Origin of the sequence: Prevotella sp. lc2012 (genome assembly GCF_900107065.1) — a bacterium.
Lineage (GTDB): Bacteria > Bacteroidota > Bacteroidia > Bacteroidales > Bacteroidaceae > Prevotella.
The window spans coordinates 1-57671 of the sequence record NZ_FNUF01000007.1 but is presented as its reverse complement, the minus strand read 5'-3'; the positions used below and the strand labels follow the sequence as shown (position 1 = coordinate 57671).

General features: G+C 47.3%; 49 protein-coding genes (1 of these 49 running past the window's edge). 37 read left to right on the top strand and 12 right to left on the bottom strand.

All coding sequences use genetic code 11. From position 1 onward, the window contains the following. Positions 1–181: the beginning of a phenylalanine--tRNA ligase subunit alpha gene (pheS, locus tag BLU99_RS11760; protein WP_091902322.1), read on the bottom strand. It extends 878 nt beyond the left edge of the window; the window shows 181 of its 1059 coding nt (coding positions 1–181); the start codon lies at positions 179–181; the stop codon falls past the left edge of the window. A gap of 133 nt (positions 182–314) precedes the next feature. On the opposite strand from pheS, the gene BLU99_RS11755 reads away from it, so the two are divergent. The 3 genes from BLU99_RS11755 to BLU99_RS11745 are packed head-to-tail and all read left to right on the top strand — an operon-like array spanning position 315 to position 2926. Further along, the gene (locus tag BLU99_RS11755; protein WP_091902319.1) at positions 315–1154 is read left to right on the top strand and encodes a DUF4348 domain-containing protein; all 840 of its coding nucleotides are present in this window, start codon (positions 315–317) and stop codon (positions 1152–1154) included. Then, on the top strand, positions 1151–2155 hold the full coding sequence (gene murB / locus BLU99_RS11750; RefSeq protein ID WP_091902390.1) for a UDP-N-acetylmuramate dehydrogenase: 1005 nt from the start codon (positions 1151–1153) through the stop codon (positions 2153–2155). Before BLU99_RS11755 ends, murB begins: the two co-directional genes overlap by 4 nt. A gap of 9 nt (positions 2156–2164) precedes the next feature. Further along, a complete protein-coding gene (locus BLU99_RS11745; RefSeq protein WP_091902317.1) occupies positions 2165–2926 on the top strand; it encodes an MBL fold metallo-hydrolase in 762 nt (253 codons plus the stop codon). 422 nt (positions 2927–3348) lie between these two features. On the opposite strand, the gene BLU99_RS11740 is transcribed toward BLU99_RS11745, so the two are convergent. The 3 genes from BLU99_RS11740 to BLU99_RS11730 are packed head-to-tail and all read right to left on the bottom strand — an operon-like array spanning position 3349 to position 4221. Further along, positions 3349–3615 carry a hypothetical protein gene (locus BLU99_RS11740; protein WP_091902315.1) on the bottom strand — a complete coding sequence of 89 codons (267 nt, stop codon included), beginning with the start codon at positions 3613–3615 and terminating at the stop codon, positions 3349–3351. A gap of 26 nt (positions 3616–3641) precedes the next feature. Next, entirely contained in the window at positions 3642–3992 is a 351-nt protein-coding gene (locus BLU99_RS11735) for a hypothetical protein (RefSeq protein ID WP_091902313.1), read from the bottom strand. A gap of 16 nt (positions 3993–4008) precedes the next feature. Further along, positions 4009–4221: a YtxH domain-containing protein gene (locus BLU99_RS11730; protein ID WP_091902388.1), complete on the bottom strand. Its 213-nt coding sequence runs from the start codon at positions 4219–4221 to the stop codon at positions 4009–4011. 215 nt (positions 4222–4436) lie between these two features. Here BLU99_RS11730 and BLU99_RS11725 point away from each other — a divergent pair, with 215 nt between their 5' ends. The 9 genes from BLU99_RS11725 to BLU99_RS11685 all read left to right on the top strand — a co-directional run bounded on the left by BLU99_RS11725 (position 4437) and on the right by BLU99_RS11685 (position 13739). After that, positions 4437–4928: an SPOR domain-containing protein gene (locus BLU99_RS11725; protein ID WP_091902311.1), complete on the top strand. Its 492-nt coding sequence runs from the start codon at positions 4437–4439 to the stop codon at positions 4926–4928. A 3-nt stretch (positions 4929–4931) separates the two neighbouring features. Beyond that, positions 4932–5345, top strand: a complete 414-nt coding sequence (ruvX, locus tag BLU99_RS11720; RefSeq protein WP_091902309.1) for a Holliday junction resolvase RuvX — start codon at positions 4932–4934, stop codon at positions 5343–5345. A gap of 50 nt (positions 5346–5395) precedes the next feature. Continuing rightward, on the top strand, positions 5396–5956 hold the full coding sequence (def, locus tag BLU99_RS11715) for a peptide deformylase (RefSeq protein ID WP_091902308.1): 561 nt from the start codon (positions 5396–5398) through the stop codon (positions 5954–5956). 71 nt (positions 5957–6027) lie between these two features. Then, positions 6028–7992: a tetratricopeptide repeat protein gene (locus BLU99_RS11710; RefSeq protein WP_091902307.1), complete on the top strand. Its 1965-nt coding sequence runs from the start codon at positions 6028–6030 to the stop codon at positions 7990–7992. Between the two features lie 133 nt (positions 7993–8125). Further along, positions 8126–10069, top strand: coding sequence for a threonine--tRNA ligase (gene thrS / locus BLU99_RS11705; RefSeq protein ID WP_091902306.1), 1944 nt, complete (start codon positions 8126–8128; stop codon positions 10067–10069). Between the two features lie 169 nt (positions 10070–10238). Continuing rightward, entirely contained in the window at positions 10239–10970 is a 732-nt protein-coding gene (infC, locus tag BLU99_RS11700; RefSeq protein ID WP_091902305.1) for a translation initiation factor IF-3, read from the top strand. A gap of 72 nt (positions 10971–11042) precedes the next feature. Next, positions 11043–11240 (top strand): 50S ribosomal protein L35, encoded by a 198-nt coding sequence (gene rpmI / locus BLU99_RS11695; RefSeq protein ID WP_091902304.1) that lies wholly within the window; start codon positions 11043–11045, stop codon positions 11238–11240. A 32-nt stretch (positions 11241–11272) separates the two neighbouring features. Then, positions 11273–11617, top strand: a complete 345-nt coding sequence (gene rplT / locus BLU99_RS11690) for a 50S ribosomal protein L20 (RefSeq protein ID WP_091902303.1) — start codon at positions 11273–11275, stop codon at positions 11615–11617. Positions 11618–11819: 202 nt separating this feature from the next. Next, entirely contained in the window at positions 11820–13739 is a 1920-nt protein-coding gene (locus BLU99_RS11685) for a hypothetical protein (protein ID WP_255397563.1), read from the top strand. A 10-nt stretch (positions 13740–13749) separates the two neighbouring features. On the opposite strand, the gene BLU99_RS11680 is transcribed toward BLU99_RS11685, so the two are convergent. Beyond that, the gene (locus BLU99_RS11680; protein ID WP_091902302.1) at positions 13750–15921 is read right to left on the bottom strand and encodes a Tex family protein; all 2172 of its coding nucleotides are present in this window, start codon (positions 15919–15921) and stop codon (positions 13750–13752) included. An 89-nt stretch (positions 15922–16010) separates the two neighbouring features. Here BLU99_RS11680 and BLU99_RS11675 point away from each other — a divergent pair, with 89 nt between their 5' ends. From BLU99_RS11675 to BLU99_RS11625, 11 genes are all read left to right on the top strand, one after another. Continuing rightward, positions 16011–16634 (top strand): LolA-like protein, encoded by a 624-nt coding sequence (locus BLU99_RS11675; RefSeq protein ID WP_091902301.1) that lies wholly within the window; start codon positions 16011–16013, stop codon positions 16632–16634. Continuing rightward, the gene (locus BLU99_RS11670; RefSeq protein WP_091902299.1) at positions 16631–18628 is read left to right on the top strand and encodes an ABC-F family ATP-binding cassette domain-containing protein; all 1998 of its coding nucleotides are present in this window, start codon (positions 16631–16633) and stop codon (positions 18626–18628) included. The genes BLU99_RS11675 and BLU99_RS11670 overlap by 4 nt, the downstream gene beginning before the upstream one ends. A 13-nt stretch (positions 18629–18641) precedes the next feature. Then, positions 18642–20675: a M13 family metallopeptidase gene (locus BLU99_RS11665; protein WP_091902297.1), complete on the top strand. Its 2034-nt coding sequence runs from the start codon at positions 18642–18644 to the stop codon at positions 20673–20675. 116 nt (positions 20676–20791) lie between these two features. Beyond that, the gene (locus tag BLU99_RS11660) at positions 20792–21733 is read left to right on the top strand and encodes a zinc ribbon domain-containing protein (RefSeq protein ID WP_091902295.1); all 942 of its coding nucleotides are present in this window, start codon (positions 20792–20794) and stop codon (positions 21731–21733) included. A 26-nt stretch (positions 21734–21759) separates the two neighbouring features. Continuing rightward, positions 21760–24762 (top strand): serine/threonine protein kinase, encoded by a 3003-nt coding sequence (locus BLU99_RS11655; protein ID WP_176771132.1) that lies wholly within the window; start codon positions 21760–21762, stop codon positions 24760–24762. Beyond that, entirely contained in the window at positions 24762–28067 is a 3306-nt protein-coding gene (locus BLU99_RS11650; RefSeq protein WP_091902291.1) for an AAA family ATPase, read from the top strand. Before BLU99_RS11655 ends, BLU99_RS11650 begins: the two co-directional genes overlap by 1 nt. A gap of 3 nt (positions 28068–28070) precedes the next feature. Continuing rightward, entirely contained in the window at positions 28071–28622 is a 552-nt protein-coding gene (locus tag BLU99_RS11645) for an FHA domain-containing protein (protein ID WP_091902289.1), read from the top strand. 7 nt (positions 28623–28629) lie between these two features. Then, on the top strand, positions 28630–29376 hold the full coding sequence (locus BLU99_RS11640) for a PP2C family protein-serine/threonine phosphatase (RefSeq protein ID WP_091902288.1): 747 nt from the start codon (positions 28630–28632) through the stop codon (positions 29374–29376). A 10-nt stretch (positions 29377–29386) separates the two neighbouring features. Further along, entirely contained in the window at positions 29387–30304 is a 918-nt protein-coding gene (gene metA / locus BLU99_RS11635) for a homoserine O-acetyltransferase MetA (protein ID WP_091902287.1), read from the top strand. A 7-nt stretch (positions 30305–30311) separates the two neighbouring features. Next, positions 30312–32168 (top strand): peptidase U32 family protein, encoded by a 1857-nt coding sequence (locus BLU99_RS11630; protein WP_091902286.1) that lies wholly within the window; start codon positions 30312–30314, stop codon positions 32166–32168. Further along, complete coding sequence (locus BLU99_RS11625; RefSeq protein ID WP_091902285.1) at positions 32152–33096, top strand: beta-carotene 15,15'-monooxygenase; 945 nt, start codon at positions 32152–32154, stop codon at positions 33094–33096. Before BLU99_RS11630 ends, BLU99_RS11625 begins: the two co-directional genes overlap by 17 nt. Here BLU99_RS11625 and hemW read toward each other — a convergent pair. Further along, on the bottom strand, positions 33093–34211 hold the full coding sequence (gene hemW / locus BLU99_RS11620; protein WP_091902284.1) for a radical SAM family heme chaperone HemW: 1119 nt from the start codon (positions 34209–34211) through the stop codon (positions 33093–33095). The genes BLU99_RS11625 and hemW overlap by 4 nt on opposite strands. Positions 34212–34347: 136 nt before the next feature. On the opposite strand from hemW, the gene BLU99_RS11615 reads away from it, so the two are divergent. From BLU99_RS11615 to rplI, 7 genes are all read left to right on the top strand, one after another. Further along, positions 34348–36507 carry an elongation factor G gene (locus BLU99_RS11615; protein ID WP_091902283.1) on the top strand — a complete coding sequence of 720 codons (2160 nt, stop codon included), beginning with the start codon at positions 34348–34350 and terminating at the stop codon, positions 36505–36507. Between the two features lie 179 nt (positions 36508–36686). Continuing rightward, positions 36687–38243 (top strand): sensor histidine kinase, encoded by a 1557-nt coding sequence (locus tag BLU99_RS11610; RefSeq protein WP_091902282.1) that lies wholly within the window; start codon positions 36687–36689, stop codon positions 38241–38243. A gap of 29 nt (positions 38244–38272) precedes the next feature. Continuing rightward, positions 38273–38971: a response regulator transcription factor RprY gene (locus tag BLU99_RS11605; protein WP_091902281.1), complete on the top strand. Its 699-nt coding sequence runs from the start codon at positions 38273–38275 to the stop codon at positions 38969–38971. 23 nt (positions 38972–38994) lie between these two features. After that, the gene (locus tag BLU99_RS11600; RefSeq protein ID WP_091902280.1) at positions 38995–39174 is read left to right on the top strand and encodes a hypothetical protein; all 180 of its coding nucleotides are present in this window, start codon (positions 38995–38997) and stop codon (positions 39172–39174) included. A gap of 113 nt (positions 39175–39287) precedes the next feature. Further along, positions 39288–39632, top strand: a complete 345-nt coding sequence (gene rpsF / locus BLU99_RS11595) for a 30S ribosomal protein S6 (RefSeq protein WP_091902279.1) — start codon at positions 39288–39290, stop codon at positions 39630–39632. A gap of 3 nt (positions 39633–39635) precedes the next feature. Continuing rightward, entirely contained in the window at positions 39636–39902 is a 267-nt protein-coding gene (gene rpsR / locus BLU99_RS11590; protein WP_013064765.1) for a 30S ribosomal protein S18, read from the top strand. A gap of 22 nt (positions 39903–39924) precedes the next feature. After that, positions 39925–40527 carry a 50S ribosomal protein L9 gene (gene rplI / locus BLU99_RS11585; protein WP_091902278.1) on the top strand — a complete coding sequence of 201 codons (603 nt, stop codon included), beginning with the start codon at positions 39925–39927 and terminating at the stop codon, positions 40525–40527. 214 nt (positions 40528–40741) lie between these two features. Here the strand turns inward: rplI and BLU99_RS12325 are convergent, their stop codons facing one another. Further along, positions 40742–40918 carry a PG1828 family lipoprotein gene (locus BLU99_RS12325; protein WP_176771131.1) on the bottom strand — a complete coding sequence of 59 codons (177 nt, stop codon included), beginning with the start codon at positions 40916–40918 and terminating at the stop codon, positions 40742–40744. 353 nt (positions 40919–41271) lie between these two features. Between BLU99_RS12325 and mtaB the strand changes: the two genes are divergently transcribed. Further along, positions 41272–42609 (top strand): tRNA (N(6)-L-threonylcarbamoyladenosine(37)-C(2))-methylthiotransferase MtaB, encoded by a 1338-nt coding sequence (mtaB, locus tag BLU99_RS11580; RefSeq protein WP_091902277.1) that lies wholly within the window; start codon positions 41272–41274, stop codon positions 42607–42609. Positions 42610–42637: 28 nt separating this feature from the next. Then, positions 42638–43657, top strand: coding sequence for a glycosyltransferase family 2 protein (locus BLU99_RS11575; protein ID WP_091902276.1), 1020 nt, complete (start codon positions 42638–42640; stop codon positions 43655–43657). Here the strand turns inward: BLU99_RS11575 and BLU99_RS11570 are convergent. After that, positions 43654–44910, bottom strand: coding sequence for a DUF4861 domain-containing protein (locus BLU99_RS11570; RefSeq protein WP_255397562.1), 1257 nt, complete (start codon positions 44908–44910; stop codon positions 43654–43656). The genes BLU99_RS11575 and BLU99_RS11570 overlap by 4 nt on opposite strands. A gap of 201 nt (positions 44911–45111) precedes the next feature. Between BLU99_RS11570 and BLU99_RS11565 the strand changes: the two genes are divergently transcribed. Continuing rightward, positions 45112–45915, top strand: a complete 804-nt coding sequence (locus BLU99_RS11565; protein ID WP_091902275.1) for a gliding motility protein GldB-related protein — start codon at positions 45112–45114, stop codon at positions 45913–45915. On the opposite strand, the gene BLU99_RS11560 is transcribed toward BLU99_RS11565, so the two are convergent. Further along, positions 45901–46839, bottom strand: a complete 939-nt coding sequence (locus tag BLU99_RS11560; RefSeq protein WP_091902274.1) for a tRNA modification radical SAM protein MnmL/YtqA — start codon at positions 46837–46839, stop codon at positions 45901–45903. The genes BLU99_RS11565 and BLU99_RS11560 overlap by 15 nt on opposite strands. Positions 46840–46900: 61 nt before the next feature. Between BLU99_RS11560 and BLU99_RS11555 the strand changes: the two genes are divergently transcribed. The 3 genes from BLU99_RS11555 (at position 46901) to BLU99_RS11545 (ending at position 52142) form a co-directional block, all read left to right on the top strand. Then, positions 46901–49108: a S9 family peptidase gene (locus tag BLU99_RS11555; RefSeq protein WP_091902382.1), complete on the top strand. Its 2208-nt coding sequence runs from the start codon at positions 46901–46903 to the stop codon at positions 49106–49108. Further along, entirely contained in the window at positions 49105–50265 is a 1161-nt protein-coding gene (locus tag BLU99_RS11550; RefSeq protein ID WP_091902273.1) for a DUF4861 family protein, read from the top strand. The genes BLU99_RS11555 and BLU99_RS11550 overlap by 4 nt, the downstream gene beginning before the upstream one ends. An 80-nt stretch (positions 50266–50345) precedes the next feature. Beyond that, positions 50346–52142, top strand: coding sequence for an Ig-like domain-containing protein (locus BLU99_RS11545; RefSeq protein ID WP_091902272.1), 1797 nt, complete (start codon positions 50346–50348; stop codon positions 52140–52142). Between the two features lie 76 nt (positions 52143–52218). Here BLU99_RS11545 and glyA read toward each other — a convergent pair whose 3' ends face one another. From glyA to pyrB, 3 genes are read right to left on the bottom strand one after another with little or no spacing between them, the layout of a single operon-like run. Further along, positions 52219–53499: a serine hydroxymethyltransferase gene (gene glyA / locus BLU99_RS11540; protein WP_091902271.1), complete on the bottom strand. Its 1281-nt coding sequence runs from the start codon at positions 53497–53499 to the stop codon at positions 52219–52221. A 38-nt stretch (positions 53500–53537) separates the two neighbouring features. Then, positions 53538–53984 (bottom strand): aspartate carbamoyltransferase regulatory subunit, encoded by a 447-nt coding sequence (locus tag BLU99_RS11535; protein ID WP_091902270.1) that lies wholly within the window; start codon positions 53982–53984, stop codon positions 53538–53540. Positions 53985–54024: 40 nt separating this feature from the next. Continuing rightward, positions 54025–54975, bottom strand: a complete 951-nt coding sequence (gene pyrB, locus BLU99_RS11530; protein WP_091902269.1) for an aspartate carbamoyltransferase — start codon at positions 54973–54975, stop codon at positions 54025–54027. A 118-nt stretch (positions 54976–55093) separates the two neighbouring features. On the opposite strand from pyrB, the gene BLU99_RS11525 reads away from it, so the two are divergent. Then, positions 55094–57412 (top strand): transglycosylase domain-containing protein, encoded by a 2319-nt coding sequence (locus BLU99_RS11525; RefSeq protein ID WP_091902268.1) that lies wholly within the window; start codon positions 55094–55096, stop codon positions 57410–57412. Positions 57413–57671 lie beyond the last annotated feature (259 nt).

Genomic DNA, 57671 nt, shown 5'->3' with positions numbered 1-57671 from the left:
TGATTTTCATTCCGACAGTCTTTTTCTGGTCGGCTGCCACATTGCGGAAATCATTCATCAGTGCGGTAATCTCTCCCTTTTTACTGAGATATCTCAATCGGAGCTGTTCGACTTCCTCTGCGTTTTTTGCGCTCAATTCCTGTACTTCTTTCAGAAGTTCATCAATCTTGTCAAGTATCATATGAATGTAAAAATTGCAATTTTGCGTGCAAAGGTACGAAAAAAAAGAGAATTATGGATTAAGATTTAAGAATTATTTCGTACCTTTGCCGAAATTTGCGAGAATTAGGTGATTTGATTAGGTAGACAAGATAATGAAAAGGTGTTTTTTTGCGATTATCGCAGGCTTGCTGCTCATGTTCTCGTGTACGGGAAACAAGGCGAAGCAGGCTGAGGAGGTGCCTGAAGACTCTGTCGCTGATACCACGGATCAAGCGGTAAGTGACACGATGGAGTTGTTGATAACTGAGACGCCGATGCCGAGAGCCGCCGATGTGATGTTTGACGACTTTATTTTTAATTTCGTAGCCAACATGAAGCTGCAACGGGAACGTATCATTTTTCCTCTTCGGATGACGGAAGGGGAAAAAACGGAAAAGGTGGAAAAAGCACAGTGGCAGATGGAGCACTTCTTTATGCGTCAGGGATACTACACGTTGCTTTTCAATGATGACCGGCAGATGAGGCTGATGAAAGATACTGCTGTCAGTGAGGCTATCGTGGAGAAGATCTTGTTGAAGAAGGGACAAGTGAAGGATTATATGTTCCAGCGTATCAAAGGCGCATGGATGCTTAAGGAGGTCAAGACAACTTCGCTGGAAGAAAATGTTAATGCTTCATTCCTTACGTTCTATAACCGCTTTGTGACTGATAGTGTTTTTCAGGTGCAGAGCCTGAACTCGACAGTCCAATTTGTCGGACCTGATCCGGATGATGATTTCCAGATGATGGAGGGTGTTATTACGCCAGATACATGGGAGGCTTTCGCACCGCAACTTCCTTCTAAAATACTTTATAATATCATATATGGCAGACCGGAAGCAGAAGGTAGCTCAAAGATCTTTCTGTTGAGGGGTATTGCTAATGGCTTGGAAATGGAACTTCGTTTTCGGAAGAACCATGGAAAGTGGCAGTTAATGAAAATGACGACGTGATAGTTAGGGATGATTATAGTCTGAGGACGCATAACACATTCGGTATTGATGTCAAGTGTCGTCGGTTCGTGGAGTTTGAGAATGACCATGAAGCGATGGAAGTGGCTGAGATGCTGCGTGAGTCAACTCTACCCTTTTTAATTATTGGAGAAGGCAGTAACTTGCTTCTTACTCGCGATTTCGATGGTATCGTTGTCCGTTCGGGTATTAAAGGCTATACTTTCGAGACTGGCGACCGGATGGTTTGTGGGAGCGGTGAAGTCTGGGACGATATGGTGGCTACAAGTATTGAGGCCGGTTATTATGGGATGGAAAACCTCTCTCTGATTCCTGGTGACGTCGGAGCATCGGCTGTGCAGAATATTGGTGCATACGGTGTTGAGGCGAAGGATCTTATCCTTTGTGTATGGGCGATAGAGATTGAAACTGGAAAAACTTGCATATTTGATCATGACGTATGTGAATATGGCTATCGTCAGAGTCGCTTCAAGCATGATTGGAAGAATAAGTTTCTCATCACTCGTGTGAGCTATGGCTTGTCGAGAGCCTTTCAGCCTCATCTGGATTATGGAAATATCCGTCAAGAACTGCAACGGAAGGGTATTACGTCTCCCTCTGCCCAACAACTACGTGATACGATTATTGAGATCAGAAATGCAAAACTGCCAGATCCGAAGATTGAGGGAAATGCTGGTAGCTTCTTTATGAACCCCGTAGTCTCCAGAGAGCAATATGAACGTTTGGCCGCCCTGTATGAGGGGATGCCTCATTATCGTGTGGACGATGAACATGAAAAAATCCCTGCAGGCTGGATGATAGATCAGTGTGGATGGAAAGGTAAATCGTTAGGACGGGCTGGCGTTCATGATCGTCAGGCGTTGGTGCTTGTGAATCGCGGTGGAGCTACAGGTGCAGAGATCGTGGCGCTCTCAGATGCAATTCGACGAGATGTTAAGGAGAGATTTGGTGTCGATATTCATCCTGAAGTAAATATTATATAAGTTAATCTAATGAAACTGACATTCCTTGGAACGGGGACTTCGTGCGGCGTGCCGGTGATTGGTTGCCAATGTGAGGTTTGTCAGAGTAAGGATCCTCATGATAAACGGACTCGTTGCTCGGTTCTTGTTGAGACGGAGCAAACAAGACTGTTGATCGATTGTGGGCCGGATTTTCGTCAACAGATATTATCTCAGCCGTTCCGTCGGATCGATGGTATACTGATTACGCATTCTCATTACGATCATATGGGGGGTATGGATGATATCCGCCCTTATTGCCAGTTTGGTGCGATAGATGTCTATGCGGATCCTATCGCTCGGAAGGCTATGCTGGAGATGCTGCCGTATTGTTTTGCAGAGAATCGCTATCCTGGTGTTCCGGCTATTGGACTTCATGAGATTCACGCTCACCAACCTTTATCGATTGGTGATTTTGAAATTATGCCGATTGAGGTGATGCATGGTGAACTCCCTATATTGGGTTATAAGATAGGGACGTTGACTTATATCACAGACATGAAGTCCATTAATGAAACGGAGATGAAGTATCTGGAAGGAACAGAAGTGCTTGTTGTCAATGCTCTCCGTTTTGTGAAGCCGCATCATTCTCATCAGTTGGTGGATGACGCGGTCTCCTTTGCCAGGAAGGTTGGAGCGAAACGAACTCTTCTGATTCATGTTTGCCACGACATAGGCCTCCATAAGGACGTGAATAGTTTGCTACCTAAAGGGATTGAATTGGCATATGATGGTGAGGAGATCCTTATATAGCAGTGATCTTGTCTAAAGACCGTTATTTGTGTTAAGGAGTCTTAATTTTGATGATTTTCCTGATGAAATACTTGCAAAATGCAGAAAGACTTTGTATCTTTGCAACGTGTTTTTCATAGTATTAGATTTAAGGTTAACAAGGTTTTGGGTCACAGCGGTGACCCTTTTTTATTTTGAAAGAATATGTTATTACAGTGTCTGACAATAGGCCTTTTGGCTGTTGCTAAGAGTGCCCAATCGTATGTGCTTGGAAATGCTCTTCATTGTCAGAGTGGTTGTGATTCCTTTTTGGCAGAAACGTGACTTTAGTCATGTGACAGCAACAATGCACCTCTATGATGCCAAATCATGAGGTGCAGAGCGTGGATGTGAATGTAGATGGTAAATTTAGTCTATTTGGGGCAAAGAGCCCCATTTCATAATTAGTGTTTCTTCCTCCTGAAAAGTCCTCCATAACCTTTCATTAGTTTCCGAATCAACAGGAACGCGTCAATGGCTGTAATGCTATTAGTAATCAGTCCTGCAACATATTCCCCTTTGGTATTACCCTCGCGTTTGATGAACGTCCGATTCCATAAAGTCGTGAATTGGCTGTTGTCACGCTCCAACTCCTCGGCGATCTCCTCCTTACGTAGGCGGATCTCATCGAGAGTACGGTAGTTGGGGGATGTTTTTTTGACGGGGAGCATAAATGTGAATATATTAATGAATATACCTATTTGCTAAGTAGAAGTCCTGCGAGAAATCGCACCAGTGGTTTCTCTATCCATGATTTACGGAAGACAAGAAAGAGGATCAATAGTAGCAGATGTAGTCCTCCCACGATGAGGAAAGCCTTCGCCATGCCGATGGATACTGATATCCAAGAGACCAAAGCAAAAGAAAAGTACATCAAAACAGCCACGATGATGAAAAAGAATATAATCGCTAAAGCGGCAACCGTCAATAGACGGACCACCTTGTCAATTACATCGAGCTTCACATATTCGGTTTGAAGTCCGAGGTAATGTTTCAGCACTTCAACCAGTTGGGCTATCGACTCAACATTCTTATCGCTGGAAAGCATCTGTCTTTATCTGGATTTATTCTTCTTCTGCAGCGTCTTGAATATCGTCAATCAAGTCACCTACTTCCTTGCGGCTGAGCTTGATGTTGTGCTTCTTCAGAAAATCTTCTACTGCATCAGTAATCTTTACACGTGTGTCCTGGCCTTTTTCTGGCGCGACCAAGATGCCCAAAGCAGCGCCGGCAATAGCACCACCAAGGAATGCGCCAAGGTAACCTAAACTTTTCATAATCTTCTCTTTTTTAATTGTCAAACATGATTTCTCTATGCAAATATACAAAAGAAATCCATTGTAATGCAAAAAACACTCAAAAATTTTGTAAAAAAGTTGGGATTTCCTTGATTTAACAAACTTTATGTGCCTTTTTCGCATACATTTGCTTGATATTTTGTAATTTCGCAGCAAATATAGAACTTAATCACCATTTATTAAATACAAAAACAATGAAGAAGTATACCCTTTTGTGCGTAGGTTTATGCGCAGCAATGGCTTTTACAAGTTGTAAGTCTAGTGAGAGTGCCTATAAGAAGGCATACGAGAAGGCGAAACAGTATGACACAGCAACTCAGCAGGTCGCTCCTCAGACGGGCGAGGCTGTTGTCGCTCCAGTGGAGGCAAAGCCTGCTACGGAGACTCGTGTTGTTGATAACCTCGATAACGTGTCCGTACGTCAGGAAAGCGTCTCTCTTGTAAGCGGTCAGGGTTTGAGTGCATATAGTGTGGTTGTTGGTTCTTTCGGATTGCTTTCTAATGCAGAAGGTCTCCAGCAGCGCCTCAAGGATGCTGGTTATAACGCTCAGATTGTGAAGAATAATGATCGTAACATGTATCGTGTGGTGGCAACCACCTATGCAAGTAAAGGTGATGCAGTCGCAAGCCGCGACCAGCTCCGTTCTACATATCCCGATGCATGGTTGCTTTATAACGCCCAATAGACATTGGCGCGAATATTAGCTATCGATTACGGTCGGAAACGTACCGGATTAGCAGTCACCGATCCTCTGCAGATTATTGCCGGAGGATTGGCGACTGTTTCTACATCGGAGTTGTTTGAGTGGCTGAAAGCCTATATGCTCAGGGAACAGGTGGAACGTATTGTTATTGGTGAACCTCGGCAGCCCAATGGCCAGCCCAGTGAAAATATGGCGCGTGTAGAACAGTTCGTCAACCGTTGGCGTAAAGCAGTTCCTGAGGTTCCTATTGAGTATTATGATGAGCGTTTTACCTCTGTTCTCGCCCATCAGGCAATGCTTGATGGAGGTCTCAAAAAGAAAGCCCGTCGGGATAAATCTCTTGTTGATGAGATATCAGCTACCATTATCCTGGAGGATTATCTTCGTAGTCGACAATAGTATCGTTTGTTTTTTTCTTTTTTTATTTTAAGGTTTATAGCCGCATATTTATGATTTTACCTATATATATTTACGGTCAGCCTGTACTTCGCAAGGTGGCTGAAGATATCACTCCGGACTACCCTCAGTTGAAAGAATTAATTGTTGATATGTGGGAGACGCTGGCTGAGTCGGAGGGAATAGGATTAGCAGCTCCACAGATTGGAAAGGCTATCCGTTTATCGGTGATCGATCTTGATGTGATCTCCGAAGATCTGCCAGAGTATAAGGATTTCCGTAAAGTGTTTATCAACCCACATATCATTGAATATGATGAAGAGAATACTGATAGCATGGAGGAGGGATGCCTTTCACTACCTGCTATCCACGAGAAAGTGACGCGTCCTACACGAATTCACGTTGAATGGGATGATGAGAACTTTCAACATCATGATGAGTGGGTTGATGGCTATCTGGCTCGTGTGATGCAACATGAGTTTGATCACCTCGATGGGAAGATGTTTATTGATCGTATTTCTCCTCTTCGTAAACAACTGATACAAAGCAAACTTCGTGCCCTTGTTCAGGGGCGCTATCGCTGTGGATACAAGACGAAACCAGTGAGGCGGTGAGCAAAGAAAAAAACATAGAATACGGCCGTCTCGTGGCAGGAGACCATAATAGATTCTTCTGCTTCAGATGGATGCTTAGAAGATTCTATTCTGTTCTTTTTTTGTTGCTTCTTCTGTTTCCTTCATATTCTCTAGCCCAGTTTAATACCGATCGGCTTGTTATGATAGGTCGATCGGCCCTTTATTATGAGGATTATGTGCTTTCTATCCAATATTTTAATCAGGCAATCAGTCAGAAACCTTGGCTCTATGAACCATGGTTTTTCCGAGGGGTTGCCAAGTTTTATCTTGATGACTTCCGTGGGGCAGAGAGCGATTGTACAGAAGCGATAGAACGTAATCCCTATGTGGTCAGTGCTTGGGAACTTCGAGGACTTTGTCGTATTAATCAGAAGAAATATGCCGAGGCTGTAACTGACTATGATCGTGCTTTGCGCTATGACCCAGAGAATCAGGCCCTGTGGCATAACCGCGTTCTTTGTTTGATTCAGAATAAAGAATATGACCGCGCGTTGGCACAGATTGACACGATGATCACTCATTGGTCAAAATATGCCAGAGCCTATTCGATGCAGGCAGAAGTGTTCCTGCTTTTGAAAGACACGACGAAGGCCATCCGATCTTTGGACAAGAGTCTAGAACTTGATCCCTACGATGGTAGTATCTGGGCTGAACGAGCTGTCATCAGTCTTGCCAGGCAGAAATGGAAAGAGGGCGAGGAATTTCTTAATAAAAGTATTCATCTAATACCCAAACATTCTGGAAATTATATCAATCGGGCTATGGCGCGATATAACCAGAACAATCTTCGTGGAGCGATGGCCGACTATGATACTGCCCTCGATCTTGATCCTAACAATTTCCTTGGTCACTATAATCGTGGGCTTCTTCGTGCGCAAGTTGGTGATGACAATCGCGGTATTGAGGATTTCGACTTTGTGTTAAAACTTGAGCCTGATAACTTGATGGCTCTTTTTAATCGCGCACTCCTGTTAGAACAGACGGGAAACTTCCGTGCCGCTATTCGGGATTATTCGAAGGTCATTGAGGAATATCCCAATTTCTGGTTTGGTCTTCAGCATCGTGCCTCTTGTTATCGTCATCTTGGTAACACGAAACAAGCAGAACTCGATGAATTCCGGATTCTCAAGGCACAGATGGATAAACGTTATGGAAAACAACCTCGTCTGTCAAAGAAACAGATGCGCAAACGTAGTGATGAGGACCTGGAAAAATATAACCAGTTAGTCGTTGCTGATGAACAGGAAGTTGAGCATGAATACAAGAGCGACTATCGTGGTCGTGTACAGAATCATAAAGCAGATCTCGCTTGGCAGCCGATGTTCGGCTTGTCCTTTATACGTCCGCAGAACGATGTGAAGTCAGAGACAGTCTATGAGAGTACCGTCGAAGCGTTTAATGGCCAGTCACATTCGCGAACCGTCTATGTGACGTGCGACCAGACAAATCTCAGTGAGGAGCGTATGAAACAAACCTTTGTTTATATAGATTCTCTTAGTACTGCTATCGCTGATACAAAAACTACAGCCATGATTGGACCGCTTCTGCTCCTCCGCGCGGTAGCTTATTGCACCATTCAGAACTTCGATAATGCAATCGATGATTTGAGTATATGTCTTCAGATTGACTCCACTTCGTCGTTGGCTTACTGGCAACGGGCTGTTTGTCAGGCAAAAATCAATGAGTTTAATGCCTCTCAGGGGACCAATACCGATCTCCAATCGGCCAACGTGCTCGGTGATCTTTCAGATGCTATTCTGTTGACTCCTGAAAATGCTTTCCTGTATTATAATAGAGGCAATCTTTATGCCTTACGTGGTGATTATCATCGTGCCATCGATGATTATACTCGTGCATTGGAATTGGAGGATCATCTTGCAGAGGCCTATTATAACAGAGGATTGGCACGAGTGTATGTTAAGAAGATTGCTGAAGGTGTAGAGGATCTTAGTAAGGCAGGTGAGTTGGGGCTCTATACTGCTTATAGTGTTATAAAGAAGTATCGAGATAAGTAAAAATGTGAATAAGTTGGATGTCTAAATGATATCAACTATAACCCATGCTTGTTTTTTGGACTGGATATTTGGTCGTTTCAGAGAAAGTATGTACCTTTGCAGGCACTTTTAAATTCAAACATATATTGTAGATATGATCAACATTACATTCCCAGACGGATCTGTTCGCTCGTATGAACAGGGCGTGACTGGTTATCAAATTGCAGAGAGCATTTCGCCGGCTCTTGCACGCAGCGTATTGGCCTGTGGTGTGAATGGTGAGACTGTAGAGCTAAACCGTCCTATTCAAGAGGATGCGACGATAGAACTCTACAAATGGGAAGACGAGCAGGGTAAGCACACATTCTGGCATACATCTGCGCATTTGTTGGCTGAAGCCTTACAGGAGTTGTATCCAGGTATCCAGTTCGGTTTTGGACCCGCTGTCGAGAATGGCTTCTTCTATGATGTGCTGTTGAAGGACGGTGAGAGCATCAAGGAGAGTGATTTTCCCAAGATTGAGGCAAAGATGAAAGAGCTGGCGGCGAAAAAAGAGCCGGTGGTTCGTCGTGAAGTGTCGAAAGCCGATGCTTTGAAGGAGTTTTCTGCTGATGGACAGACTTATAAGTGCGAGCACATTGAGCAGGACCTAGAAGACGGCTCGATCACAACTTATACGCAGGGTAATTTTACTGATCTCTGTCGTGGTCCACATCTTGTTGACACAGGTGAGATTAAAGCTGTAAAACTGACATCTGTTGCAGGCGCTTTCTGGCGTGGTGATGCAACTCGTGAGCAGATGCAGCGTCTGTATGGTGTTTCTTTCCCAAAGAAGAAGATGCTTGACGAGTATCTGGTGATGCTTGAGGAAGCAAAGAAACGTGATCACCGTAAGATTGGTAAGGAGATGGAGCTCTTTATGTTCTCTGATAAGGTCGGAAAGGGCTTGCCCATTTGGCTTCCGAAAGGTACGGAACTTCGCCTGCGCCTGCAGGATCACCTGCGTAAGGTTCAAAAGCGTTTTGGTTATCAGGAGGTGATAACACCGCATATCGGTTCAAAGAATCTTTATGTGACTTCTGGTCACTATGCTCACTATGGCAAGGATTCTTTCCAGCCAATCCATACTCCAGAAGAAGATGAGGAGTACATGCTTAAGCCGATGAATTGTCCTCACCACTGTGAGATCTTTGCTTGGAAACCTCGTTCATACCGTGATCTGCCATTGCGTATCGCAGAGTTCGGAACCGTCTATCGTTATGAGCAGAGCGGTGAGCTTCACGGTTTGACTCGTGTACGTTCGTTTACACAAGACGATGCCCATCTTTTCTGTCGTCCTGACCAAGTAAAACAGGAATTCCTGAATGTGATGGATATTATCGGAATTGTGCTGACGGCATTTGGTTTTAACTTTGAAGCGCAGATTTCACTTCGTGATCCTAACGATCATGAGAAGTACGTGGGAACAGACGAGGATTGGGCTCTGGCGGAGAAGGCCATTGTTGAGGCATGTGAGGAGAAGGGATTACCTGCAAAGGTGGAATACGGTGAGGCCGCTTTCTATGGTCCAAAACTCGACTTCATGATTAAGGATGCTATCGGCCGCCGTTGGCAGTTGGGCACTATTCAAGTGGACTATAACTTGCCGAAGCGTTTTAACCTCGAATATACGGATGAGGATAACCAGAAGAAGACTCCTGTGATGATTCATCGTGCGCCATTTGGATCGATGGAACGCTTCTGTGCTGTGCTCATTGAACATACCAGTGGACACTTCCCCTTATGGCTCACCCCCGACCAGGTCGCAATTCTTCCTCTGTCTGAGAAGTATAATGACTATGCTCAGGAGGTCGCTAAGAAGTTTGATATGGGTGGAGTACGTGCTACAATTGACCTACGTAATGAAAAACTAGGTCGTAAAATCCGCGATAATGAACTTAAGCGTATCCCCTATATGGTGATCGTAGGTGAGAAGGAACAGCAAGATGGTACTGTCGCCGTTCGTCCTCAAGGAGGTGGAGAACAAAGTGTGAAGACCATCCAAGAGTTTATCGATGAAGTGAATACCCGCGTCGCAGAAATGACGAAAGATTTTTGATAACAGTGATAGAATGAAGTTATGAAATAATGGATATGTGAGATGTAAATCGAGGTACCATATGTTAAATAAATATAAATATTATGGTTTAAAGATTGTTTCATTTCTTCATTATTTCATTTCTTCATTTATTTATCGTAATTTTGCAGCCGATTTTAAAAAATAGTGGATGAAGAATGACAAATTAAAGAACCAGTACCGTGTCAATGAACAGATTCGAGTACGTGAAGTTCGCATCGTGGGAGATGATGGCTCGTCTGTCGTTTCTACTCGTGATGCATTGAACATGGCCCGTGAGCAAGGCGTTGATCTTGTGGAGATTTCGCCAAACGCAAATCCGCCAGTATGTCGTCTCATCGACTATTCTAAGTTCCTCTACCAACAGAAAAAGCGCCAAAAAGAAATGAAGGCGAAGCAGGTGAAGGTTGAGGTAAAGGAGATTCGTTTTGGACCTCAGACCGATGAGCATGACTATCAGTTCAAACTCAAGCATGCCAAGGAGTTCCTGGAGGAGGGCAATAAGGTAAGAGCTTATGTGTTCTTTCGTGGACGTTCTATCCTGTTTAAAGAGCAGGGTGAGGTGTTGCTCCTTCGTTTTGCTAACGATCTGGAGGAGTGTGGAAAGGTTGAGTCGATGCCATCACTCGAGGGAAAGAAAATGTTTCTCTATCTGGCTCCCAAAAAAGCAGGAGCTCAGAAGAAGAGTCAGCAGGCTCGTGACCGTGAGGCCGCAGAGGCGGAGGCGAAAGAGGCTGCTAAGTTGCAGAGGGAACAAGAGGTCGAGGAGGCTGAATCTCGTCCGATTTCGGAGCGTTTGCAAGACAGCCAGAATAGTGGACTGTTTGCTAATGCGAAGATTTCTGCTGACGCTCTGAAGAAGTTGCAGGAAGCGAAAGATTAAAGAAAAAGAAGATGGCGCGCCCGGTATATGCGTTGCTGTCAGTTAATAATAACAATTTAAATTTATAAAACAATGCCAAAAGTAAAGACAAACTCCGGCGCAAAGAAGAGATTCTCATTCACCGGAACAGGTAAGGTAAAGAGACGTCACGCTTACCACAGTCACATTCTGACCAAGAAGACCAAGAAGCAGAAGCGTAACTTGGTGGGTACAACAATTGTAGATCAGAGCAATATGAAGCAGGTTCGTGACCTGTTGTGTCTCCGTTAAACCTATTGTCGAACATTTAAAGTAGAAAAATTATGCCAAGATCAGTAAATCACGTTGCATCAAGAGCAAAGCGCAAGAGAATTTTGAAGCTTACCCGCGGCTATTTTGGAGCCCGCAAGAATGTTTGGACAGTAGCCAAGAACACATGGGAGAAAGGTCTGACCTACGCCTATCGTGATCGTCGCAATAAGAAACGCAATTTCCGCGCCCTGTGGATTCAGCGTATTAACGCAGCTGCACGCCAGGAGGGAATGAGCTATTCTGTATTGATGGGCAAGCTTGCCAAGGCTGGTATTGAGATTAACCGTAAGGTGCTCGCCGACCTTGCCATGAATAATCCAGAGGCTTTCAAAGCTATCGTGGAGAAAGTAAAGTAAAGAAAAGTCTTTATGAATAAAAACAGGTGCTACTTGCGAGTAGTACCTGTTTTTGCGTTTATGGTATAAGACGTCCTTATGTGTGACTTTATGTAACATATGAAAAAGACGTAGTTTTTTCCTGTTTGTTTATGTCGTTTCAAGAAAAAGATTTATCTTTGCAAGTGAAATCTCAAACTATTCATTAACCATAAAAAGACTTATGAGAATATTATCGATGATGGCGGTTGTATCAAGACTGCTTGTGAAGGGTAGTGTTTCACTGCATTTCGTTCTTTGTCTGTTTGTGTGTCTGATGACTGCTATACAGATGGAGGCAAAACATAAGAATTTCAAAGTCTCAGTCTATGTACGTGCCAACGAGGTGGATAAAATGAAAGACACCAAATGGCTAGAATCGTCTTGGGCAACGATTTCTAGTCAGTTGGATGTTGATAAGATATATCTGGAGACACATAGAGATATGTTGCTTGTAGATGATGGAACGATAGAGAAGGCCAAGGCATTCTTTCAAAAGCAAGGCATAGAGGTTGCAGGCGGTATTACCTATACTGTCAATGAGAGTAATGAATTTGAGACATTTTGTTATTCTGATCCTGAGCATAGGAAGATTGTCAAGCGGATTGCCGAGACGACAGCCAAACATTTCGACGAATTCTTGCTCGACGATTTTTTCTTTACCAGTTGCAAGAGTCCTGTAGAGATTGCTGCAAAAGGCGATATGACATGGACAGAATATCGGCTGAAACTGATGAACGATGCTGCCAAGAACCTTGTAATAGGTCCTGCAAAAGCAGTAAATCCAAAGGTGAAAGTTATTATCAAGTATCCTAATTGGTACGATCATTTTCAGGGGCTAGGTTTCAATCTGGAGGATGGACCGCGGTTGTTTGATGGTATTTGGACAGGTACGGAGACACGTAACCCCGATGGAGACCAACATCTGCAGAACTATCTAAGCTATCAGATTATTCGTTATTTTGAGAACCTGAGGCCTGGTTATAACGGAGGAGGATGGGTTGATGCTGGCGGAATTCAGATGAGCATGGATCGTTATGCAGAACAGCTGCATCTGACGGCTATAGCAAAAGCGCGCGATGTGATGCTTTTTGCTTATAATCAGTTGTTGGAGATTCCGTTGCTCGATAATTTCCGTGCCCCATGGCAGGGAACTGGGACAAGCTGGAATTATGATGAGATGAGGGCACCATATAAGAATGGTAACCAGACCGTGACCCCGACTACGATGGCGCGTATTGCTGATGTGGCTTTACGACAGGCAGATGAGTTGGTTGGGAAATTAGGAAACCCTGTGGGTATTCAGTCGTTTAAACCTTTCCATGCATTGGGTGAGGATTTCCTTCAAAACTACTTAGGGATGATAGGTCTTCCTATGGATGTGTATCCATCTTTCCCGAAGGGACAGAAAGTCGTATTACTGACAGAACAAGCGGCAGGCGATCCTGACATAATGGATAAGATCAAACAGCAACTGCTTGGTGGGCATGATGTGGTAATCACCAGTGGTTTACTGAAGGCCATCCCAAAGAAGATTGCACAGGTCTGTGAGTTGCGCTGTTCTGACATGAAAGCAATCGTGAATGACTTTGGTCGATATGGAAAGAGCTCGCGCGAGATGATTATCCCGCAGGTTCTCTATCAGACAAACGACAGTTGGGAAGTTGTTAGTGCAGGACGCCCGTTGAAAGGAGGTGTGTCTGGCTTCCCAATTCTTCATAAGGCCAAATATGCTGATGCCTATCTTTATGTGCTTACAATCCCTGATGACAAGGGAAACCTTTATGATTATCCAAGTCTTGCACTGAATGAGATACGTCGAGTGATGAGTCAGGATATGGACTTCTACCTAGAAGGTCCATCTAAGGTTTGCCTCTTTATGTATGACAACCACACTTTAATTGTGGAAAACTTCAATGACGAGCCTGTTGATGTTAAGTTGGTTGGCGTCACTGATGGTTTTAAGAAACTAACGAGCCTTCAGGATAGCAGTACTATTGATGGTAAGGCTGAAGCTGTATGGATCGGATGGAAAAAGAGCGACAAGACGAAATTCGCCCTGTCACTGAAACCTCATTCCTATCAGGCTTTTAGGTATGAATAATCCTTTTAGCCTATACGCCTTTTAGCGAGAGAGAGATACGGTTACGCCGTCTGTCGACCTCGATGACACGTACACGGAGGTGCTGATGGAGTTTGACTGCATCAAGTGGGTGAGCAATGCGACGGTTGGACATCTGTGAGATGTGGATAAGTCCATCCTGATGTACACCGATGTCAACAAAAGCTCCAAAATTGGTGATGTTGGTGACAATTCCCGGTAGAATCATTCCTTCTGTTAGGTCGTCAATTGTTGACACATTTTTATCGAATTCAAACTCTTCCAGTTGTTCGCGTGGGTCACGCCCAGGCTTCTCTAGTTCGTGTAGGATATCGGTAAGGGTGGGGATGCCTACTTTGTCAGAAACATATTTTCTGATGTCGATGGCCTCACGCTTCTCTTTGTCTTTAATCAGATCTTTGACGTTACATTTCTGATCCTTTGCCATCTGCTCTACAATAGGATAGCTCTCTGGATGTACTGCTGAGTTGTCGAGCGGGTTTGGGGCTCCTGGGATACGAAGGAAGCCTGCACACTGTTGATAGGCAGCTGGTCCGAGGCGTGGCACGTCTTTTAGTTGTGCTCGTGAGGTGAACGCACCATGTTCTTTCCGATAGTCAACGATGTTCTTGGCAAGTGTCGGGCCGAGACCGCTGACATACATCAGCAAGTGTTGAGAGGCAGTGTTGAGATTGACACCTACGGCATTGACACAGCTTTCGACGGTCTGGTCAAGTGAATGCTTGAGTTTGGCTTGGTCTACATCATGTTGATATTGTCCTACACCGATGCTCTTCGGATCTATCTTCACCAGTTCCGCTAAGGGATCCATGAGTCTTCGGCCGATGGAGACTGCGCCACGTACAGTGACATCCTCATCAGGGAACTCGTCACGGGCAATTTTCGAGGCAGAATAGACAGATGCTCCGGATTCGCTAACGACAAAGACCTGTGGCTTCGAACTTACAACTTGTTGCTTCGTGTCGGTATTGTATCGTCCAGCCAGCACATCGTGTATGAAGTTGACAGTCTCTCGACTGGCGGTGCCGTTGCCGATCGAGATGGCTTCAATCTGATATTTCCGAATCATCTGTAGGAGGGCCATAGCCGACTCCATGTGCTTGTTCACAGGCGGATGGGGAAATATGGCTTCATGATGCAGCAGATTACCTTGTGCGTCAAGACAAATCACTTTGCATCCTGTACGGAATCCTGGGTCGACGCCCATCACCCGTTTCTGACCGAGAGGTGCTCCTAGGAGTAACTGTCGGAGATTCTCTGCGAAGACGCGAATGGCTTCTTCATCGGCATGTTCTTTGCTGAGAGAAGCGAACTCGTTCTCGATAGCTGGTTTGAGTAACCGTTTGTAGCCGTCGTCGACTGCTTCGCTGACTAATAAGCCGCAGGGCGTATTCCCATATACATAATGACGTTTCAGACGTTCTGTGGCCTCTTCGTCATCAGGCGAAATACTGATTCGGAGTATTCCTTCGTTCTCGCCTCGACGCATGGCGAGCAGTCGGTGGGATGAGCATCGCTTGAGTGGCTCCGACCAGTTAAAATAGTCGCTGTATTTTGCTGCCTCGTCTGTGTCTGCCTTAGCCTTGACTACTGTTGAGGAGATGATTGCCTGACGGGAAAACGCATTGCGGATCTGCTGCCGTGATCGTTCGTCTTCGCTGATGGTCTCGGCTATAATATCCTGAGCACCTTTGATGGCAGCCTGAACATCCTTGACGTCACCCTTGACATAGCGTTCTGCTGCTCGTTCAGGATCACGTTCACGTTGGAGCAGGATAAGTTGGGCTAAGGGCTCCAATCCTTGCTCTCTTGCAACCTGAGCACGGGTGCGCCGCTTAGGCTTGTATGGCAGGTAGATATCTTCGAGCACAGTAGCGTCCCAGCACGCTTCGATGCGCTGGTTGAGATCGGGTGTCATCTTGCCAAGGTCAGTAATGGTCTTCACAACAGTCTCTTTCCGTTTCTGGATCTCATGCAGTTTCTCGTACTTGTCACTGATGGCGGCAATCTGGACCTCGTCTAGTCCTCCTGTACGTTCTTTTCTGTATCGTGAGATGAAGGGAATGGTGCAGCCTTCATCGATCAGTGCGATGGTGTTGGCAACGGCACGCTCCTGGATATTAAGTGCATCGGCGATGAGTTTCGCGAATATATTCTTTTCCATGATAACCTTTGTTAATCTTTAAAAATCTGGGGCAAATATAGCAATAAAAAACGAAAAAATGTGTAATTTTGCAGTTCGAAAGCAGAAAAATGAAAATAAAGTTTAGGATAATGCTCTGTGTGATGCTACTATTGGCATCGCAGACGATGATGAGGGCGGAGGAGACAGCCAACTCCCGTCAGGCGCGACGTATCTTTAATTCCGCATACCAACAGGTGTTTGGTGAGCAAGGTGCCACCATGCGTTATGATGTTAACATAACGGGTATCTACAAGACCTATGGTACTATCTGGTACAAAGGAAAGAAAAGTAAGTTCGTAGATGCTAAGATGAACTCATGGAACGACGGCACGACGGTATACACCATTAAGAAGAGAAAGAAGGAAGTCGAGATCCACAGTGCGAAGAACAATCGTTCGGATAAATACTCACAGAAGTTCAAGTTCGAGCCTGATAATTACGACTACAGCATTGCCAACCATCAGGACGGACTGATGCTGACACTGCGAGTGAAAAAAGGTATGAAGGGAATGAAGGAGATTCATGCCCTTGTCGAGCGCAAGAGCTATCGTCCGATCAAGCTCCGAATCAAGGTGGCATTCATATGGACGACAGTCAAGATATCGAACTTCCAATCTGGTGATATCGATGATGAGATGCTTCGTTTCCCTCGTGAGGAATATAAGGATTATACGTTTGTGGACAAGCGATGATATCTGTAGACAAACTGAAAGTGGAGTTTGGCGTTAAGCCATTGTTCGTCGATGCCAGTTTCGTCATCAACGACAGAGACCGTATTGCCCTTGTAGGAAAGAACGGTGCAGGAAAGTCAACGATGCTGAAGATTCTTTGTGGTCAGCAGAAGGCGACGGAGGGAACGGTGAGTATACCGAACGATTGTCGAATCGGTTATCTGCCGCAGGTGATGGTTCTGCAGGATCATACGACAGTACGAGAAGAAGCGCAGAAAGCGTTTGCTGATGTCATGAGACTGAAGGAACGATTAGACAGGATGAACCAAGAACTTGTGGATCGTACCGACTATGAGAGTGAGGATTATCTGGCGCTGGTTGAGAAATTCACTACAGAGCATGAGCGCTATCTGATGATGGGCGCAGAGAACCACGAAGCCGAACTGGAACGAACACTTACGGGACTTGGTTTTGAGCGTACGGACTTCGAGAGACCCACTTCGGAGTTTTCTGGAGGCTGGCGTATGCGTATCGAACTGGCGAAGATCTTGTTACAGAAGCCTGACGTACTGTTGCTCGACGAGCCGACAAACCACCTAGACATCGAGTCGATACAATGGTTGGAGCAGTTCCTCGCGCAGAGCTCAAGTGCGGTGGTACTTGTCAGCCACGACCGAGCTTTTATCAATAATGTCACGAACCGTACGTTGGAAATCTCTTGCGGACGCATCGTTGACTATCGGGTGAAGTACGATGAGTATGTCGTGCTCCGTCAGGAACGCAGGGAGCAACAGATCCGTGCCTACGAGAACCAGCAGAAAGAGATTGCCGACATGCGGGCTTTCATTGAGCGTTTCCGTTATCAGGCCACGAAGGCTGTGCAGGTGCAGCAGAAGATCAGACAACTGGAGAAGATCGTACCTATCGAGATTGATGAGGTAGATAATTCGGCCATGCACCTGAAGTTTCCGCCTTGTTTGAGAAGTGGCGACTATCCTGTCATCTGTGACGAGGTGAGGAAGGACTATGGCTCTCATACTGTTTTCGACCATGTAACGCTCACCATCAAGCGCGGCGAGAAAGTGGCGTTTGTCGGAAAGAACGGCGAAGGAAAATCTACGCTTGTTAAATGCATGATGGGAGAGATCCCATTTGATGGAGAACTGAAGATCGGCCATCAGGTGCAGATTGGCTACTTCGCTCAGAACCAGGCGCAACTGCTTGACGAAAACCTGACGGTGTTCCAGACAATAGACAACGTGGCAAAGGGAGAGATCCGTCTGCGTATTAAGGACATCCTTGGAGCGTTTATGTTTGGCGGCGAAGAGGCTGACAAGAAAGTCAAGGTCCTCAGTGGTGGCGAACGAAGTCGCCTGGCGATGATCCGCCTGTTGCTGGAGCCTGTCAACCTGTTGATTCTCGATGAGCCGACAAACCATCTGGACATGGCGTCGAAGGATGTGCTTAAAGAGGCTATTAAGGCCTTTGGCGGAACGGCTATCATCGTGTCGCATGACCGTGAGTTCCTTGACGGTCTCGTGACAAAGGTCTACGAGTTTGGCGGTGGCAGAGTCAAGGAGCATCTTGGTGGTGTCTATGACTTCCTGCGGGAGAAAAAGATATCCGAACTTAGTGAACTGGATGGGACGGGAAAGAATGCCCTCCGAGGAAACATGGACTTTCCTTCGGGGAAACCTGGACTTTCCTCCGGGGAAAATCCCAGTTCCCAAGCGGTGAACATGCGGGAATCGGCATCTAAGGCTCTCAGTTATGCCGAACACAAGGAACAGCAGAAACGCATCAAACGTGCGGAAAAGGCAGTCAAGGAGTCGGAGGCGAAGATCGAAAAGATGGAACAGCGTCTGAAAGAACTTGACGACCTGCTGATGGTGCCTGAGAACGCCTCAGATATGACGCTAGTGACGGAATATACTTCGACGAAAGGCTGCCTTGACGAGGAAATCGAAAAATGGGAGCGGCTGAGTGAAGAACTGGAAATGTTAAATCAATCATAAATATAAAGGAAAAATGAAACGAATAATCATGATGATGACAATTGCATCAGTATCTGTGAGCGCTTTGGCTCAGGAACCGTTGCACTCAGGTCTGGACGTGACAGACTTTGACACAGCCATACGACCAGGTGACGACTTCTATGGATATGCATGCGGTGGCTGGATGACGAAGAATCCGCTGCCTGCGGCCTATTCACGCTACGGTAGTTTTGACAAACTGCAGGAAGATAACAATAAGCGTATCAACGCGATTCTTTCGGAGTTGCAGAACAATACCTACGAAGAGGGGACAATTGAGCAGAAACTCAGTGATCTCTATAAGTTGGCGATGGATATAGATCGACGCAATCAGGACGGTGTGGCACCTGTCATGCCTCTCATCAAGCGTCTGGAGGCAGCCAAGACAAATCAGCAACTGCTCGCCATCCAGTTGGAGCAAGCTCCGTATGGTGAAGAAGAGTTCTTTAATGCTGGTTTCGGAGCAGATGACAAGAATGCTACACAAAATATCCTCAATGTGTATCAGGGAGGTTTGTCGCTAGGTCAGAAAGAATATTATCTCGATAATGACAAGGCAACGGCAGACATCCGTGAGGCATATAAAAAGCATATCGTCAAGATGTTCCAGCTTTTTGGCTTCAGCAAGAGCGCAGCAACGGCCAAGATGAAGAACATCATGAAGGTAGAGACTGCCCTGGCCAAGGTATCTAAGTCGCGCACAGAGCTTCGTGATCCTGAGGCTAATTACAACAAAATGACTCTGGCTGAGTTCGTGAAAAGATACCCCAATCTCCCGTTAGAAAAGGTCATGAATGCCAGAGGCATAGAAAGTAAGTATTTTCAGGAAATGGTTGTGGGACAGCCAGCTTTCCTTGATGGAGCCAACCAACTTGTGGGAAGCATGAAGCCCTCGGAATACCGTGATGTGATGGAGTGGGGCATCATCACAGAATCTGCAAACTATCTGTGTGATGCAACCATAGCAGAAAGCTTCGATTTTGAAGGTCGTGTGCTCTCTGGTCGTAAGGAGAACCACCCGTTATGGAAGCGCAGTACCTCGCAGGTGGAGCGCGTGATGGGTGAGGCTCTTGGAAAAATCTATGCAGAGAAGTACTTCCCTGAGTCTTCGAAGCAACGTATGACGACGCTCGTGAAAAATCTACAGATTGCTCTTGGAGAGCGTATCGCAGCCCAGGACTGGATGAGTGATTCAACAAAGGTGAATGCCTTGTTGAAGTTGAATACGTTCTATGTGAAGATTGGCTATCCTGATAAGTGGACAGATATCTCGGATTTAAAAATTGATCCTAAAAAATCTTACTATGAGAATATGCTGGAATGTAGTCGTTTTTGGACAAAATGGGCTATTGATCATCGGGTAGGGAAACCTGTCGACCGTGATGAATGGCATATGACCCCACAGACTGTGAATGCATATTACAATCCCACGACTAATGAGATTTGTTTCCCTGCAGGAATACTTCAGTATCCGTTCTTTGATCCATCTGCCGATGATGCCTTTAACTATGGCGCTATAGGTGTGGTTATCGGCCACGAGATGACACATGGCTTTGATGATCAAGGACGTCGTTTCGATAAAGACGGAAACATGAAGGACTGGTGGAAAGAGTCGGATGGAAATAACTTTACAGAGAGAACGGGCAGATATGCAGATTTCTTCTCGGCTATCAGTGTGTTACCTGATTTGAAGGCTAACGGTCAACTGACCCTTGGTGAGAATCTGGCTGATCATGGCGGGCTTCAGGTCGCTTACACAGCATACAAGAATGCAACAAAATATCAGCCGTTGGGAGTGATTGATGGACTGACCGCCGACCAGCGCTTCTTCCATGCGTATGCTGGTGTATGGGCAGGAAATATTACAGAGGCTGAGATCCGAAAGCGTACAAAAAGTGACCCGCATTCCTTGGGACGTTGGCGCGTGAATGGAGCTCTGCCGCATGTTGATGCATGGTACGAGGCCTTTGGCATAAAGGAGGGTGATAAGATGTTTATCCCGAAGTCAGAGCGCCTTCAACTTTGGTAGAATTCAGGAACCTTGATAAAATGCCGTCGTAAATATAAATTTACGGCGGTTTTTTTGGTGATTTAAATATTTTTATTTATTTTTGCACCTAACTTAGTTGTTTCAAACGCGCGTTTATGAACGAAGAAGATATAACTTTAAACCCAGAACAGATTACTCCCGGAACGCAAGAAGCCCAGCGCGAGAACTCTCATGTGGAAATGCTCTCTGAGGTGCAGGAGCAGCAGGAAGAACAGGCGCAAATGTCGCAGAGGGTACAGTGCCCTCATTGCGGAGCGCTAAACGAACCGGAAGCGCTGTTCTGTGCTTCCTGCGGAAACGCAATCGTGATGACGACCTGTCCGAACTGTGGCGCATTGCTTGAACCGGATGCGGATTTCTGTGAGGTATGTCGTCATTATGTCAGGAAAGATGTGTGCTCGTTCTGTGGTACTCCTATCTCAGACGAAGATGCTTTCTGTCCGGAGTGCGGCAGTCCTCGTGGCGGTATAGTCTGTCCTGTCTGTCACACGTTGAATGACTTCGCTTTTTGTAAACAGTGCGGAACCCCTCTGACAGAAGAGGCTCGCCAGTTGGCAGAACAAGTTAATGAACTTCCTGAGTTTAAAGAGATGCAGAAATTGGCGTGGGAGCTTCAGCAGATGGAGAACGTCGTCCCTTATTCCTCTGAACGAGACCTGCATCGTGATCAGCGAAATATCAAATTGCGTGAACGCGTTTTGACGTTACTGGCACAAGATAGAGGAATCGCTCATCCTGTGATTGCAGAATCAGGGAATAAGCGCATCAGCAAGGAGGAGTATGACGCGAAGAGACAAGAACGCCTCAAGAAAATCGCGGATATCTTGGAGCAGATGGCACAGACGCCTCAGCCCAAACCAGCCTTGGTCCGGAACTATGCTATGGCGTGTCGGCCACAGGGGGTAAGACTTGCTTGGGAGTGTAATTATAAGCATGCATTGCATTCCAGTCCGTGTGGTTGTGCGAAACCACAACTGGGTGGAAAATGGGTTATTTTAGGAAAGAACACGAAGAAGGATATTAAAGACGATGAGTGATGGGCACGCAAAGAACTCTTGGTCATATGGCAGAAACGGCAGACGGTATTGATAGAACAAAACGGGTGGATCCTGCTAGCTTAGGAGGAATGACGATGCGTTCGGAGCCTCATGTAGGAACCATGCGGACATCAGAGAAACCTGTCATGAACTGTGCGGACAGTACGATGAGGGCAGACGGAATAGTCGCTCTTGGTGAGGATGCCAGAAACGACTTCTTCATGTTGAAAGGAGTCAAATACAAGAATGTCCAGTGCCTGAGCGATAATTCCGGTGAGGCACAAGTGTATCTCGTTGAGCGTGACGACGAGAAATACGTTCTGAAAGTATATTACCCCAATTTTGATGTCAACAGGAAAATCCTTCAGACTGTCTACAACTTCGACTTCGAGATGATTGTCAAAGTGTTCGACTTTGGCAAAACATATGTTGAGGGTAAACATCGCTATTATGAACTGATGGAGTATCTGGCAGGCGGAACCATGGCAGCCTACAGACTTAATGGCGATATGGATAAGTTCCGGCGTATCGCTCTGCAAGGAGCTGCTGCATTGGCATATTGTCATGAGTGCAATATCTTGCACAAGGATATCAAACCAAGTAACTTCTTTTTCCGCGACAAGGAGCATACGGAACTCGTTTTGGGCGACTTTGGTATCTCTAGTATCTTGGATCAGGATGGGAAGGCGCACAAAACCACACAGGCTCGTACCCCAATATATGCGGCTCCAGAGATGTATGCTGATGTGATTGACGGTGTCGTGGAAGTGACACCTGCGGCAGATTTCTATTCCTTGGGAATCAGTCTGATGGCACTTTGGTTGGGTGAGAACCCGATGAGCACGAACGAGCGTGTGATGATGCGTCAGAAAAACGAGGGTCGTCTTCCTCATATCAATGAACTGCCAGAGCGCGTCAGACTACTTGTTCAAGGACTGACCGTTGTCAACCCGATCAATCGATGGGGATATGAACAAGTGGAACAATGGTTTGAAGGTGCCAGTCCGAAGGTCGATTTATCGTCACCGTTCCTGAAATACAAGAGCTTTATTGTGGATCCTGATAAGAATCTTGTGGCTGATAACATTCATGAGCTGATCCCCATGCTGCTCGATAACGAGAAACTGGCAGTTGGCTATTTATACAACGGACGGATTAGTTCGTGGCTGGAGTCATGTGGCAACCAGAAACTGAGTACGATTGTCAAGGATATCGTCGTTAACCGTTATCCGGTTGACCTGCGTGCAGGACTGATGGCAGCTATCTATGCCATGGAACCTACATACCCATACAAGGACGTGAAGGGAAATCCTTGTGATGATGTACATAGTGTTGCCATCTCACTATTAAGCTATCAGAGTGATTATGGGATTCTTCTTACTAATCCCAATGATAGCCTTTTCCTATATCTGGAATCACACACAAAGTGTAACATAGATCGATTACGCTCGTATTTCTCCCCGTCAGAGAATCATGATACTCATGTGGCTATTATGCGTTTGGTCTATGAGATAGATCCGGAGATATCTCTGTTAGCTCGATATCCGTCATCAAATCTGAAGGAGATTGTCAGCACCTACGGGAAGGAGAAACTGACAGCTGACGACTGGCATATCCTGACAGACGGACGTCTGCTCTCATGGATGTATAGTCATGAAGACCGGATGGCATGTGAGAGTCTTCGTATATTGACCCAGGGACAGTCTTATTCGGAAGCTTTGGCATATAAAGTCCTCTATAATCTGGACCGTCATGCAGGTTATGATCTGCGTAGCGCCTTTACTCCGCTACAGATTGGCGAACAACTCGCCGAGCGACTGAGGAAGAGCGAGCATATGAGTGCTCAGGATTTCAAAGAGGAGATGAAAGACTTCCTGGATCTTAATGGGCGTTTCTATTATTATGCTCAGTTACACGGTTGGACAGAGGTCTTGAATGAGTATACCCGTTGCTTTGACCTGAAGAGTGAGGAGAATCGTGAGCGCCTAGGAGCATACGATGCGAGGACTGCAGTTTATAAGTTCTGCCGTATCTTGGGGGTTACCCCATCGTATCTGATGTCAGATGGAGTAGAGTATGTTGATGGCCGATCTATTGATCCCCACAACTTCTCCCAGATTAGGGCGGAATTACGAAATGGCTCTTTTGCTCAGTGGATGGCGGTATTCTATCATGAAGATCCTTTTGCCGATTTCTCCACGAAGTATGCTTATGAGCATGCCCTTGAGGAATGGCTTCTTGCCCTCGGAAAGATTGACATCTCCCAACCCTATTACAAGCGTTTTATTGATGCCCAAGAGGAAACATCTAAGAGGGTAACGAGTGTGCGCGACAGTTGGTATCATGCGAAGAAGAGAGAGAAATTCTGGCGGATGACCTTTTTTGTCCTGTGTGGTATCTGGTTACTGTTGATCCTATTGATAGGTGTCAAGAACCACACATACCTGTTGAACCATACGTTCCTCTCCATAGGCCTTCCGTTAGGTGGGATGACCGCCATCATTGTGGGTACCCGAGCTTATTTCAGAGGCTATGATTTCGTGTTCTCTTGTTTTTGGGGATTGTTGGGGGCTTTCTCTTCCTTTATACCTATTATAGTCTTGAAATATATCGGGCAGTCTCACCCGTCTCTCTTTAATATGGCGATCATCGTTATAACGTTGGTGTATATGCTGGTATGCCATCTGACAGACTTCCGTGGTGATCAGAAAGCAGATAGCAAACTGATTGCCGAGGTATTGGAGAATGACATCAAGTCAACATTGTTGGAGCCCCTATACTATACGTTTAAGACAAAATCGTATCGCTATAATGGGTCGAAGTTCGGTGTATTGAACGACGTGACCGATCAGGTGCGCTCCATCAGTGGTGAGAGTGTATTACATTATATCCTATGGAGTGTCTTGGCACTGATATTTGTGCTGAACTTTATCATCTTCAGTCCTACTCTGATGAATGTCGATAATCCGGACGTGAAGAGGATTTCTCCTACTGAAATTATAAAGCAATTAGAAAGGGATGTCGAATAATGATATGTGAGAACTGTCATAAGGAAAATCGGGGTATCGCCAAGTTCTGTAAGTGGTGTGGAAAACCACTTGTCAGTCAGGATTTGCTTGATAAACTTGTGGGACTCGACGAAGTGAAGAGGCAACTCAAGACGATAGTCGATACTTATGCCTATCTCCGTTCTCGTAAGGATATCGTGAATGTTCGTATCTCTGTCAATGCTGTGATTATAGGTGAGACGGGTACGGGTAAAACAGCCCTTGCAGAAATCCTCAGAGACTATTTCTATCAGCATAAGATTATTGAGAAGCCCAAACTGACGATGGTTGATGCTGTCGACTATCAGCGTTTTGTTGACAAATGGGACGACAATATCAAAAAGGCAAAGAACGGCATTCTGTTCTTTGATAATGTTCAGAAATTACTCCCTGACAAATATTCTAATCAGGTGAATCCGCTTGATAAGTTGTTTGTGGAGATGGACAAATGGGATGATAACCCAGTTGTCATTATCTCGGGCCTGAGCAAGGGACTTGAAGATTTCTTAGAGAGTAATCCTGCAGTGGCCAACCGCTTCAAATACACCTTCCGTCTGCCAACTCCTGGATATCATGAGTTAACGGATATCTGTAAGAAGAGTCTCAGGATGAAGTATGGTGTCATGGATTTCTCAGCCGAGGCGGATAATCAGTTGATGCGATATTTTAAATATCAGTTGAAGATCAAGGATGAGACATTTGGTAATGGACATCTTGCCATAAAGACTGCAGAGGATATCTTTACACATTTCATCAGTCGTGGTGAAAAGGCCATACGGGTGGAGAAAGAGGATATCCAAGGGTATGTGCCCGAAGAACGGACTGTTGATGAGGTTCTCAAAGATCTTGATCTCTTCATCGGCATGGATGAGGTGAAAAGTGCTGTGCGCGAGATTGCCTATGCTGTGCAGAACAGCATACAGCGTGCGGAACGTGGCTTGGGAAAACAGGAAAAGATGGGTATGCACATCATCCTGACGGGTAATCCCGGTACTGGTAAGACGACAATTGCTCGTAAACTTGGAGAGATACTGGCTGCCATCGGCTATCTTGATAGTGGTCATGTCGTGGAAGTAGACCGTGCGAAGATGGTGAGTCCTTATCAGGGTGAGACACCAAAGGTCGTAGACCGACTCTGCGATAAGGCAAAGGGAGGAATCCTTTTTGTTGACGAGGCTTATACATTGGCTCCCCTGAGTGCTGCAGGAGAACGTGATAATCAGGGGGCGCAGGCTCTGGAGAAACTGATGAAACGGATGGAGGACGATCGCGGACAATTCGTGGTCATTGCTGCCGGTTATCGGATGGAGATGGAAAATCTGTTCCGTATAAATCCTGGCTTCCGAAGTCGTTTCAACTATTTCCTTGATATCAAGGATTATTCGCCTGAGCAATTGTACGAGATTATGCAGGTCTTCGCTAAAGAGAAGAAATACGTATTCTCGAAAGAGGCTGAGGAACTGACTAGGAAGATGATCGCTGAGATGCATCAGTCTCGTGATAAGGATTTTGCCAATGGTCGTACCATGCGTACACTCTTTGACCAGATTTGTAAGAGACAAGCTCAGCGCCTGCAAAGCGAGAGTATCTCGACAATGAGCAATGAGGAGTTGATGACCATCAAGATGGAAGATATTCCATACGAGACTCCGCGTTCGGTGGATATCTCTGACTGTCTGGCAAAACTAGACGGACTGGTGGGACTGAATGCTGTTAAGAAAGAGGTCTCGAACTTGGCTGCATACTTGAATCTGCAGATAAAACGTGGAGAGACAAGTACATTTCAAGGGAAACACTATGTCTTTACAGGTAATCCGGGAACGGGAAAAACTACTGTTGCCCGGATCATGGCAGATATATTCAAGACTCTAGGCATCGTGTCTAGAGGTCAGTTGGTTGAGGCTGACAGATCAAAACTTGTTGCAGGTTATTCTGGACAGACGGCCATAAAGACCAACCAACTGGTAGATCAGGCCATGGGTGGTGTACTCTTCATTGATGAAGCGTATACGTTGCGGTCTAGCGAGGGAGACTCTTTCGGAGCGGAAGCTATTGATACATTATTGAAACGATTGGAGGATGACCGTGGTAAGTTTATCTGTATCGTTGCTGGTTATACGGACCAGATGCATGAGTTTATCGATTCTAATCCAGGTCTGAAGAGTCGTTTTACACAGACGATACATTTCGACGACTATACTCCTGACGAACTGACAGACATCTTCCTGCATTTGGCAAAAGGAAAGAACTTCACCATCGATGACACGACTCGTGCTGCCATTCATCGACAGTTTGAACAGTTGTACCTGCGACGTGACAAAAACTTCGGTAATGCCCGCGAGGCACGTCGGATCTTTGACGAAACGGTGGAACGCCAGAGTCAACGTTTGGTGACGTTAATGAACGATTCCGGCTTCAAGGAGAATGATATGTTCGGATTGATACCAGAAGACCTTCCGATGGCTCAGGGCGAGACGACTCGTCCATTGGATGAGGTATTGAATGAACTTGATGAACTTATCGGTATGCGTACGGTGAAAAACTCGATCCGTCGTTTGGCTGTTCAGAGCATGTTTATGAAACAGCGTGCAGCCATGGGTGCCGGAAAGGTCCAGCAGATGGCTATGAACTTTGTTTTGACGGGTAATCCGGGAACAGGAAAGACGTCTGTTGCCCGTAAGATGGGTGAGGTGCTGCAATCCATGGATATCCTACCCACCAACCGAGTGCTGGAGGTCAGCCGGGCCACGATGGTGGGAAAATACATGGGCGAGACCCCGAAGATTGTCAATGCCTTGTGTGATAAGGCGATGGGCGGGGTCTTGTTTATCGACGAAGCCTATATGCTGGGCGACGGTGGAGACCAGTATGGCAAAGAGGCCATAGACACCTTGATAAAACGAATGGAGGATGATCGTGGAAAGTTCGTCGTGATCGCTGCCGGATACAGAGATAAAATGGAGGAGTTCTTACAGATGAACCCAGGCTTGGCAAGTCGTTTCACACACAAGCTCCATATCGATGATTATAATGAAGATGAACTGTTGGCTATCTTTAAGCAGATGGCTCAAAAGGATCAGTATACACTCTCACCGACGGCTGAGTTTAAGGCGCTTGATACAATCTATAAGATGGTGCTGGGTAAGGATGAGTCGTGGGGCAATGCCCGCGAGATGCGTAACTTGCTTGATGCCACCATCCAGAGGTTGTCTCTCCGTGTGTCTAAGATGCCGCCAGATCAGGTAACGAAAGAAACATATCAGATAATATTGCCAGAAGATATATAGAAAATGATTATTTGTCCAGCATGTAGAGAGGAGATAGATGACGATTCCCACTATTGCGATCAGTGTGGGCAGGAATTGTTTTTCTGTAACCATTGCGGAAGGGTAGGATTAGGCAGGCGCTGTACATATTGTGGAGGTCTGATGCTCTCTGCTGGTTCCAGTAAGAGAGAGATACCGCCAGGTATGTCTGTTACAGGCTATGTGTCTCATATTCCGACAGAACCAGGTGTATCTCAGCCTGGCTCCTCACAGAATATTCCTGTGATGACACTAGCGAACGATAGCCTCAATATACGTCTGGTTGCCATGAATGGAGCAATTATCGGTCGTCGACAAGGACCATATACACAGTTCTTTGAGCATCAGGCATACGTTTCAGGTGTTCATGCGCAACTAAAATATAAATCGGGTACAGGCTGGTGCATTGCCGATAAACACTCTTCGAATGGCACGAGACTGAATCAGCATTTAATGCAGCCTGATGTTGAGATGACTTTGAGTAATGGAGATATCCTAACCATCGCCAATATCAACCTTCAGGTTATTATTAGATAATACTCAGATGATAAGATTAGAGATAACAGCAGTCAGCCATGTAGGCTGTGTCAGACATAGCAATGAGGATATGATACTTGTGGACGATCAGTATATTCGTGACGCCCATATAAGTAAAAACGTAGACTTGGAAAAGAAAGACCGTTATATCATTGCCATCGCTGATGGTATGGGCGGTCATAACAGTGGCGATGTTGCCAGTGAGGATGTTCTGAAAAACCTACAATTCTTCTACCATGACATACCTGCGGGACTTGGGGCTGGCGACTTCAATGAGATAATTGTATCATGGCTGGGATCCATCAACGCTTTCATCGCATCGAAGGGACGTGCCGACGAACGTTTTAAGGGGATGGGAACAACATTGGTTGGATTAGCCTATTATAATAATGATTTCTATTCGCTGAATTGTGGTGATAGTCGTTTGTATCGTTTTCGTGACAGACAACTGACTCAGTTGACGACGGATCATTCGTTAAATAATATGTTGGGCTCGGAGAAACATACAAGTATCATCACAAACTGTATTGGAGGAGGATGTGGCACGTCGTATATAGATATTGTTCAGATAACCTCCGATGTGCTTGTGGGCGATACCTTCATGCTTTGCAGCGATGGACTCACTGATATGCTGCCGGATAGTGCAATTTCCCAAATATTGGAAGACGGTGGCGACGTTGATGAACTCTGCCTGTCAGCTATCCAGAAGGGAGGATTAGATAATATTTCCTGTTGTTTGATAAGAATTAAATAAAACCACTAAAATGCCATTAAGATTACCCGATAGATTGCCTGCCATCGATATTCTGAAGAATGAGAATATCTTTGTGATGGATAATTCAAGAGCGACGACGCAGGACATTCGTCCTTTGCGTATCGTCATCCTGAACCTGATGCCTTTGAAGATTACAACAGAGACAGACCTGATCCGTCTGCTTTCAAATACACCTTTGCAGTTGGAGATAAGCTTCATGAAACTGAAGAGTCATACCCCCAAGAATACGCCGATAGAACATATGATGATGTTCTACCGTGATTTCGAGTCCATGCGACAGGAGAAATTCGACGGAATGATTATCACAGGTGCACCTGTAGAGACAATGGATTTCGAGAAAGTGACCTATTGGGATGAAATCACGGAAATCTTCGACTGGGCCCGCTCGCATGTGACGAGCACACTATATATCTGCTGGGCTGCTCAGGCCGGACTTTATTACCATTATGGAATACCTAAGTATCCGCTGGATAAAAAGATGTTTGGCATCTTTCCACAGTATCATGTTGGAACGACGCTTCCTATTTTCCGAGGCTTCGATGATGTGTTTATGATGCCCCATAGTCGTCATACGGAAATTCACCGTGAGGATATTATCGCTAATCCGGAACTAACTCTAATTGCTGAGTCTCCAGAATGTGGCGTGAGTATGGTGATGGCACGAGGTGGACGCGAGTTCTATATTACTGGGCATCTGGAGTATGCTCCGAACACGCTTGACAACGAGTATAAACGAGATAGGGGGGTACGTGATGACGTTGACCTTCCCAAGAACTACTACCGGGATAACAATCCGGATCTTCCTCCGTTGGTGACATGGCGTGCGCATGCTAACCTGTTGTATGCCAACTGGATTAACTATTATGTATATCAGGAAACTCCATATAATATTGACGATATCAGATAACTGACAATTGAGGAAACTGGAATTACTTGCTCCGGCTAAGAATTTAGCATGTGGCATCGCGGCTGTAGACCACGGTGCCGATGCCGTCTATATCGGAGCGCCACGTTTCGGCGCTCGTGCTGCCGTTGGGAATAGCGTGGAGGATATCCGCAAGCTTTGCGAATATGCTCATCCCTTTGGTGTTCGCGTTTATGTCACAGTCAATACAATCCTTTATGATGAGGAGTTGGAAGCCACACAGAAACTCTTACATGAGTTAGCTAGCGCTGGCGTGGATGCCATTCTTGTACAGGACATGGGCGTACTTCAGATGCTGAAGGAAGAATCTCTTACTTCCCTGAGTGTTCATGCATCAACTCAGACCGATAACCGAACGGCGGAAAAAGTGCAGTGGCTTGGAAGTCTTGGCTTTTCCAGGACGGTTCTAGCTCGCGAACTGTCAATAGAGGAAATCGCGGAGATTCACCGTGCTGTACCAGACATGGAACTGGAGGTGTTTGTCCACGGAGCCTTGTGTGTATGCTATTCGGGAATCTGTTATGCTTCTCAGCATTGTTTTAGTCGGTCTGCCAATCGTGGTGAATGTGCTCAGTTCTGTCGAATGCGTTTCTCACTGATAGACGCAGACGAGAAAGAGATAGAACACGAACGTTATCTACTTTCATTGAAAGACATGAACCAGAGTGATAATCTGGAAAGACTTATTGCGGCAGGAGCTACATCGTTTAAGATCGAAGGCCGGTTGAAGGATATCTCTTATGTGAAAAACGTGACGGCGGCCTATAGTGAGCGTCTGAATGAAATAATCCGTCGTTATCCCGATAAATACTGCCGTGCGTCGCAAGGACATTGTAACTATACTTTTGAACCGAATCTGAATAAGACGTTCAATCGTGGCTATACGACCTACTTCGCCAATGGACGTCAGCCAGCCATTGCTTCCTTTGATACCCCTAAGGCTATTGGTGAGTATGTCGGAACCGTGAAGGAGATTCGTGGTGATTCCTTCAATGTGGCGGGTGTGGTAAGTTTCTCCAATGGTGATGGCCTTTGTTATCTACGTTCTGCAAAGTCATCCGCCTCGTCCCCCCAAACAGAAGTTCAATTCGAGGGATTTCGTGCCAATCGCGTTGTCAGTAATCGCATCTATCCGTATAAGATGCCTCAGGGACTGCGTCCTGGAATGCGACTCTATAGAAACAGTGATCAGGAGTTTGAACGGCTTCTGTCAAAGCCTAGTGCTTACCGAAAGATTCCCATCACCCTCTCTCTCTCTGTTGCCGACGATGGATTTGAGTTTAGTGCTCTTCTTCATGGTTCGCGTGTTTCTCTTCACTTTCCGGCAGAGCACCAACAAGCACAGAAGTCTCCCCGCGAGAATCTGGTCCGCCAACTGACAAAGCTTGGAGATACTATATATGAATGTAAGGATATTGAAATCCCGTCAGACTTTAATTATTTTATTCCGAATAGTTTGCTGTCTGAAATGCGACGACAACTCGTAGAACTATTAAGTAAGGATGGTGATTCCGATTGTGATAAACAAACGCGTCTTTCTGTTGCTCATGACGAGAAAGACCATGCGGACTATCCATATCCTTACCTATATAATATATCTAATCGACTCGCACGCGATTTCTATGGCTTTGCAGATCTCACGGCCTTTGAACTGAAGGGTGGTAACGGCCCGATTATGCAGTGCCGCCATTGTCTCCGTTACAGTCTTGGCTTTTGCGTGAAACATGGTGGAAAACGTCCTGTATGGCGAGAACCCCTGTCTCTTATGTTAGGCGACGGTCGTCGCTTCCGTCTTGAGTTTGATTGTCAACATTGCCAGATGAATATCTATGCGGACCATTGTTAGACTCCTCCTTCTTTCGTTCCTCTTTACGGGATGTTATAACAAGGGGCCATTGACGCCTGATGCCTGGGATCTTACTAGACAACAGCTTGATTCGATCTCTTTCTACACCACCCATCATTACTCGCAGAATTATAATTTTGTTGTAACAGGCGATTCCTTGGTAGTCGTCGAACAGCAACCGGAAGGAATGGATATACCTGATGTGGTGTCAGCTGAGATCGAGTCGGTGGGAAAGGAAAGGCAAAAAGACTCCATAGTCCTCCGCAGACACGAACATATCGTTGTAGCTGACATTAGGACCGTCTCAGCCGACTCTATAGATTCTGTTTGGGTGAAGGTGGCTCGTGATCAGTTGACCTTTGGGTGGGTTCATGAGTCGGAACTACTGGCAAAGGTGTCTCCAGACGATCCGATTAGTCAGTTTATTGATATCTTTTCTGATGTTCACTTGCTTGTATTCCTGGCTTTTTGTGTCGTAATCGTGGCAGCCTATGGGGTACGCCGTCTTTTGCGGAAGGGGGCGAAGATAGTGCATTTTAATGATATCCCCTCGTTCTATCCGACAACCCTGTGCCTGTTGGTCGCATCGTCGGCGGTACTTTATAGCTCTATTCAATTGTTCGGACCGGAGTCGTGGCGGCATTTTTATTACCATCCATCACTCAATCCATTTGCATTACCGCTTCATCTGGGTTTGTTTGTCTCTTCTGTTTGGGCTATTGTTATTGTTGCCATTGCTACAGTCGATGATGTGTCGAAACATCTCTCTTTGGGCGAGACGATTTTATATTTAGGCGGTTTGGCTGCCATCTGTGCTGTCAATTATGTGGTATTCAGCATTACTACATTATATTATATAGGTTACCCTCTCTTGATAGTATATTATATCTTTGCCATCCGGCGTCTGATGCAACAGGAATCTATTTAGTCTACAACCATTAGTTCACTCATAATCAAATCGCTGACGAAGAGGCCTTCACGGGTGAGACGGATTCGTCCTTTGTGTTCTTCTAGCCATCCTCTCTTGATATAGGGTGTAGCATTCTTTCGACAATAAGAAGCTTGTTCCTCTGAGAGTTGCGTAAGATCCAACCCCTCTCGTGTTCTCAGTGCCACTGTCACCATATCGTTGTATCTGGTGTCCTTATTAAGTATTTCTTCTTCGAAGATACGTTGTCCGTTTCTGAGACCTTCTATATACAGATTGATATCCGAGATATTCCAACTGCGACTCTTGATGTCGTAGGAATGTGCGGCTGCACCGAAACCGAGGTAGGGGATGCCTGTCCAGTAACTGCTGTTATGACGAGAACGATATCCAGGTCTGGCAAAGTTGGAAATCTCATAATGCTCGTATCCGGCTTCTTCCAATCGGTCAATAAGTGTCTCGTACATTTTTCGTTCAGTTTTCTCGTCTGCTTGTTCTGTCTGCATTTGGTAAAGTGGAGTGCCTTCTTCAATCATGAGACAGTATGCTGAAAGATGTTCTGGCTGAAGTGCCAGAGCCTGACGAATGTCTTCATCCCATTCTTCTTGTGTCTCTCCCGGGAAACCGTACATCAGATCTATACTGATATTACAGATTCCTGCGGTCCTCAGTCTTTCTGTTGCACTCGTCACCTGGTGCGCCGAGTGCCTGCGTCGTAGCAATTTCAGTCTCTGGTTATTGAACGTCTGGGCACCCATACTGACTCGGTTTACGGGGAGTAGGCAGAGCTCTTTGGCAAAATCCTCCGTCACATCGTCCGGATTGCACTCCATTGTTACCTCGGCATTATCCGCAACAGAAAAAAAACGATAGACGGTGTGAAAAAGTTGCTCTATCTGTGAAGGCGTTAACAGAGATGGCGTTCCTCCACCAAGATAGATGGTGGAAATGTTCGTATTCCCATCATCTGCCGTCAGCTCTTTGTGCCTAAGTTCCATCTCCTTACATACGGCATCAATATACGATTGCCTCCACTCGAGTCGGGTTGAAGAATAGAATCCACAATAGATACAACGTGTCTTACAGAAAGGAATATGAATGTAGATGCCTGCCATATTTGAGGGGGAGTGTATTTTATTTCGGCAAAATTACTAATTATGTTTAATATTTGAAAGATTTCTTTGGTAATTTGTGGAAAAATGCCTAATTTCGTCCCCCACGAAACCATTATTTACCTAAAACTATAGTGATATGAAAGTATATCAAACAAACGAGATTAAAAACATCGCACTCATTGGCAGTGCGGGTAGCGGCAAGACTACTCTTGCCGAAAGTATGCTTTTCGAAGCTGGTATCATCAAACGTCGTGGTTCGGTTGAGCAGAAGAACACCGTCAGTGATTATTTCCCCGTGGAACAGGAGTACGGTTATTCAGTCTTCTCGACCGTTTTTCATGTGGAATGGAATAATAAGAAACTAAATATTATCGATTGCCCGGGTAGCGACGACTTCGTGGGTGGTGCTATTACCGCTCTTAATGTTACCGATCAGGCTGTAATTCTTGTCAATGGACAGTATGGTCCGGAGGTCGGTACGATGAACGCTTTCCGTAACACAGAGAAACTGAAGAAACCTGTGATCTTCCTCGTCAACCAGTTGGACCGCGATAACTGCGATTTCGATCAGATTCTCGGACAGTTGAAGGAGGTCTATGGCCCGAATTGCGTGCCGGTGCAGTATCCTATTGCTACTGGAGCAGGATTCAACGCCGTTATAGATGTGCTGTTGATGAAGAAATACTCTTGGAAGCCTGAAGGTGGTGCTCCTATCATTGAAGATATTCCTGCTGATCAGTTGGAGAAGGCTAAGGAGATGAAGGCAGCTCTTGTTGAGGCTGCTGCTGCGGGTGACGACACCCTCATGGAGAAATTCTTTGAGAGTGAGGACCTGACAGAGGATGAGATGCGTGAGGGTATCCGTAAGGGTCTTGTGACACGTTCCATCTTCCCTGTGTTCTGTGTCTGTGCAGGTCGTGATATGGGCGTCCGTCGTCTGATGGAGTTCCTTGGTAACGTTGTTCCGTTCGTTAGTGAGATGCCTGTCGTCAAGAATGCGGCCGGTAAAGATGTGCCTGCCGATGCTTCTGCTCCCACATCACTTTATTTCTTTAAGACTGGTGTTGAGCCTCATATCGGTGAAGTGAGTTACTTCAAAGTTATGAGCGGCGTCGTGAAGAGCGGTGACGATCTGACCAATGCCGACCGTGGTTCTAAAGAGCGTATCGGCACGATTTATGCTTGTGCAGGTGCTAACCGTATTCAGGTAGATCAGCTTGTGGCCGGTGATATTGGCTGTACCGTAAAACTGAAGGATGTGAAGACGGGTAACACACTGAATGCAAAGGACGACGAGAATCGTTTTGATTTCATCAAGTATCCTAACTCAAAGTTCTCACGTGCTATCAAGGCTGTTAATGAGGCTGAGACGGAGAAGATGATGGCTGCCTTGCAGAAGATGCGTCAGGAGGATCCGACATGGGTTGTTGAGCAGTCGAAGGAGTTGCGCCAGATTATTGTCCACGGACAAGGCGAGTTCCACCTGCGTACCCTAAAGTGGCGTATGGAAAATAATGAGAAGATCCAGATTGAGTATATTGAACCGAAGATTCCGTATCGTGAGACCATCACGAAGATGGCTCGTGCCGACTATCGTCATAAGAAACAGTCGGGTGGTGCTGGTCAGTTTGGTGAAGTTCATCTTATTGTGGAGCCTTATACAGAAGGTATGCCTGATCCTACATCATTCAAGATTAACGGTCAGGAATTCAAGATGAATATCAAGGGCAAGGAAGAGATTGACTTAGACTGGGGTGGTAAGCTTGTCTTCATCAACTCTGTTGTTGGTGGTGCTATCGATCTTCGCTTTATGCCCGCTATTTTGAAGGGTGTCATGGAACGTATGGAACAGGGACCACTCACCGGTTCATATGCTCGTGATGTACGTGTTATCGTCTACGATGGAAAGATGCACCCAGTTGATTCTAATGAGCTCTCGTTCATGCTTGCTGCCCGTAATGCCTTCTCTGCTGCTTTCAAGGAGGCAGGTCCGAAGGTGCTTGAGCCAATCTACGACCTTGAAGTGCTCGTGCCTGCCGACTATATGGGTGATGTCATGAGCGACCTGCAGGGACGTCGTGCCATCATCATGGGTATGGATTCCGAGGCTGGTTATCAGAAGTTAACTGCTAAGATCCCCCTTAAAGAACTCTCTAGCTATTCTATTGCATTAAGTTCACTGACAGGTGGCCGCGCATCGTTCACCACGAAGTTCGCTTCATACGAACTCGTTCCGAATGATATACAGCAGGCACTCATCAAGCAGCACGAGGAGGAGATGAAGGAAGAGGATTAATCTTCGTACAATATTTGAAAACGAGAAGGATGGGGCATCACGTTCCATCCTTCTTTTTTTTGTTTAGTTGTAATAATGGAACTATAAATATGTAATTCTGTTAATTGTTTAAAATATGCGGGAAATAATTAACATAATAGAGACTGTTTTTTAAGAAATGGCATATCTTTGCTGCAGATATGAAGAAAAGTACAATTTGGATCATTGCGATAATCATGGGACTCTCGTTCGTGGGACTTCTCCTTCTTCAAATCTCCTATATCGAGGAGATGGCGAAGATGAAGAAAGAACAGTTTGATGAGTCTGTGAACCGTAGCCTCTACCAGGCATCGCGGAATCTGGAGATGAACGAGACGCTTCGTTATCTGGAGAAGGATGTCAGACAGACAGAACGTAGAGCTGTCAGACAGGATTCTGTCATGGTTGACGGACTCGACGGTACCATCAAACAGAGCCATCAGTTCGCAGTAGCTGCCGATGACGGAACGGTTTATTCCTCTTTCGAGTTGAAGACATTTGCCATCAAGCCGGCAAATGTACCTAAGGCTATGATCTTGCGTACTGACAAGAACTCTATCTCTGAGGCTTCTAAATCACTTCAGGAGATCGTTCGTAACCGCTATGTCTATCAGAAAGCACTGCTCGATGAAGTTGTATATAATATCCTCTATACGGCCAGTGACAAGCCCCTGAAGGAGCGTATCAATTTCAAACTCCTTGATCAGGATATCCGTGCCGAATTGATGAACAATGGTATTAATATCCCCTATCATTTTCGGGTGGAAACTGCCGATGGACGCGAGGTGTATCGTTGCCCGGACTATACAGAAGAAGGGGAGGAGTATACATATAAGCAGACTCTGTTCCGTAACGACCCGTCATCGAAGATGGGTGTGGTGAAGATCCACTTCCCTGACATGAACTCATATATATTCTCAAGTGTCAGGTTCATGATCCCTGCGATGGTTTTTACCGTTGTGCTGCTGCTCACGTTTATCTTCACGATCTTCGTCATCTTCAGACAGAAACGCTATACAGAGATTAAGAACGACTTTATCAATAATATGACGCATGAGCTGAAGACGCCAATCTCTAGTATCTCACTGGCAGCCCAGATGCTCAACGACGATTCGGTGGAGAAGAGCCAGCATATGATGAAACATCTGGGTGGCGTGATCAACGATGAGTCGAAGCGCTTACGCTTCCTGGTAGAGAAAGTACTCCAGATGTCGATGTTTGATCGCCAGACGGCTTCTTTCAAGAAGAAAGAACTCGACCTTAATGAGTTACTTGAATCAATTGCCGGTACTTTCTCCTTGCGTGTGGAACATACCGGTGGCAGGATATATACAGATATTGAGGCGGTGGATTCTGGCATATACGTCGATGAGGTGCATTTCCAGAATGCTATCACCAACCTGATGGACAATGCGGTGAAATACCGTAAGCCCGACCAGCCTCTTGACCTCTATATCCGCACGTGGAACGAGAGAGATCGCTTGTGCTTCAGCATCCGTGATACAGGACTTGGTATCAAGAAGGAGAATGTCAAGAAGATCTTCGACAAATTCTATCGCGTGCATACAGGAAATGTACATGATGTGAAAGGGTTCGGCTTGGGCCTTGCTTATGTGAAAAAGATCATCAATCTGCATGAGGGAGAGATCAAGTGCGAAAGCGAACTGGGGAAGGGCACAACGTTTACCGTGTCATTGCCGACATTAAAGGAAGACTAATTATTCACAATTTAATAAAGAGAACGATTATGGAAGAAAAACTGAAAATCTTGCTTTGCGAGGACGATGAGAACCTCGGAATGTTGCTTCGTGAGTATTTGCAGGCCAAAGGCTTTGTAGCAGAACTCTGTGCCGATGGTGAGGCTGGCTTTAAGGCTTTCCTCAAGGCCAAGTTTGATATCTGTGTGCTCGACGTGATGATGCCTAAGAAGGATGGCTTCACATTGGCTCAGGAGATTCGTGCAGCTAATGCGGATGTGCCCATTATCTTCCTCACTGCCAAGATACTGAAGGAAGATATCCTTGAAGGTTTCAAGCTCGGCGCTGATGACTACATTACCAAGCCTTTCTCTATGGAGGAGCTTGTATTCCGTATTGAAGCGATTCTTCGTCGTACCAAGGGAAAGAAGAGCAAGGAGTCTACCGTATATCATATCGGAAAGTTTACCTTCGATACCCAGAAGCAGTTGCTCACCATCGGAGATAAGCAGACAAAGCTCACAACGAAGGAGAACGAGTTGCTCGCTCTGCTTTGTAGTCATGCGAACGAGATCCTGCAGCGTGATTTCGCTCTAAAGACCATATGGATCGATGACAATTATTTCAATGCCCGTTCAATGGATGTCTATATCACGAAGTTGCGTAAGCATCTGAAAGAGGATAGTCAGATTGAGATTATCAATATCCATGGTAAGGGATACAAACTGATTACTCCAGAGGAGGAATAATCGATAGTTTGGAGTTGATAGATATGAAGACTCTGTTAGACTATATGGGAGTGGCGCTGATTGTAATCGGCGCCCTCCTTTTGATGATTAGTTATGTCGCAGGTTGGACCTCTTCCAACCTCATATTACTGGTCGGACTTTTGTTGGTCGTCTCTGGTGTGATTCTGCATATTCGGCAACAGAAAAAAGGTGGTAAATATTAAATAATCTTAAAAGTGGTCATAACTGTAATCTATAATCTATAAACTATAAACTAAAATTCGTACCTTTGCAGCCGCTTTAAGCACATTATTAATTTTTTATTTATTAACGTAGTATGAATCAATACGAAACCGTTTTCATTTTAACTCCCGTTTTGTCTGATGATCAGATGAAGGAAACGGCCGCAAAATTCAAGAAAGTCCTCACCGACAAAGGTGCAGAGATTATTAACGAAGAGGCCTGGGGATTGAAGAAGATGGCTTATGCTATCGAGAAGAAGTCTACAGGTTTCTACTGCCTGATAGAGTTCAAGGCTGAGCCTGAAGTGATTAAGACTCTGGAGACAGCTTTCCGTCGTGACGAGAAAGTAATCCGTTTCCAGACAGTTAAACTTGACAAGTATGCTGCAGAGTACGCCGAGAAGCGTCGCGCAAAGCTTGGTAAAAAAGAGGAGGCTTAAACTATGGCAGAGCAAAGTGAAATCCGTTATTTGACAGCTCCTTCTATCGACACGAAGAAGAAGAAGTATTGCCGTTTCAAGAAGAGCGGTATCAAGTACATTGACTACAAGGATCCCGAGTTCCTGAAGAAGTTCCTCAATGAGCAGGGTAAGATTCTTCCCCGCCGTATCACCGGAACATCTCTGAAGTATCAGCGTCGTGTGGCTCAGGCCGTGAAGCGTGCCCGCCAGATCGCACTGCTGCCTTACGTAACCGATTTGATGAAATAATTAAAGAGGAGGACGCAAGAATATGGAAATTATACTGAAAGAAGATATTATCGGTCTGGGATTCAAGAACGATATCGTGAACGTTAAGTCTGGTTACGGTCGCAACTACCTCATTCCTCAGGGAAAGGGTGTGATTGCTTCTCCGTCAGCTAAGAAGATCCTCGCAGAGAACCTGAAGCAGCAGGCTCACAAGTTGGCTGCCCTGAAGGCTGCTGCTGAGGAGAAGGCTGCCCAGCTTGCTGGTGTATCTCTTGAGATCGCAGCAAAGGTAAGTGCTACAGGTCAGCTTTATGGATCTGTTGGTGCTGCTCAGGTTGCCGACGAGCTTGCAAAGCTCGGCAAGGATGTTGACCGTAAGATTATCACCATGAAGGATGCCAAGAAGATTGGCGACTATGTAGCTCTGGTACACTTCCACAAGGAGGTTACTGTTGAGGTTCCTGTTAAGGTTGTAGCTGAGAATGCAGAGGAGCTGAAGGCTGCTGCTGAGGCTGATGCTGCTATCAAGGCTGCTGCTGAGGCAAGAGCTGCAAAGGCTGCTGAGGCAACAGAGGAGGAGGTTGATGCTGACGTTGAGGAGGCTATCGACGAGACCGCTGAGGTTGAGGCTCCTGCAGAGGCATAACTCATAGAATCTAAAAAACAATTAATAATTAATTATTGCTGTAAGGCATCATTATTTATTATGACGCAAGCGTCCCGAGGACATCAGTCCTCGGGATTTTTCATTTGGGATGGATGCTTAATTATCATATTCCCTCAGGTCTGAAAAGTATATACAAAAAAATACCGTTGGACATATGTCCAACGGCTTTTTCTCTCTAGTTCGTATGCTACTATTACTCAGCAACAACAGAGTCAGCTGCAGCAACAACAGAATCAACAGCGGTGCTGTCGATGATGCTGTCAACCTCTGCGATAGAGTCTGTGTCTACAACAGGAGCCTGAGCCTTGTTACCACAAGAAGCGAAAGAGATAGCAGCAACTGCTACGAACATGAATACCAATTTTTTCATTTTTTCTAAGCTTTTAAATCTGTAAAACAATCATTTGTTTATTAAAACGCTGCAAAGTTAAGCATATTTTTAATACGACGTATCATTTTTTTCGATTTTTTTTCGACATATTTTGTAACTTTTTCGCAAGTAATTGTAAATCAAACAAATATGAAATGTTAAAAAAGGTGCTTATAGGAGATGCTTTGGATAAACCTCCATATAATTGGCATTTTATGCACTTATTCGTATCTTTGACACTTCGTGTCTAAAGTGCTTTCGTTCGGAAATGAAAAGAAAAACAAGTTTTCCTTTTGCATTTCACTCACTTATTCGTACCTTTGTGCCCGAAAAAGGAAATACTTCTTGGTAAAATGATAGATACCTCAGCTTTTCAGGGCAAGACCGCAGCTTATTACACCTTAGGGTGCAAACTGAATTTCTCTGAGACATCCACCTTCGGTCGGATGCTTCAGGATATGGGCGTGCGGACTGTTCAGAAAGGACAAAGAGCCGACATCTGTCTGATCAACACCTGTTCGGTGACTGAGGTGGCTGACCATAAGTGTCGACAGGCTATCCGTCGGATGGTGCGTCAACATCCTGGTGCCTTTGTTGTTGTGACTGGATGTTATGCCCAGTTGGAGGCAGAACGGGTGGCTGCCATCGAAGGGGTCGACCTGGTGCTTGGCTCCAACGAGAAGGCTGTTTTGATACAGTATCTCTCAGAGGCATGGTCTAAGAAGACTGCCGATGAGAGTCTGCATCAATATTATAAGGTAAAGACGAAAGATATCAAGTCGTTTGCTCCTTCCTGTTCTCGCGGTAACCGTACGCGTTACTTCTTGAAAGTGCAGGATGGTTGTGACTATTTCTGTACGTATTGTACAATCCCGTATGCTCGTGGATTCAGTCGGAACCCGAGCATTGCTTCGTTGGTTGAGCAGGCCGAGGAGGCCGCTCGTGAGGGTGGTAAGGAGATTGTTCTGACGGGAGTGAATATTGGCGATTTCGGAAAAACCACCGGAGAGTCGTTTGTCGATTTGGTCAAGGCTCTTGATGCTGTAAAAGGAATACGCCGATATCGGATTAGTTCTTTGGAACCAGATCTGCTCTCCGACGAACTGATTGCCTATTGTGCGAAGAGTCGGGCGTTTATGCCACATTTCCATATCCCTTTGCAGAGTGGTAGTGATACGGTACTGAAACTGATGCACAGACATTACGACTCACAACTGTTTGCCGAAAAGATACAGAAAATCAAGACGGTGATGCCCGATGCTTTTATTGGTGTCGACGTGATGGTGGGATGTCGTGGAGAGACACCGGCATGTTTTGAGGAGACGTATGCGTTTCTCGATGGTCTGGATGTGACGCAGCTTCATGTGTTCCCTTACTCAGAACGCCCGGGTACTTCGGCTCTGAGTATTCCTTATGTCGTGAGCGACCGTGAGAAAAAAGAGCGTTCTAAGCGCTTGTTGGAACTTTCCGACCAGAAGACGGTTGATTTCTATCGCCGGCATATCGGACAGGAGGCTGAGGTGCTCTTCGAGAAGGCTCCTCGTGGTAGGGCCATGCATGGCTTTACCCGAAATTATATCCGTGTGGAACTTCCTCCTCAGGAGGCCGATCCAGAGTTGGACAACCAACTGGTGAAGGTGAGACTCGGTGAGCTCACTCGCGACCAGCAGGCTTTAAAGGTGAATCTGTAGGCTTATATATTATAATAGGTATGTGTGTATGGAAAAATTAGCGATTGTGATTCTTAACTGGAATGGCGAGAAGATGCTCAAAGAGTATTTGCCTACGGTGTTGCGCTATTCTTGCGACGAGGCGAAGGTTTATGTGGCTGATAATGCCTCAACCGACGGCTCACTCGAGATGCTAAGAAAGGATTTTCCCACATGTAGTCTGATTGAACTTGACAGAAACTGGGGTTTTGCCGAAGGATATAATAAGGCTCTGGCGCAAGTCGATGCAGAATATTTCCTCTTATTGAATTCAGATATCGAGGTGACACCCCATTGGCTGACACCTCTCATCGAATATATGGATGCTCATACGGATACGGCAATCTGTCAACCCAAACTGCTCTCGGTGTTCGAGAAAAATCGTTTCGAGTATGCCGGAGCGTGTGGTGGCTACCTCGACAAATACGGTTATCCTTTCTGTCGGGGACGGGTCTTCCAAACGGTTGAGGAAGACAAAGGACAGTTCAACGATCCGGCGGAGGTCCTTTGGGCCACTGGCGCGGCATTGATGATACGTTCAAAAGATTATTGGGAAGTCGGTGGCCTCGACGGCCGATTCTTCGCTCATAGCGAGGAGATCGATTTGTGCTGGCGTCTTCGCATCCGTGGACGGAAGGTCGTTTGTCTTCCCGACAGTCATGTGTACCATGTGGGAGGAGGAACTCTGCCGAAGGCAAATCCGATGAAGACCTTCCTGAACTTCCGTAATAATCTGACGATGCTTTATAAATGTCTGCCCGATGATGAACTGCGAGGTGTCATGCGCTGGCGCTGGTTCCTTGATTACCTGGCTGCGTGGGAGATGCTGATCCTGCAATGGAACATAGGCGACTTCAAGGCGGTATATCGGGCACGACGTGCCTTCCGGCAGTGGCGAAAAGAATTCCGTGCTGATCGAAAGGCCATCCAGGCATCACGAATAGGGAAAGCTGTACCAGAGCGGAAACCTTTCTCTTTGCTGTGGCAGTACTATGTGAAAAGACGACGTACCTTCGAGCAACTTCCTTAGTCGTGTCGCACGACGATGAGGGGCGTATCAACCTCTTTTTTCCATCTTCTGAGATAATCGAACCATTCTTGTGCCGAGTGGTATCCGAAGGTCTCGTTATCGGAACAGTAGACAACCTTGTAACTCAAGTGGTGCTTGTCCGTGCTATCGTTCACTGTCGACTCCTCATCCGACGTGCCGATAACGAACGCGTAATTGTCTTTATTTGCTTTTTCCTCACTTCTCACATATTTTATAGGAATATAGATACCGAGTCCTACGGTCTCACGCTTGAAGTTAATGGTATCGCTCGATGGCCAGTCGGTGCCCCAACAGGCGCGCAGACCATGTCCGTCGCTATACTCTTCAGAGCCTTTCACGTTGATGATACCTGTAGAGAACAGGTAGTCTGCAACCTCTTTGTTGAAGAACACATCCACATCCGTATCACGGTGACCGGCATATTGCGTGTATCGGATGGTCATATCTACCGCCGACTTGTCAGTATATGGCTGCCAACCTTTGTCCACAACTTCGACGATCGTTCGCAGTGGTCCATACGAGATGATACGTTGTGTACGACTGCGCACAGGATCAATCATCGTCGGCTGCTGTCCGTCCCATCCGCGGAAAGCACCAAGTCCGAAGGTGTTACCCACCCACAGCACATCGTCGCCATAGCCGGCTGCTTTCTGTTCTGCTGATGTATAGAACTGGGTGGCTTGGATCTCAAGGCGCTTTTGGAACTTTCCGTAGAGGTCGAGTGTCTGGCGCTTGTCGAAGTAGATGCGGATGCCGTTTAACTCACTCTCGAAGGTCACCCCGTGATGATGCTGGATATTATAGGAGTTGGCGCAGTCACCCCGTGCTGTGATCGACTCGATATAGTTGTCATGCTTGTTCTTCTCCTTCACCTTGTCGTTACGGATAAGCATCTCCGTATAGACACGGGCCGGATACTTCCGGGGCACTCCCTCGTCACAAAGAGTCACCTGATACGTCGTCTCCGTATGACCTTTACTGTCGACGAGGAAACACAACTCGTCATTCTCACCGTCCTGATCCAGGTCGTCAAGCTGGCAGGGAATTTCCTTCCCGTCTTTCTGCACGATCGCAGATGCCACACGACCGAACGACTTCAGGTCGATGACTACGGGCTGGTCTGTGCGGTCAGTCTTGGAGGTGTTGCGCATCAGGTATAAGACCGTCGTCTCTTCTGCCATGACTATAGAGACGAACGAGGCTGTTAGTGCCAGCATCAGTATTCTTTTCATTCTTTTCTTGAGATCTGTTTTAGTTCATACAAAAGTACGGAAAAAGGAGCAAATCCTTTATGATTTTTACACAAATAAACAGAAATGCGCAGGTTTTTATACGAATTTTTATCTTTTTTAGGTTAAAATTTTGTTTTGTGAACAATTATTGGTATATTTGCACTTGTTTTTAACAATCGTATAACATTCAGGATCGCTATCGTGCGCAAGGTATACTATATTCTGTTCGTCGTCATGCTGGTTTGCGTCAGCTGTGAATGGCAATTCAGGACCTCCGATGAGGGGGACGATACAATTGTCGTTGACCGCTATGACCGTATCCAGAGCCTATATCTGACAACAGGCGATTTCTCCGCCCTGCAGCAGATGAATACCTCTTACCCGATGCAGACGCGTACGTTGATCGAGGATGTGCTGCATATTGGTAAGGTGAACGACCAGCAGATCAATACCAAGTTCCTTCGGTTCTATCAAGACTCGACGTTGCAGGCACTGATATCAGAGGCTGAACAGCAGTATGCCAATATGGATGATATCAATAGCGAACTGACAAAGGCGTTTACCTATCTCCGGAAGAATATCCCCAATATGGAACTCCCTGAGGTATATGCGCAGATCGGTTCACTCGACCAGAGCATTATTGTCGGTAACAACACGATTGGCATTTGTCTCGATAAGTACTTAGGTTCCGACTATCCCCTTTACAAGCGTGCCGAATATGGGTATTCTGAGAGTCAACTTCAACTGATGACGCGCAGATATGTGGTGCCCGACTGTATCGGCTTCTACTTGCTGAGCATCTATCCTATGCCGCTTAACAGGGTTCTGACCCAGATGGAGCAGGACATCCATATCGGTAAGATTCAATGGACGGTCAACAAGGCGATGGGCGAAAACGTTTTCCAGTCGTTATATATCCGACTGGTCGACCGTTATATGAAGCGTAATAAGAATATGACGGTCGATCAGATGCTGCGGAATAACGAGTACTCAGATTTCCGCTAACTGTCCCTGATAGATTTCGTGCTTTTTCAGATAGTTCACCAGTAGGTGGGTGAACTCGTAGTTCTTGAGCCCCCAGTGTGGTGCTATGACCATCTCATGCGGCGCCTGCGACACGAAACGCTCCAGAACCAGATCCTTTCTCAGTCTTTGTATGTATTGGGCGATGAGTTGGATATACGCCTCGGCAGAGTATACATGGAAAGGCGACTGCTCATAGATCTCGGCCAGTCGTGTGCCGCGGATCACCTGCATCTGGTGGATCTTCAGAATGTCGAGGGGCAGGGCGGAGATGAGTGGTGCCTGACGGATACTCTCGGCTGCATCCTCCCCGGGTAGTCCTAGGATGATATGCCCGCCAGTCAGGATTCCCTGGGCATGTGTCCGTTCCACTGCCGTGCGTACATCCTCGAAGGTGTGTCCTCTATTGATGTATCTGAGGGTCTGCTCGTTGGCACTCTCAATGCCGTATTCCACGATGATAAAGGTCTGCCGACTCAGTCTTGCAAGATAGGCAAGGAGCTCATCCGATACACAGTCTGGTCGGGTACCGATGATGATGCCCACCACGTCCTCCACTGCCAATGCCTCTTCATAGCGTTCCTTGAGGGTCTCGAGGTCGGCATACGTGTTCGTATAGGTCTGGAAATAGGCCAGATATTTCATCTCGGGATATTTGTGTGCGAAGAATCGCTTCCCCTCTTCCAACTGCTGGGTGATGCCTTTTGTCCTACTGCAATAGCTGGGATTGAACGATCGGTTGTCACAATAGATACAACCTCCCGACGAGAGTCTCCCGTCACGGTTCGGACAAGTGAACCCTGCGTCTACCGAGATTTTCTGAACACGGAAGGGGAAACGGCCGCGAATCCATGTGCCATAGTCGTTATAATTATAATAAGGTATATTCACTTTATTTAATTCCATCCGTTTGCAAAGTTATGGAAAAAAACGCTATCTTTGCACGATCAATGAATAAAATATGAATATGAAGAAACTTTTTTTCCTGGCAGCAGTGATGGCATGTAGCCTGACGCCGTCAGTGGCTGGCGAGAAGCTGGATTTGAAACAGATCACCCGTGGTGAGTTCCGCTCGGAGTCGATGCAGGCTGTCTGTCCGATGGCCGACGGAGAGTCATATAGTCAGATATGCAACGATGGAAAACGCATCGTCAACTTCTCTTTCCGTACGGGAAAGCAGCTGAGCGTTTTGTTCGACGTGGAAACGGCTCGTGGCGAGAAGATCAGTCGGGTCGAAGGCTATATCATGGGTCCGGATGGCCGGTACATGCTCATACAGACAGCCACGAAACCCATCTATCGCCGCTCGTTCACTGCCGTCTATTATATCTATGATATCCGGAACAACAAACTGATGCCGCTCAGCGATGGCGGTCCGCAGCAGACGCCGGTATTCTCACCCGACGGCAATCTGATTGCCTTCGTTCGCGATAATAATATCCACCTCGTCAAGCTCCTGTACGGTAATGCCGAGAGTCAGGTGACCAAGGACGGGAAGTTCAATGAGGTGATCAACGGCATCCCCGACTGGGTGTATGAGGAGGAGTTCTCCACGAACTCGTCGATGGTGTTCACGGCCGACTCCAAGCAGATTGTTTGGATACGTTACGATGAGCGTGCCGTGAAGCAGTTTACCTTGCAGCTGTTCAAGGGACTGGCTCCCGAACGGAAGGAGTTCGCCGAGTATCCCGGCGAATATACCTATAAGTATCCTGTTCCCGGTCAGACCAATTCCGAGGTCAGCGTTTATAGCTACGACATCAAGTCACACCAGACACGGAAGATCAATCTCCCGTTGGATGCCGATGGTTATATCCCACGTATCAAGGCCACCAGCGATCCCTCTAAGGTTGCCATCTTCACCATGAACCGTCACCAGGATATGCTTCGCATCTATATGGCTAACCCCTTGTCAACGATATGTCAGTTGGCTATCGAAGACAAGGTCGACAAGTATATCAAGGAAGAGACATTTGAAGAGGTGAAGATCACCGACAAGCATATCCTCCTGCCCAGTGAGCGCGATGGTTATAACCATCTCTATCTCTACAACCTGAACGGTCAACTGGTCCGACAAATTGTGAAAGACCGTTATGTGGTGAATCACGTGTATGGCTATGATGAGCAGACGGGCGACACCTATTTCTCGGCCAACCCCAATGGTGCTACCGATCAGCAGGTGATGGTGGCTCATGCCAACGGTAAGACGGAGATCCTCTCCCAGAAGGGCGGTGTGAACAACGCCATCTTCAGTACAAACCTCAAATACTTCATTAATATATGGAGCAGTATGGATCATCCGGCTCAGTACACGCTCTGCCAACAGAACGGAAAGGTGCTGCAGACGCTGATCGATAATCAGGCGCTTGTTAAGAAACTGGCTGCCTATGACTTAGGAAAGAAAGAGCTCTTCTCCTTTACTACATCCGAAGGCGTCGTCTTGAACGGATGGATGGTCAAGCCGGCCGACTTCGACCCGTCGAAACGCTATCCGGTCATCATGTATCAGTATGGTGGTCCCGGCAACCAACAGGTGATGAACGAGTGGGGCATCGGCATGAACGGCAATGGTGCCATCCTCGAACAGTACCTGGCTCAACAGGGCTATGTGTGTGTCTGTGTCGACAACCGAGGTACGGGCGGCCGTGGCGCTGAGTTCGAGAAATGTACATACCTCCGTCTGGGCGAGCTCGAAGCCCGCGATCAGGTGGAAACGGCACTATGGCTCGGCCAACAGTCGTATGTCGACAAAGACCGTATCGGCATCTGGGGATGGTCGTACGGCGGTTGGAACACGCTGATGTCCATGTCTGAGGGGCGCCCCGTCTTCCGTGCCGGAGTGGCCATCGCTCCTCCGACCTGCTGGCGCTTCTACGACTCGATCTATACCGAACGGTATATGCGTACGCCACAGGAGAACCAGCAAGGCTACGACGAGGTGAACCCCATCTCCCGTGCCCCACAACTGCATGGTGCTCTTCTCCTCTGCCATGGTCTGGCCGACGATAATGTGCATTACCAGAATACGGCAGAGTATGTCGAGGCCTTAGTGCAGGCCGACAAGGATTTCCGTCAGCTTGTCTATACCAACCGGAATCATAGCATCTTTGGTGGTAACACCCGTTATCACCTGTTCCGTCAGGCCGTCAATCATTTCAATAGCGAACTGCGATGAGCACGTTTCTTTCTTTGCTGGCTGCGGTCTTCTTGACCGTCGAGGTGGCCAACACCTCAGATGAATATCGTGAACAGGTGGTGGAGTTACCTCTGGACAGTGTCTTGCAACAGCTCGGAACGACTGCCGACAGTCTTCGGGTGACGGAGGCCGTCGGACTCGACGTGCCTTTCCAACTCACTCACGACGGGAAACTCCTGATTGAAGCGGCGGTCCGCAAGGGTGGGGTGGCTTGTTTCACCATCTCCAAGGGACAGCCTCAGACGTTCCCCATGGTATGCCATGGGGCCCTTCATCCCGAACGGAAGGATGACTTTGCATGGGAGAACGACCGTGGCGCCTACCGGGTCTACGGACCGGCACTTGAGCGCACGGGCGAGCGCTCGTTCGGCATCGATGTGTGGACGAAGAACACACCGGAGCTAGTGGTCGATCAGCGCTTCTATGTCGAGGATATTGTCATGATGCCTACCGTCGATTCACTGCGCCGTGTTGATCGCCATCGGGGCGACTCCCTCTATCGCACCATTTCCTATCATCATGATCATGGGCGTGGTCTCGACCCCTATAAGGTGGGAGCCACACTGGGATGCGGGGCACCGGCACTGATGGTTGCCGACAGTATCGTCATGCCTTATTGCTTTGAGCGTTATGAGGTGCTCGACGAAGGTCCGCTACGCTTCACCGTCCGTCTGACACAGAGTCCGCGGGTGGTCTGTGGCGATACGATCCGCGAGCATCGGGTCATCACCCTCGACAAAGGCTCAAACTTCAATCGGATGACGGTCTCCTACGACGGTCTGTCCCGTCCTGTCGCCTTCTGCTCTGGAGTGGTCGTCCAGCGTGAGGATCCCGAGCCTGTGGTTCTGGGACGCGACTTCGTGTCGTATACCGATCCGACCGATCAGCCCAATGTGCATCATGCCCCGTTATATGTGGCCGTGCTTTTCCCCGAGGGGACGGTGACTACCCGTCAACAGCAGCAGCATGCCCTGGGTGTGCTCCCTCAATACCGGGGTGAGCCGTATACCTATTACTTCGGTTCAGCCTGGGCAAAGTACGATGTGCGTACGCCGCAGGAATGGGAGGCGCGGATAGCATGGTATCTGCGTATGCTCCGTCATCCCTTGCAGGTCACATTGAAAAAAAATAATTAAATAATGTGGCAAATCGTGCCCGTTTTATAAAAAGTTTGTATCTTTGCAGCCGATTAGGTAACAATTATAACAAGTGAATCATGAAGACAATCAAGTATTTAAGGATATTTCTGCTGATCACGGTGCTCGGCATAGGGCTCTCTTCCTGTGGTGAGGATGAATATCATACCCGCCTGCACGAGCTCATTCTTAATGATCTGACAGGTGAAAAGGGATTTGACAAAGAAGGTGTGTATATCCCTACCGAGAAGACGGCATACGAGAAGGTGTACCGCAATGAGGATCTCTCCAACTATGCTGCTACGACCGATGCCAGTTGGTGTCATGCGACGATCGAGGCCGACCAGTCTCTGCTGCGTGTGTCGGTCGACCCGAACGACACGTTCGACGACCGTGTCGCTACCGTTACAATCTCCGATATCAAGGATGGCGTGACCTCACGTACCTTCCAGGTGTCGCAGAAACAGTGCGATGTCATCATGATTGGCGAGGGTGAGTACGAGGTGGCTTCCGAAGGCGGAACGGTTGAGATCACCGTTGAGAGTAATGTCGACTATACTGTCGAGATCCTCGATGCCGACTGGGTCACGCTGCCTAACAACGCGACTCGCGGCCTTGTCACCTCTACGGTGGTGCTCGAGGTTGCCAGAAACGATAGCGAGGAAGAGAGAACGGCCACGGTAAGGATCGTGGACAACAGAACGGGTGTCGAGGACATCACCACCATCTTCCAGCATTTCGATCCGAAGTTCAGTGTCGTGAAGAACAGCTATACCATCGACGAATTCGGTGGTACCGTCAGCATCTACGTCCAGACGAACGTCTCGTTCGATACCGATCTCAACCCCGAGGATAGTTGGATATCGTCGGAAGGTCGTGAGTCGAAGCCTGAGCTTGATCTGGTCATCCAGCGCCTGACAGTCGCTCCTCTCACCACGAAGGTACCGAGTCGTACAACGACTGTGACGCTGAAGAACACCACGTGGGATTTCTCTGAGAAGATTACGATCACGCAGACCAGGAACCTCTATATCAATGACGAGGACTTCCAGTTGTATACCACCCAGACCAAGAAGTTGAATCTGCACAATGCCAATGGTGAGGCTGTCTCTTGGAAGTCGTCTAACACCTCTGTGGCAACGGTCGACAGCGAAGGACTGGTTGAGGCTGTGGGTGCTGGTACGGCAACGATCACGGTCACCTCACCCGACCAGAAGCATACCGACAATGTCAAGGTGACGGTTGTCGCACCGAAGGATCTGGACGACAAGCTGGCTACGGCATGGGAATCTAATAACTTCACGAAGGGTGATACGACGGTGGTAGAAAAACTGTCATCTACCATCACCAACAATAGTGACTTCGATATCCAGATGACGAAGTGCACGCTCTTCCGCGACGGTAAGGAGCTGAAGACTGTAACGTACGATGCAACCACTGGCGCACTGGCCAGCAAGGGCAGTTTGAAGGCCGAGTTCGCCGATCTGGTCATGTACGAAGAGGTTGAGGTCGAGGTGCCCGATCCAGAGACCGTAGAAGGTGAGGAGGGCGAGAACAGCGAGAATGCCGATAATGGCAACAGCTCGTCGACCACCGGTGGTGGTGATGCACCCGCTTCTACAAGAAGAGCTCGTACCAGGGCTATCGTTAAGACACTCCAGATCGACCTCAGTCCACATATCTATTATGTGGTGTGGGAGTACAGCTATTATGGTGAGAACTTCATCTACCGTACCGACGACCATGTCGCTACGGCAAAGGTAGAGAGTAGTGCCGCTGGTGCTCGCAGGAGCACCCGTGCCGTTGCCCACACGAAGACTGCCAGCCGTACGAAGACCGTTGCTCGCCCGGCGAGCCGTCCTCGTACCAGAAGATAACGAACGTCGATAACCAGACAATAAAGGGGGCAGCCATCTGGCTGCCCCCTCTTTTTATCATGATGCGATTGAGTGCTTAGTAAGCGAAGAGAGGATAGTCCTTCATCTTCTCGTTCACACGAGCACGAACCGATGCGATCACCTCTGGGTTCTCGGGATCGTTGAGTACCTCCTCAATCCATGCAGCAATCTGAATCATCAGATCCTCTTTAGCACCACGGGTAGTGATAGCCGGTGTACCCAGACGGATACCAGAGGTCTGGAAGGCGCTACGACTGTCGAACGGCACCATGTTCTTGTTCACGGTGATGTCGGCGGCAACGAGTGCGTTCTCTGCAACCTTACCGGTCAGGTCGGGATACTTCGTACGGAGGTCAACCAGCATCGAGTGGTTGTCGGTACCGCCGCTCACGATGGCGAAGCCACGCTTAATCAACTCGTCGGCCAGAACCTTGGCGTTCTTCTGAACCTGCTTAGCCCACTCCTTGAACTCAGGCTGCAGAGCCTCACCGAAGGCTACGGCCTTGGCAGCGATGACATGCTCCAGCGGACCGCCCTGCTGACCAGGGAAGACAGCTGAGTTGAGCAGCTGACTCATCATCTTCGTTACACCCTTCGGTGTCTTTAGACCCCATGGGTTCTCGAAGTCCTTACCCATCAGGATGATACCACCACGCGGACCACGGAGAGTTTTGTGTGTCGTAGAGGTCACGATGTGTGCCCACTTCACGGGGTTCTCCAGCAGACCAGCGGCAATCAGACCGGCGGGGTGTGCCATATCGATCATCAGCAGAGCGCCCACCTTGTCGGCGATCTCACGCATACGCTTGTAGTCCCATTCGCGGCTGTAAGCAGAGCCACCACCGATAATCAGCTTGGGCTTGTGCTCCAGGGCCAGGGCCTCCATCTCGTCGTAGTCCACGCGACCGGTCTCCTGGTTCAGGTTATAGCCCACGGGCTTATACAGGATACCACTGGTGTTCACCAGTGAACCATGTGAGAGGTGTCCGCCATGTGCGAGGTTCAGACCCATGAAGGTATCACCGGGCTGCAGAACGGCCAGCAGAACGGCTGCGTTAGCCTGTGCACCGGAGTGGGGCTGTACGTTAGCGTACTCTGCGCCGAAGAGCTTGCATACACGGTCGATGGCAAGCTGCTCCACCTCGTCGACCACCTGACAACCGCCGTAGTAACGGTGTCCAGGATAGCCCTCAGCGTATTTGTTGGTCAGGTAACTGCCCATGGCTTCCATGACCTGGTCGCTCACGAAGTTCTCACTGGCGATCAGCTCGATGCCCTTAAGCTGGCGCTGATGCTCTTTCTCAATCAACTCGAAGATTGTGTTGTCTCTGTTCATTGTCTTTGTTTATGGGGTTTTTAAAATTCTTCAATCCTTCAACACAGTTCCACCTTATTAATATCCTGCTCCTTCTCGCAGTAGCGACAAGTCAGAACACCGTTGGCCACATGGAAATGGGTAGCCATGGGCTCGTTGTTCGTGATGCATTTGGGGTTGTTACACTTAACGATACCCTTGATCTCCTCGGGTGTCACCACGGCCTTCTTCTCCACCACCTCATAGTCGCGTATGATGCTGAGAATCACGTTCGGAGCCACCACGGAGAGTCTTGATATTTCATCGTCGGTGAAGAACTTATCGCTCACCTTGATGATACCCTTGCATCCCACCTTCTTTGATGGGTAGTTGAATCCGATGGTGACGGGCGTCTTCAGTTCAAACAGTCCGAGCAGACTTGCCACCTGGTATGTCTTCTCAGTTGGAATGTGATCAATCACTGTTCCGTGCTCAATCGCAGCTACTAAGCGTTCTTTCTTATTCATAATCCTCAATCCCTATAAAGGTAATCAAAACTCTCAACTCTTAACCCTCAATGATCGTCTTGTCATTCTTCACTTTGTCGAGCGTGATGCCCAGCACATCGCAGAAGATAGCCTCACGGGCAAAGAGACCGTTGCCCGCCTGCTGAATATAGTAGGCATGCGGGTTGTCGTCCACCTCGTAGGCGATCTCGTTGACACGAGGCAGTGGGTGCAATATCTTCATGTTGGGCTTGGCATACTTCAGCATGTCGTTGTTCAGCACATACACGTTCTTCACCCGCTCATACTCCATCAGGTCGGAGAAGCGTTCTTTCTGTACACGAGTCATATAGAGGATATCCGCATCGGCGATAATCTTCTCGTTGAAGGCTGTATGCTCCTGATACTTGATACCATGCTCTTTACAGTATATCTTGTATTCGATAGGCATGGCCAGTTCCTTAGGAGCCACGAAATGGAAAGTCGGGTTGAAGTGGCGCATGGCCATCAGCAGGGAGTGTACGGTACGGCCGTATTTCAGGTCGCCCACCATATAGATATTCAGGTTCTCCAGCGTGCCCTGTGTCTTATAGATAGAGTAGAGGTCGAGCATGCACTGTGAGGGATGCTGGTGGGCACCGTCGCCGGCGTTCACGATAGGTATCGGAGCTACCTCGGCGGCATACTGTGCGGCGCCCTCGATGAAGTGACGCATCACAATCACGTCGGCATAGTTGGATACCATCAGGATGGTGTCTTTCAGTGTCTCTCCTTTTGTGCCACTGGTGATCTTGGGGTCTGCGAAGCCGATGACACGTGCACCGAGACGGTTGGCGGCGGTCTCAAAACTCAGACGGGTGCGGGTCGATGGTTCGAAGAAAAGGGTTGCCACGACTTTCCCCTTCAGCAGTTCCCGGTTGGGGTGTTTCTCAAACTCCTCTGCCATCTCAATCATGTAGAGAATCTTCTCACGAGTGAGATCGGCAATGGTCACAAAATTATGCTTTTCCATCCGTTCTTTTGTTTTTGTTTGCGCAAAATTACACAATATTTCTGATTTCCGTGCGATAATTTGAAAGAAAATCGTAATTTTGCATCAAGATACTGAAAAAAGTAAAGAAATCGATCATATGAGAAAGCTTTTTGTCTATTTTCTTTGGACATTGTTGACAATATCAGTGCTAGGAACCGTTTTTGCTTTCTATGCGATAGACAAAGGATGGATAGGTTACATGCCACCTGTTGAGGACCTTCAGAACCCGATCAACCGCTTCGCCACGCAGATATATTCTGCCGATGGAAAGATCATGGGAACGTGGAACTATAACCGTGAAAACCGCGTGATGGTCGACTACTCCAAACTGCCCACTTCTTTGGTGCAGGCACTCGTTGCCACAGAGGATGTTCGTTTCTACGATCATTCCGGCATCGACTTCTACGCCCTCGGACGTGCCATCATCAAGCGCGGCGTGTTAGGGCAGAAGAGTGCCGGTGGTGGTTCCACCATCACCCAGCAGTTGGCCAAGCAGCTCTATTCCGAGCGGGCAAAGTCCACCATGGAACGTCTGTTTCAGAAACCGATAGAGTGGGTGATCGCCGTCAAGTTGGAGCGTAACTACACCAAGGACGAGATCATCACCATGTACCTCAACTATTTCGACTTCCTGCATAATGCCGTCGGCATCAAGGTTGCTGCCGACACCTATTTTAGTAAGGAGCCGAAGGATCTCACCGTCACCGAGGCGGCCACCCTCGTGGGCCTCTGTAAGAACCCCTCATACTATAACCCCGTCAGATACCCCGATCGGAGTCGCGACCGTCGTAATGTCGTGCTCGGCCAGATGCTGAAGGCGGGCTATCTCAGTGAGGCCGACTACGAGAAATATTGTGCCGAGCCACTCACGCTGAAGTTCCATGTCTCCGACCACCGCGACGGTATCGCTGTCTATTTCCGTGAGTTCCTCAGGAAGTACATGACTGCCAAGAAGCCCGATCGTGCCCTCTATCCGTCGTGGAACATGGTGAAGTTCTACAACGACTCCATCAACTGGGAGACCGACCCGCTCTATGGCTGGTGCAACAAGAACAGGAAGCGCAATGGCGACTACTATAGCATCTATACAGATGGTCTGAAGGTCTATACCACCATCGACTCTAAGATGCAGCAGTATGCCGAGCAGGCTGCCTACCAGCATGTGGTGAAATACCTGCAGCCGGCCTTCGCTGCCGAGAACCAGAAGAAAGCGAATGCGCCCTATTCGTCGAACCTCACTCCTGAGCAGGTGCGACAGATTATCAACCGCTCCATCCGACAGAGCGAGCGCTATCGTGTGCTCCATGAGAGTGGTGCGTCAGAGGATGAGATCCAGAAGTCGTTCCGCACGCCGGTACGTATGACGGTGTTCACCTATCATGGAGAGATTGACACGACGATGACGCCGATCGACTCGATCCGCTATTACAAGTCGTTCCTCCGCACCGGCTTCGTCAGCGTGTGCCCGCAGAACGGACATGTCAAGGCTTATGTCGGTGGTTTGAACTACGAGCACTTTGCATATGATATGGTTTCGGAGGGTCGCCGTCAGGTCGGCTCTACCATCAAACCCTATCTCTATTCGTTGGCCATGGAGAACGGATTCTCACCGTGCGACGAGGCGCCCAACGTGCAGCAGACCTATATGGTGGCCGGCCGTCCTTGGACACCGCGCAACGGCAGTCGTGCCCGTTACGGAGAGATGGTCACCTTGAAGTGGGGACTCCAGCAGTCGAACAACTGGATCTCTGCCTACCTGATGAGTAAGCTCAGTCCGCAGGCCTTCGTCGACCTGCTGCGTGAGTACGGCATCCGCAATCCCGAGATCCATCCCTCGATGTCGCTCTGTCTGGGTCCGTGCGATATCAGTGTGGCCGAGATGGCCAGCGCCTATACCGCCTTTGTCAACCACGGTATTCGTGCCGCCCTGATGTACGTGACGAAGATCGAGGATGGCGAGGGTAATGTCATCGCACAGTTCCAGCCCCGCATGAACGAGGTCATCAGTGAGGAGAGTGCCCATAAGATGCTCTATATGCTGCAGGCCGTCGTCGATGGCGGTACCGCTGGTCGTCTGCGCTTCAAGTATGGCCTGAAAGGTAGCATTGCAGGTAAGACCGGTACCACCAATAACAATAGTGACGCCTGGTTTATGGGCATCACCCCGACGTTGGTGAACGCCTGCTGGGTGGGTGGCGACGATCGCGACATCCACTTCAACACCATGTTCTACGGTCAGGGCGCATCTATGGCCCTGCCCATCTTCGCCCTCTACATGCAGAAGGTTTATGCCGATCCGCAGTTGGGTTACAACGAGGATGCCACCTTCGATCTGCCTGCCGGCTACGACCCCTGTTCCTTCGTCGACGAAGCACTCGAAAGCAGCGATAACGACTTCGAAGAGCTCTTTGAGTGAGATATAATATATAAGGTACTCCCTTCAAATGTAATAATTCCCGAAAAGTTTTTGCTTCTCGGGAATTTTTCTTCTTTAAAATTTGGATGGTATCAAAATTTGTCGTACCTTTGCATCCGCTTTCGCCTAAAAATCTAGGCTGAGGCAAACAAAAGAGAGTTCTTTGAAAGATTTACATAGACAGAAGTAGTACAAGAAGCGAGAGCATTGTAGTGATGCTCTTGGGTAGAAGAAACGAACCGTTTATTCTTTTAAACAA

Bases quoted from the DNA above. Each gene is read 5' to 3' on its own strand.
- BLU99_RS11600 (WP_091902280.1), top strand. From the start codon at position 38,995: ATGAAGACTCTGTTAGACTATATGGGAGTGGCGCTGATTGTAATCGGC.
- BLU99_RS11610 (WP_091902282.1), top strand. From the start codon at position 36,687: ATGAAGAAAAGTACAATTTGGATCATTGCGATAATCATGGGACTCTCG.
- BLU99_RS11710 (WP_091902307.1), top strand. From the start codon at position 6,028: ATGCTTAGAAGATTCTATTCTGTTCTTTTTTTGTTGCTTCTTCTGTTT.
- def (WP_091902308.1), top strand. From the start codon at position 5,396: ATGATTTTACCTATATATATTTACGGTCAGCCTGTACTTCGCAAGGTG.
- BLU99_RS11575 (WP_091902276.1), top strand. From the start codon at position 42,638: ATGGAAAAATTAGCGATTGTGATTCTTAACTGGAATGGCGAGAAGATG.
- BLU99_RS11740 (WP_091902315.1), bottom strand. From the start codon at position 3,615: ATGCTCCCCGTCAAAAAAACATCCCCCAACTACCGTACTCTCGATGAG.
- BLU99_RS11525 (WP_091902268.1), top strand. From the start codon at position 55,094: ATGAGAAAGCTTTTTGTCTATTTTCTTTGGACATTGTTGACAATATCA.
- BLU99_RS11660 (WP_091902295.1), top strand. From the start codon at position 20,792: ATGAACGAAGAAGATATAACTTTAAACCCAGAACAGATTACTCCCGGA.
- BLU99_RS11560 (WP_091902274.1), bottom strand. From the start codon at position 46,839: ATGGAATTAAATAAAGTGAATATACCTTATTATAATTATAACGACTAT.
- BLU99_RS11625 (WP_091902285.1), top strand. From the start codon at position 32,152: ATGCGGACCATTGTTAGACTCCTCCTTCTTTCGTTCCTCTTTACGGGA.
- BLU99_RS11680 (WP_091902302.1), bottom strand. From the start codon at position 15,921: ATGGAAAAGAATATATTCGCGAAACTCATCGCCGATGCACTTAATATC.
- mtaB (WP_091902277.1), top strand. From the start codon at position 41,272: ATGATAGATACCTCAGCTTTTCAGGGCAAGACCGCAGCTTATTACACC.
- glyA (WP_091902271.1), bottom strand. From the start codon at position 53,499: ATGAACAGAGACAACACAATCTTCGAGTTGATTGAGAAAGAGCATCAG.
- BLU99_RS11685 (WP_255397563.1), top strand. From the start codon at position 11,820: ATGAGAATATTATCGATGATGGCGGTTGTATCAAGACTGCTTGTGAAG.
- BLU99_RS11650 (WP_091902291.1), top strand. From the start codon at position 24,762: ATGATATGTGAGAACTGTCATAAGGAAAATCGGGGTATCGCCAAGTTC.
- pyrB (WP_091902269.1), bottom strand. From the start codon at position 54,975: ATGGAAAAGCATAATTTTGTGACCATTGCCGATCTCACTCGTGAGAAG.
- BLU99_RS11755 (WP_091902319.1), top strand. From the start codon at position 315: ATGAAAAGGTGTTTTTTTGCGATTATCGCAGGCTTGCTGCTCATGTTC.
- rpmI (WP_091902304.1), top strand. From the start codon at position 11,043: ATGCCAAAAGTAAAGACAAACTCCGGCGCAAAGAAGAGATTCTCATTC.
- metA (WP_091902287.1), top strand. From the start codon at position 29,387: ATGCCATTAAGATTACCCGATAGATTGCCTGCCATCGATATTCTGAAG.
- BLU99_RS11605 (WP_091902281.1), top strand. From the start codon at position 38,273: ATGGAAGAAAAACTGAAAATCTTGCTTTGCGAGGACGATGAGAACCTC.
- BLU99_RS11550 (WP_091902273.1), top strand. From the start codon at position 49,105: ATGAGCACGTTTCTTTCTTTGCTGGCTGCGGTCTTCTTGACCGTCGAG.
- rpsR (WP_013064765.1), top strand. From the start codon at position 39,636: ATGGCAGAGCAAAGTGAAATCCGTTATTTGACAGCTCCTTCTATCGAC.
- BLU99_RS11675 (WP_091902301.1), top strand. From the start codon at position 16,011: ATGAAAATAAAGTTTAGGATAATGCTCTGTGTGATGCTACTATTGGCA.
- rplI (WP_091902278.1), top strand. From the start codon at position 39,925: ATGGAAATTATACTGAAAGAAGATATTATCGGTCTGGGATTCAAGAAC.
- BLU99_RS11730 (WP_091902388.1), bottom strand. From the start codon at position 4,221: ATGAAAAGTTTAGGTTACCTTGGCGCATTCCTTGGTGGTGCTATTGCC.
- infC (WP_091902305.1), top strand. From the start codon at position 10,239: ATGAAGAATGACAAATTAAAGAACCAGTACCGTGTCAATGAACAGATT.
- BLU99_RS11735 (WP_091902313.1), bottom strand. From the start codon at position 3,992: ATGCTTTCCAGCGATAAGAATGTTGAGTCGATAGCCCAACTGGTTGAA.
- BLU99_RS11670 (WP_091902299.1), top strand. From the start codon at position 16,631: ATGATATCTGTAGACAAACTGAAAGTGGAGTTTGGCGTTAAGCCATTG.
- BLU99_RS11640 (WP_091902288.1), top strand. From the start codon at position 28,630: ATGATAAGATTAGAGATAACAGCAGTCAGCCATGTAGGCTGTGTCAGA.
- BLU99_RS11615 (WP_091902283.1), top strand. From the start codon at position 34,348: ATGAAAGTATATCAAACAAACGAGATTAAAAACATCGCACTCATTGGC.
- rpsF (WP_091902279.1), top strand. From the start codon at position 39,288: ATGAATCAATACGAAACCGTTTTCATTTTAACTCCCGTTTTGTCTGAT.
- BLU99_RS11555 (WP_091902382.1), top strand. From the start codon at position 46,901: ATGAAGAAACTTTTTTTCCTGGCAGCAGTGATGGCATGTAGCCTGACG.
- BLU99_RS11545 (WP_091902272.1), top strand. From the start codon at position 50,346: ATGAAGACAATCAAGTATTTAAGGATATTTCTGCTGATCACGGTGCTC.
- hemW (WP_091902284.1), bottom strand. From the start codon at position 34,211: ATGGCAGGCATCTACATTCATATTCCTTTCTGTAAGACACGTTGTATC.
- BLU99_RS11745 (WP_091902317.1), top strand. From the start codon at position 2,165: ATGAAACTGACATTCCTTGGAACGGGGACTTCGTGCGGCGTGCCGGTG.
- thrS (WP_091902306.1), top strand. From the start codon at position 8,126: ATGATCAACATTACATTCCCAGACGGATCTGTTCGCTCGTATGAACAG.
- BLU99_RS11570 (WP_255397562.1), bottom strand. From the start codon at position 44,910: ATGAAAAGAATACTGATGCTGGCACTAACAGCCTCGTTCGTCTCTATA.
- BLU99_RS11535 (WP_091902270.1), bottom strand. From the start codon at position 53,984: ATGAATAAGAAAGAACGCTTAGTAGCTGCGATTGAGCACGGAACAGTG.
- BLU99_RS11725 (WP_091902311.1), top strand. From the start codon at position 4,437: ATGAAGAAGTATACCCTTTTGTGCGTAGGTTTATGCGCAGCAATGGCT.
- BLU99_RS12325 (WP_176771131.1), bottom strand. From the start codon at position 40,918: ATGAAAAAATTGGTATTCATGTTCGTAGCAGTTGCTGCTATCTCTTTC.
- BLU99_RS11655 (WP_176771132.1), top strand. From the start codon at position 21,760: ATGGCAGAAACGGCAGACGGTATTGATAGAACAAAACGGGTGGATCCT.
- rplT (WP_091902303.1), top strand. From the start codon at position 11,273: ATGCCAAGATCAGTAAATCACGTTGCATCAAGAGCAAAGCGCAAGAGA.
- BLU99_RS11665 (WP_091902297.1), top strand. From the start codon at position 18,642: ATGAAACGAATAATCATGATGATGACAATTGCATCAGTATCTGTGAGC.
- BLU99_RS11645 (WP_091902289.1), top strand. From the start codon at position 28,071: ATGATTATTTGTCCAGCATGTAGAGAGGAGATAGATGACGATTCCCAC.